This is a genomic window from Marivita sp., assembly GCF_020055635.1.
In the GTDB taxonomy this organism is placed as follows: domain Bacteria; phylum Pseudomonadota; class Alphaproteobacteria; order Rhodobacterales; family Rhodobacteraceae; genus Marivita.
In genome coordinates this window covers 1-56,972 of record NZ_JAIPUT010000022.1, presented here as the reverse complement: position 1 = coordinate 56,972, position 56,972 = coordinate 1, and the positions used below count along the sequence as shown (strand labels likewise).

54 protein-coding genes and 4 pseudogenes (1 of these 58 running past the window's edge) are annotated in these 56,972 nt (G+C 60.7%); 19 read left to right on the top strand and 39 right to left on the bottom strand.

Features of this window, described 5'->3' with window-relative positions:
- Nucleotides 1-1,539, bottom strand: the 5' portion of a protein-coding gene (locus LCF60_RS12190) for an ABC transporter permease (RefSeq protein ID WP_292292079.1). Its footprint begins 858 nt before the window's first position; the window shows 1,539 of its 2,397 coding nt (coding positions 1-1,539); the start codon lies at nt 1,537-1,539; its stop codon lies beyond the left edge, outside the window.
- Nucleotides 1,536-2,192 (bottom strand): ABC transporter ATP-binding protein, encoded by a 657-nt coding sequence (locus tag LCF60_RS12185; protein ID WP_292292078.1) that lies wholly within the window; start codon nt 2,190-2,192, stop codon nt 1,536-1,538. Before LCF60_RS12185 ends, LCF60_RS12190 begins: the two co-directional genes overlap by 4 nt.
- A gap of 99 nt (nt 2,193-2,291) precedes the next feature.
- Here LCF60_RS12185 and LCF60_RS12180 point away from each other — a divergent pair, with 99 nt between their 5' ends.
- From LCF60_RS12180 to LCF60_RS12170, 3 genes are read left to right on the top strand one after another with little or no spacing between them, the layout of a single operon-like run.
- Nucleotides 2,292-2,996, top strand: a complete 705-nt coding sequence (locus tag LCF60_RS12180) for a hypothetical protein (protein WP_292292076.1) — start codon at nt 2,292-2,294, stop codon at nt 2,994-2,996.
- On the top strand, nt 2,993-4,099 hold the full coding sequence (locus tag LCF60_RS12175; protein ID WP_292292074.1) for a MoxR family ATPase: 1,107 nt from the start codon (nt 2,993-2,995) through the stop codon (nt 4,097-4,099). The genes LCF60_RS12180 and LCF60_RS12175 overlap by 4 nt, the downstream gene beginning before the upstream one ends.
- Before the next feature lie 2 nt (nt 4,100-4,101).
- Nucleotides 4,102-5,322 (top strand): VWA-like domain-containing protein, encoded by a 1,221-nt coding sequence (locus tag LCF60_RS12170; RefSeq protein WP_292292073.1) that lies wholly within the window; start codon nt 4,102-4,104, stop codon nt 5,320-5,322.
- 370 nt (nt 5,323-5,692) lie between these two features.
- On the opposite strand, the pseudogene tnpA (LCF60_RS12165) reads toward LCF60_RS12170, so the two are convergent.
- The 7 genes and pseudogenes from tnpA (LCF60_RS12165) to LCF60_RS12135 form a co-directional block, all read right to left on the bottom strand.
- Nucleotides 5,693-6,108, bottom strand: a pseudogene (gene tnpA / locus LCF60_RS12165) (IS200/IS605 family transposase).
- Nucleotides 6,109-6,214: 106 nt separating this feature from the next.
- Nucleotides 6,215-6,589, bottom strand: coding sequence for a heme-binding protein (locus LCF60_RS12160; protein ID WP_363318408.1), 375 nt, complete (start codon nt 6,587-6,589; stop codon nt 6,215-6,217).
- Between the two features lie 70 nt (nt 6,590-6,659).
- Nucleotides 6,660-7,058 (bottom strand): IS200/IS605 family transposase, encoded by a 399-nt coding sequence (gene tnpA / locus LCF60_RS12155; RefSeq protein WP_292292072.1) that lies wholly within the window; start codon nt 7,056-7,058, stop codon nt 6,660-6,662.
- 650 nt (nt 7,059-7,708) lie between these two features.
- Nucleotides 7,709-8,041: a glycoside hydrolase family 15 protein gene (locus LCF60_RS12150; protein WP_292292070.1), complete on the bottom strand. Its 333-nt coding sequence runs from the start codon at nt 8,039-8,041 to the stop codon at nt 7,709-7,711.
- A complete protein-coding gene (locus tag LCF60_RS12145) occupies nt 7,954-8,379 on the bottom strand; it encodes a hypothetical protein (RefSeq protein WP_292292090.1) in 426 nt (141 codons plus the stop codon). Before LCF60_RS12145 ends, LCF60_RS12150 begins: the two co-directional genes overlap by 88 nt.
- 133 nt (nt 8,380-8,512) lie before the next feature.
- Nucleotides 8,513-9,247: a response regulator transcription factor gene (locus tag LCF60_RS12140; RefSeq protein WP_292292068.1), complete on the bottom strand. Its 735-nt coding sequence runs from the start codon at nt 9,245-9,247 to the stop codon at nt 8,513-8,515.
- Nucleotides 9,244-10,422, bottom strand: a complete 1,179-nt coding sequence (locus tag LCF60_RS12135) for an ATP-binding protein (protein WP_292292066.1) — start codon at nt 10,420-10,422, stop codon at nt 9,244-9,246. Before LCF60_RS12135 ends, LCF60_RS12140 begins: the two co-directional genes overlap by 4 nt.
- Nucleotides 10,423-10,604: 182 nt before the next feature.
- Between LCF60_RS12135 and LCF60_RS12130 the strand changes: the two genes are divergently transcribed.
- From LCF60_RS12130 to LCF60_RS12110, 5 genes are all read left to right on the top strand, one after another.
- Entirely contained in the window at nt 10,605-11,666 is a 1,062-nt protein-coding gene (locus tag LCF60_RS12130; protein WP_292292065.1) for an ABC transporter substrate-binding protein, read from the top strand.
- A 66-nt stretch (nt 11,667-11,732) separates the two neighbouring features.
- A complete protein-coding gene (locus tag LCF60_RS12125; protein WP_292292064.1) occupies nt 11,733-13,154 on the top strand; it encodes a sugar ABC transporter ATP-binding protein in 1,422 nt (473 codons plus the stop codon).
- A complete protein-coding gene (locus tag LCF60_RS12120) occupies nt 13,151-14,077 on the top strand; it encodes an ABC transporter permease (protein WP_292292062.1) in 927 nt (308 codons plus the stop codon). Before LCF60_RS12125 ends, LCF60_RS12120 begins: the two co-directional genes overlap by 4 nt.
- 5 nt (nt 14,078-14,082) lie before the next feature.
- Nucleotides 14,083-15,009 (top strand): ABC transporter permease, encoded by a 927-nt coding sequence (locus LCF60_RS12115; protein WP_292292061.1) that lies wholly within the window; start codon nt 14,083-14,085, stop codon nt 15,007-15,009.
- Entirely contained in the window at nt 15,006-15,926 is a 921-nt protein-coding gene (locus LCF60_RS12110; protein ID WP_292292060.1) for an SMP-30/gluconolactonase/LRE family protein, read from the top strand. The genes LCF60_RS12115 and LCF60_RS12110 overlap by 4 nt, the downstream gene beginning before the upstream one ends.
- 67 nt (nt 15,927-15,993) lie before the next feature.
- On the opposite strand, the gene hydA is transcribed toward LCF60_RS12110, so the two are convergent.
- From hydA to LCF60_RS12070, 8 genes are all read right to left on the bottom strand, one after another.
- Nucleotides 15,994-17,376: a dihydropyrimidinase gene (hydA, locus tag LCF60_RS12105; protein WP_292292059.1), complete on the bottom strand. Its 1,383-nt coding sequence runs from the start codon at nt 17,374-17,376 to the stop codon at nt 15,994-15,996.
- A 15-nt stretch (nt 17,377-17,391) separates the two neighbouring features.
- Entirely contained in the window at nt 17,392-18,339 is a 948-nt protein-coding gene (locus tag LCF60_RS12100; protein ID WP_292292057.1) for a MurR/RpiR family transcriptional regulator, read from the bottom strand.
- Entirely contained in the window at nt 18,336-19,082 is a 747-nt protein-coding gene (locus LCF60_RS12095) for an amino acid ABC transporter ATP-binding protein (protein ID WP_292292088.1), read from the bottom strand. Before LCF60_RS12095 ends, LCF60_RS12100 begins: the two co-directional genes overlap by 4 nt.
- 47 nt (nt 19,083-19,129) lie before the next feature.
- Nucleotides 19,130-20,233 (bottom strand): amino acid ABC transporter permease, encoded by a 1,104-nt coding sequence (locus tag LCF60_RS12090; RefSeq protein WP_292292056.1) that lies wholly within the window; start codon nt 20,231-20,233, stop codon nt 19,130-19,132.
- 7 nt (nt 20,234-20,240) lie between these two features.
- The gene (locus tag LCF60_RS12085; RefSeq protein ID WP_292292055.1) at nt 20,241-21,434 is read right to left on the bottom strand and encodes an ABC transporter permease subunit; all 1,194 of its coding nucleotides are present in this window, start codon (nt 21,432-21,434) and stop codon (nt 20,241-20,243) included.
- A gap of 81 nt (nt 21,435-21,515) precedes the next feature.
- Nucleotides 21,516-22,535, bottom strand: a complete 1,020-nt coding sequence (locus tag LCF60_RS12080) for an amino acid ABC transporter substrate-binding protein (protein ID WP_292292054.1) — start codon at nt 22,533-22,535, stop codon at nt 21,516-21,518.
- Between the two features lie 32 nt (nt 22,536-22,567).
- A complete protein-coding gene (locus LCF60_RS12075) occupies nt 22,568-23,839 on the bottom strand; it encodes a cysteine desulfurase-like protein (RefSeq protein WP_292292052.1) in 1,272 nt (423 codons plus the stop codon).
- A 148-nt stretch (nt 23,840-23,987) separates the two neighbouring features.
- On the bottom strand, nt 23,988-24,683 hold the full coding sequence (locus LCF60_RS12070) for an FCD domain-containing protein (RefSeq protein WP_292292050.1): 696 nt from the start codon (nt 24,681-24,683) through the stop codon (nt 23,988-23,990).
- An 83-nt stretch (nt 24,684-24,766) separates the two neighbouring features.
- Here LCF60_RS12070 and LCF60_RS12065 point away from each other — a divergent pair, with 83 nt between their 5' ends.
- The gene (locus LCF60_RS12065) at nt 24,767-25,516 is read left to right on the top strand and encodes a sulfite exporter TauE/SafE family protein (protein ID WP_292292048.1); all 750 of its coding nucleotides are present in this window, start codon (nt 24,767-24,769) and stop codon (nt 25,514-25,516) included.
- Between the two features lie 263 nt (nt 25,517-25,779).
- Here LCF60_RS12065 and LCF60_RS12060 read toward each other — a convergent pair whose 3' ends face one another.
- Nucleotides 25,780-26,451 (bottom strand): cytochrome c, encoded by a 672-nt coding sequence (locus LCF60_RS12060; RefSeq protein ID WP_292292047.1) that lies wholly within the window; start codon nt 26,449-26,451, stop codon nt 25,780-25,782.
- Nucleotides 26,438-27,820 (bottom strand): sulfite dehydrogenase, encoded by a 1,383-nt coding sequence (soxC, locus tag LCF60_RS12055; RefSeq protein WP_292292046.1) that lies wholly within the window; start codon nt 27,818-27,820, stop codon nt 26,438-26,440. Before soxC ends, LCF60_RS12060 begins: the two co-directional genes overlap by 14 nt.
- 291 nt (nt 27,821-28,111) lie before the next feature.
- Between soxC and LCF60_RS12050 the strand changes: the two genes are divergently transcribed.
- Together LCF60_RS12050 and LCF60_RS12045 are read left to right on the top strand one after the other, a co-directional pair.
- Nucleotides 28,112-29,143: a sodium:calcium antiporter gene (locus LCF60_RS12050; protein WP_292292087.1), complete on the top strand. Its 1,032-nt coding sequence runs from the start codon at nt 28,112-28,114 to the stop codon at nt 29,141-29,143.
- A gap of 448 nt (nt 29,144-29,591) precedes the next feature.
- On the top strand, nt 29,592-29,750 hold the full coding sequence (locus LCF60_RS12045; RefSeq protein WP_292292045.1) for a hypothetical protein: 159 nt from the start codon (nt 29,592-29,594) through the stop codon (nt 29,748-29,750).
- Between the two features lie 52 nt (nt 29,751-29,802).
- On the opposite strand, the pseudogene LCF60_RS12040 reads toward LCF60_RS12045, so the two are convergent.
- The 5 genes and pseudogenes from LCF60_RS12040 to LCF60_RS12020 form a co-directional block, all read right to left on the bottom strand.
- Nucleotides 29,803-30,132, bottom strand: a pseudogene (locus LCF60_RS12040) (universal stress protein); the annotation flags it as partial.
- A 103-nt stretch (nt 30,133-30,235) separates the two neighbouring features.
- Nucleotides 30,236-30,715, bottom strand: a complete 480-nt coding sequence (locus LCF60_RS12035; protein ID WP_292292044.1) for a hypothetical protein — start codon at nt 30,713-30,715, stop codon at nt 30,236-30,238.
- 38 nt (nt 30,716-30,753) lie between these two features.
- Complete coding sequence (locus LCF60_RS12030) at nt 30,754-31,035, bottom strand: hypothetical protein (protein WP_292292043.1); 282 nt, start codon at nt 31,033-31,035, stop codon at nt 30,754-30,756.
- Between the two features lie 839 nt (nt 31,036-31,874).
- Nucleotides 31,875-33,893 carry an ammonium transporter gene (amt, locus tag LCF60_RS12025; RefSeq protein WP_292292042.1) on the bottom strand — a complete coding sequence of 673 codons (2,019 nt, stop codon included), beginning with the start codon at nt 33,891-33,893 and terminating at the stop codon, nt 31,875-31,877.
- A 458-nt stretch (nt 33,894-34,351) separates the two neighbouring features.
- A complete protein-coding gene (locus LCF60_RS12020; protein WP_292292041.1) occupies nt 34,352-35,251 on the bottom strand; it encodes an alpha/beta hydrolase in 900 nt (299 codons plus the stop codon).
- 402 nt (nt 35,252-35,653) lie between these two features.
- On the opposite strand from LCF60_RS12020, the gene LCF60_RS12015 reads away from it, so the two are divergent.
- Nucleotides 35,654-36,193 (top strand): DUF6647 family protein, encoded by a 540-nt coding sequence (locus LCF60_RS12015; RefSeq protein WP_292292040.1) that lies wholly within the window; start codon nt 35,654-35,656, stop codon nt 36,191-36,193.
- Nucleotides 36,194-36,318: 125 nt separating this feature from the next.
- Here the strand turns inward: LCF60_RS12015 and LCF60_RS12010 are convergent, their stop codons facing one another.
- Entirely contained in the window at nt 36,319-36,738 is a 420-nt protein-coding gene (locus tag LCF60_RS12010) for a hypothetical protein (protein WP_292292038.1), read from the bottom strand.
- Nucleotides 36,739-37,184: 446 nt separating this feature from the next.
- Between LCF60_RS12010 and LCF60_RS24620 the strand changes: the two genes are divergently transcribed.
- Nucleotides 37,185-37,373, top strand: a complete 189-nt coding sequence (locus LCF60_RS24620) for a transposase (protein WP_363318410.1) — start codon at nt 37,185-37,187, stop codon at nt 37,371-37,373.
- Between the two features lie 336 nt (nt 37,374-37,709).
- Here LCF60_RS24620 and LCF60_RS12005 read toward each other — a convergent pair whose 3' ends face one another.
- From LCF60_RS12005 to LCF60_RS11975, 7 genes are all read right to left on the bottom strand, one after another.
- The gene (locus tag LCF60_RS12005; RefSeq protein ID WP_292292037.1) at nt 37,710-39,440 is read right to left on the bottom strand and encodes an ABC transporter ATP-binding protein; all 1,731 of its coding nucleotides are present in this window, start codon (nt 39,438-39,440) and stop codon (nt 37,710-37,712) included.
- Nucleotides 39,437-40,378, bottom strand: coding sequence for an acetamidase/formamidase family protein (locus LCF60_RS12000; RefSeq protein WP_292292036.1), 942 nt, complete (start codon nt 40,376-40,378; stop codon nt 39,437-39,439). Before LCF60_RS12000 ends, LCF60_RS12005 begins: the two co-directional genes overlap by 4 nt.
- Before the next feature lies 1 nt (nt 40,379).
- A complete protein-coding gene (locus LCF60_RS11995) occupies nt 40,380-41,954 on the bottom strand; it encodes an ABC transporter substrate-binding protein (protein ID WP_363318409.1) in 1,575 nt (524 codons plus the stop codon).
- A 72-nt stretch (nt 41,955-42,026) separates the two neighbouring features.
- Nucleotides 42,027-42,947: an ABC transporter permease gene (locus LCF60_RS11990; protein ID WP_292292034.1), complete on the bottom strand. Its 921-nt coding sequence runs from the start codon at nt 42,945-42,947 to the stop codon at nt 42,027-42,029.
- Nucleotides 42,947-43,849, bottom strand: coding sequence for an ABC transporter permease (locus LCF60_RS11985; protein WP_363318407.1), 903 nt, complete (start codon nt 43,847-43,849; stop codon nt 42,947-42,949). Before LCF60_RS11985 ends, LCF60_RS11990 begins: the two co-directional genes overlap by 1 nt.
- Nucleotides 43,846-44,430 (bottom strand): hypothetical protein, encoded by a 585-nt coding sequence (locus tag LCF60_RS11980; protein ID WP_292292033.1) that lies wholly within the window; start codon nt 44,428-44,430, stop codon nt 43,846-43,848. Before LCF60_RS11980 ends, LCF60_RS11985 begins: the two co-directional genes overlap by 4 nt.
- Nucleotides 44,427-45,530: a transporter substrate-binding protein gene (locus tag LCF60_RS11975; protein ID WP_292292032.1), complete on the bottom strand. Its 1,104-nt coding sequence runs from the start codon at nt 45,528-45,530 to the stop codon at nt 44,427-44,429. Before LCF60_RS11975 ends, LCF60_RS11980 begins: the two co-directional genes overlap by 4 nt.
- A gap of 409 nt (nt 45,531-45,939) precedes the next feature.
- On the opposite strand from LCF60_RS11975, the pseudogene LCF60_RS11970 reads away from it, so the two are divergent.
- From LCF60_RS11970 to LCF60_RS11965, 3 genes and pseudogenes are all read left to right on the top strand, one after another.
- A pseudogene (locus tag LCF60_RS11970) lies at nt 45,940-46,857 on the top strand (IS5 family transposase).
- Between the two features lie 183 nt (nt 46,858-47,040).
- Nucleotides 47,041-47,415: pseudogene (locus LCF60_RS24615) on the top strand (tyrosine-type recombinase/integrase); the annotation flags it as partial.
- 133 nt (nt 47,416-47,548) lie between these two features.
- Nucleotides 47,549-48,634 carry a site-2 protease family protein gene (locus LCF60_RS11965; RefSeq protein ID WP_292292031.1) on the top strand — a complete coding sequence of 362 codons (1,086 nt, stop codon included), beginning with the start codon at nt 47,549-47,551 and terminating at the stop codon, nt 48,632-48,634.
- 468 nt (nt 48,635-49,102) lie between these two features.
- Here LCF60_RS11965 and LCF60_RS11960 read toward each other — a convergent pair whose 3' ends face one another.
- Nucleotides 49,103-50,014, bottom strand: coding sequence for a dihydrodipicolinate synthase family protein (locus LCF60_RS11960; protein WP_292292030.1), 912 nt, complete (start codon nt 50,012-50,014; stop codon nt 49,103-49,105).
- The gene (locus LCF60_RS11955) at nt 50,011-51,069 is read right to left on the bottom strand and encodes an L-rhamnonate dehydratase (protein ID WP_292292029.1); all 1,059 of its coding nucleotides are present in this window, start codon (nt 51,067-51,069) and stop codon (nt 50,011-50,013) included. The genes LCF60_RS11960 and LCF60_RS11955 overlap by 4 nt, the downstream gene beginning before the upstream one ends.
- Here LCF60_RS11955 and LCF60_RS11950 point away from each other — a divergent pair.
- The gene (locus tag LCF60_RS11950; RefSeq protein ID WP_292292028.1) at nt 51,068-51,190 is read left to right on the top strand and encodes a hypothetical protein; all 123 of its coding nucleotides are present in this window, start codon (nt 51,068-51,070) and stop codon (nt 51,188-51,190) included. The two genes, LCF60_RS11955 and LCF60_RS11950, sit on opposite strands and share 2 nt — an antisense overlap.
- A gap of 8 nt (nt 51,191-51,198) precedes the next feature.
- On the opposite strand, the gene LCF60_RS11945 is transcribed toward LCF60_RS11950, so the two are convergent.
- The 4 genes from LCF60_RS11945 to LCF60_RS11930 form a co-directional block, all read right to left on the bottom strand.
- On the bottom strand, nt 51,199-52,215 hold the full coding sequence (locus tag LCF60_RS11945; protein WP_292292027.1) for a 4-hydroxythreonine-4-phosphate dehydrogenase PdxA: 1,017 nt from the start codon (nt 52,213-52,215) through the stop codon (nt 51,199-51,201).
- Nucleotides 52,212-53,492 carry a TRAP transporter large permease gene (locus LCF60_RS11940; RefSeq protein WP_292292026.1) on the bottom strand — a complete coding sequence of 427 codons (1,281 nt, stop codon included), beginning with the start codon at nt 53,490-53,492 and terminating at the stop codon, nt 52,212-52,214. Before LCF60_RS11940 ends, LCF60_RS11945 begins: the two co-directional genes overlap by 4 nt.
- Nucleotides 53,489-54,052, bottom strand: coding sequence for a TRAP transporter small permease subunit (locus tag LCF60_RS11935; RefSeq protein ID WP_292292025.1), 564 nt, complete (start codon nt 54,050-54,052; stop codon nt 53,489-53,491). The genes LCF60_RS11940 and LCF60_RS11935 overlap by 4 nt, the downstream gene beginning before the upstream one ends.
- Nucleotides 54,053-54,118: 66 nt before the next feature.
- Nucleotides 54,119-55,102, bottom strand: coding sequence for a TRAP transporter substrate-binding protein (locus LCF60_RS11930; RefSeq protein WP_292292023.1), 984 nt, complete (start codon nt 55,100-55,102; stop codon nt 54,119-54,121).
- A 154-nt stretch (nt 55,103-55,256) separates the two neighbouring features.
- Here LCF60_RS11930 and LCF60_RS11925 point away from each other — a divergent pair, with 154 nt between their 5' ends.
- Entirely contained in the window at nt 55,257-55,910 is a 654-nt protein-coding gene (locus LCF60_RS11925) for a GntR family transcriptional regulator (protein ID WP_292292022.1), read from the top strand.
- Between the two features lie 137 nt (nt 55,911-56,047).
- Nucleotides 56,048-56,377, top strand: coding sequence for a hypothetical protein (locus LCF60_RS11920; protein ID WP_292292020.1), 330 nt, complete (start codon nt 56,048-56,050; stop codon nt 56,375-56,377).
- 208 nt (nt 56,378-56,585) lie between these two features.
- On the opposite strand, the gene LCF60_RS11915 is transcribed toward LCF60_RS11920, so the two are convergent.
- On the bottom strand, nt 56,586-56,972 hold a 387-nt coding region (locus LCF60_RS11915), incomplete at its 5' end, for a cytochrome P450 (RefSeq protein ID WP_292292019.1).

Sequence of the window (56,972 nt, the reverse complement as noted above, 5' to 3'; positions counted from 1 at the left end):
CAGAAGCGGCAGGACTTCGCGCGCATTGGCGATCAGATAGGCTTCAAGATCAGGGCTTTGCGCGGCGTCCTCGATGCGGATGAACAGTTCGGGCGCAAGCCGCTGATCAAGGAAATCGACAAAGGTCACGCGAAAGCTCGACACCATGGTCGAGACACCGACATTCGCCGCCGTGGCAAGCAGTAGCGCCATCAGAGCAAGGCTCATCCCCGGTACCTGCTGCCGCGTATCGGCCCAGAACCATTGCCACACCGCGCTGTGCGCCATCCTGTCGGCCAGCGTCACGGCCCCGCGCAGCACCAGCGGCAGCATCAGCGCCGCACCGATCAGCAGGCAGGCCAGCAGGGCAAACCCCAGCGTCAGCCCCTGCCCCCAGATCGCGATGCCTGCACCGGCCCCGAACAGCACGCCGGCGATGGCCCCCAACCGCCACGCCGTCACACCCGACGCCACCGCCCAGGCACGGGGCCGGCCGCTCGAGAGAAGCGGCATTTGCGCGATCTTCCACAGCGCACCCGACGCCGCCAGACCGGTGCCGACAACGGCGATCGCCATGCCCGACAGCCACCATTCCGGGCGCAGTTGCAACGTGCCCGCCACGGTCGCGCCATACAGCCCTTGCAGCGTCGCGGCGACGTTCGGCAACAGCACGGCGGCGATGACATAGCCCAGGGCCACGCCGATCCCGCCCGCCACAAGGGCGAAGATCACCAGTTCCACGATCATCAGCCAGATCAGCGTGATCAGCGGCACACCCAGCGCCCGCAAGGTCCGGACCATGCCGCGCCGCTGCTCGAACGCAAGGCTGATGGTCCCGTGCACGATGAAGATGCCCACCGCAAAGCTGAGCAATCCGAAGGCGGTCAGGTTCAGGTGAAAGCTGTCGGTCAACCGGTCCGCGCCCGCGTCCTGCGCGGGCTGCCGGACAAGACCGGGCGCAACCGTGGCAATGTCCGGCAGGCCCATCGGCTGCACCCGCGCGACGATCAGGCGGCTCAGCTGGCCTTCGGCATCGAGCAATTGCTGCGCAACGCCGATATCGGTCAGCGCCACCCCCGGCGCCACGGACGGATCGGCGATCACCCGTTGCGACACGGCACCTTCCAAAGCGCCGGTCATATCCGGGGCCACGAACACCACGCCGCGCGTCAGGAAATCGTCGAGGGTCGCGTCCTCCTGCATGCCCACCGGCGCGATGCCGCCCGGTGCGGTCAGCGGATCAAGCCCGACGATCCGGACCGGGCCGTCATCTGTCGACAGCCGCCCTTCGAGCACCGGCGACACCTGCCATCCGGTGCGGCGCAGTGCGATATAGGTGGACTGGTCGATCCGGTCCCCGGCGCGCGGCACAAGCTGATCGAACTGGCCTTCGCCCAGCGTGGCCGCCGCCGCATCATAGCTGGCGCGGGCCTCGGCGTTGATCGCCTGCACACCGGACCAGAGCGCGGTGGCCAGGGCCAGCCCGCTGATGAGCGCGAAGAACTGCACCTTGTTGCGCCGCCAATGCGACAGAAGCGCGGTCAGCGTCGTCCAGGTCACACCACGTGACCCTGGCTCAGATGCACATGCCGGCCCATGCGGCGCGCCACTGTCTGCGAATGGGTCACCATCAGAAGCGCCGCCCCGGTTTCGTGCACCAGCGCCAGCATCTGGTCCAGCACCTCGGACGCCGTGGCCTCGTCAAGATTGCCTGTCGGCTCGTCCGCCAGCACAAGCCCGGGCCGGGCGCACAGGGTACGGGCAATCGCCACGCGCTGCTGCTGGCCACCCGACAGCGCCTCGGGATACTTGGACACATGGTCGTTCAGGCCCAATGCCGCGGAAAGGCGCGCCGCGTGCTCCGCATCGAACGTCCCCGACAGACGCGCCTGGAACGCGATATTCGCCTCGACCGTCAGCGACGGGATCAGGTTGAACTGCTGGAAGATCACCCCGACATCCGACCGCCGCAGCGCCGCGCGCTCGGTGTCGCGCATCACCGTGATGTCGTGTCCGCCGACATGGATGGTGCCGCTGTCCACCGTGTCGAGACCTCCGATCAGGTGCAAGAGCGTGCTCTTGCCGGATCCGGATTCCCCCGTCAGCGCCAGCGTTTCACCCCGCTCCATCATCAGCGACACGCCCCGCAGAACGGGCACGTCGCCTTCTGCGCCGGGGAAGGATTTGGTCACGTCCTGCACATTCAAAACCATGCGACTGAGCTATCACGCCCTGCAGAAAGGAAAAGCCCGACCGCGCAAAAAGCACCGGCACACTTTGCCGCGTCGGCGCGCGGTGCTATTTCCGAACGCATGTCTGTGTTCATCCTCACCCCGGAGACCGTCTGGAACCCCAAGGCGCTCGAAACCGGATCGGTTCCGCGCAAGGTGCTGCATCGCATCGCGTTCCTGCCCAGGGGCGGCGGCGCGGCGATGGTCGCGCGGGTGATCTTCGAGAACGAACCCCTGCGCTACTTCATTGCGCTCTCGCCCTTCGTGGCGGCCATGTTCATCTGGCGCGACCTGGCCTTGCCGATCTCGCAGGCGCCCGTGGCGATGATCATCGTCATCGGGTTCTTCGAGATGAAGGTGCTGCGCCTGTCACCCGACAAGCGCGCGAAACTGATCTCCGAGGACGATGCCGCACGGGTGCTCGACACGCTGAATTACCGCGCGCGGCGGGTGCTGACACGGATCGCCGCCCATCGCGACCAGACGCGCGGCGACCTGATGCTGGTGGTCGAACAATCCGAACTGGCCCATGTGACGCCCCTCACCCTCGTGTCGGTGCAGACAAGCGAGGGCAAGCCGCGCATCCTGTCGCTTGACCCGGCAGAGCGCGACCTGATCGCGGAGCACCTCTTCGACGCCACGTTCACCGCGGGCGACCTGCACCGCGCGAACCTGCGCGACGACACCTTCCTGCGCGCGGTGACCTTCGACACGCGCGGTGTCTCGGGCCATGCGCGTCTGGCGGCGCTGCTGGATGCGCCCGCGCCCGAGGAAGCCCCCGCATGAGCGTGAACGCCCAGACCCTGTCCGCCGGCGACGCGCTCGAGGTGCTGCACGCCGCATGGGAGGCGCAGCGCAGCGGCGCGCTGATGACGTCCTGGATGCTGCACGGCAAACCCGGCGTCGGGAAAACGCAGCTGGTCCAGACACTTGCCGACCGGATCGGCGCCGCTCTTTACGACATCCGCCTGACCACGATCGAACCGCAGGACCTGCGCGGCCTGCCCTACTACGACCACGAGACCCGCAAGACGCTCTGGTACCGGCCCGAGGATCTGCCGGACAGCCCCGACACGCCTGCCGTGCTGTTTCTCGACGAACTCACCGCCGCGTCGCCCTACCTGCAACCCACCGTCTACGGGTTGTTGCAGGAACGCCGCGTCGGTCGGCACACGCTGCCCGACAGCGTGTTTGTCGTCGCCGCCGGCAACACGGTTGAAGATGGCGCGGTGGCCTACGAGATGGGCACGGCGCTGTCGGACCGGCTGGTGCATCTGCATGTCACCGCCAACGCCAAGGACTGGCTGGAACGCTACGCGGTGGACCAGTCGCTGCATCCGGCGGTCACGGCGTTCCTGCGCGCGCGCCCCGATCTTCTGGACAGCACCGAAGACAGCCTGCGACGCGGCGAGATGATCGCCTGCACGCCCCGGTCCTGGGAACGGGTGAGCCAGATCATGCGCGCGGTGCCGGACCGGCGCATCCGCGACACGATGGTGGCTGGCACCGTCGGTCTGGCCCCTTCTGCCGAGTTCGCCCGCGTGGCCGACGAACTGGACGCAATGGTCACGGTGCAGGACATGCTGGCCGCGCCGCGCAAAGACCGCGCAGAGCTGTATCCCGACACGCTGAACGGGTTGGTGGGCCTGATCTACGGGCTGCTGGCGCAGACCGATGCCGACACGATCGGCGATGTGATCGAGGTCATGGCCGACATGCGCAGGCTGAAATCCGACCGGCTGCAATCGCTGCCGCTTGGCGAATTGACCAGCTTCGGCTTCGAGCTTCTGATCCGCAAGGCGCTGGCGCAAGACCTGCAAGAGGCGTTTCGCAGCTCTTCCGCCTATGCCGAATATGCGCAGGATCGGGCCGAGGCCGGGGCGCTTTAGCCATGTCCGGTCCGCACAGCCAACGCGCCCGCGCGGCGCTGGCGCAGATGGGCGATGCGGATCCGGCGATTGCCGCGCTGGCCTTATGGTGCGGCCATCGTGACCACGAGGCCGAAACCGAAACCAACGGCGATACAATACTTTACGGGCCGTCCTTCACGCAGCTTTCGCTTCCTGAACAGATCGGTCTGGCCGCCCATCATGTCCTGCACGTGGCGCTGCGCCACTCTGCGCGACAGGCCGAGATGGCAACGCGGCTTGGACGCGGGTTCAAGCCAAGGCTCTACACGCTGGCTGCCGATGCCATCGTCAACGAGGCGCTTCTGGCGGGCGGTCACGCGCTGCCCCGGCCAGCGGTGCGCGCGAAAGAGCTGATCGACCTGCTGCCCGGCCTGGACACTTTGGCCCCGAACATCCTTGCGGACTGGGATACCGACCGTCTGTATCACGCGCTGGCCGCCCCGATGGACGGCGACCCGTCGCGCCTCGACCCCAGGCTCGACGACTACATGATGAAACGCCGCTTCGCCCCCGACCTGACCAGCAAGGGCCGGTTCGAGACCCAAAGCGACCTTTGGGCCACCCGCGTCGATCAGGCATTGGAGCTTGGCCGGTCCGCCGGGATCGGCATCGGCCCGGCCCTGATCCGGTTCGGCGATCTTCCCCAGGCGACAATCGCGTGGGAACTGCGCCTGCGCCGGCTATTGCTCAAGGCCGCGAGCGACGTCCCGCGCCTGTCAAGCAAACGCCCGGCCGCGCGCTGGATCGCGCAGGAGTCTCTCGCCCGGCGCGCAGCCACCCCGCCCCCCGCCTTTCAGCCCGGTCTGTCCCGTGACGTGCAACGTCCGCGCATCGTGGTGGCGCTCGACACGTCCAGTTCGGTGACGGACAGCCAGCTCGATCTCTTTGCCGCCGAAGCCTTGGGCATCCAGCGCCGGAGCGACGCCGAGCTGCACCTGATCGGATTCGACACCGAAATTCACAGCCAGACGCGGCTGGACCGGCCCGAGGCGCTGACCCGGCTCGACCTGCGGCGCGGCGGTGGAACCGATTTCGGACCGGTCTTCGCCCTTTGCCAGCGGCTCGCCCCGTCGCTCCTGGTGGTGCTGACCGACCTTGACGCGCCGGTACCGGCACAGCCATCCCATGCCGTTGTCTGGACGGTGCCGACCCCTGTCGTCCGGCCACCATCCTTTGGAACGGTGCTGGTGATGGACAGGTGAACGGCGCGGGTGCAGCGATGCGCAGGTGGCGCAACAGCGTTTCCGAAATCCGGCCGTGATTCTGGGCAGGACGCCTTGGGGCCCTCGTCACGACCATTCGACGAGTCTCATGTGATACATGAAGAAAACACTTCAAGCGATTGGTACCCAAGGTCGGACTCGAACCGACAAGGCCGTTAAGCCGGGGGATTTTGAATTCTTTCGAAATCTTTTAATTACAACAGCTTAGATTAATCAGCTCCCAACGATCCGGTTGCAAAAATAGACATATGTGGGAGTCAGTAATCTTAGACCTACCAAGACAAGATCAGCAAGTGGTCACCGTATTGGCTATCTCATACACGAAAAAATACGGAGTTTTACTGAACGACTACCGGCTGGCGCCGGTAGGATCAGCGATGTGCTGTTCCAGGTACTGAAGTACAATGTCTTCCGTGATGGCACCGTTGGTGGTTGAAAAGTACCCTCGCCCCCGAAATCGGCAGCCCCAGTAGCGCTTTCGGATGGCTGGAAACTCCCGTTGCACCTTGTGGGACGAACGGCCCTCATCTTGCGCACCAGATCGGAGATGGCGAGCTTCGGCGGCACTGAGACGAACATGTGGACGTGATCGCTCGACAGCACCCCGCGCAAGATGTCGACCTCGTTCTCGCGGCAGACCTGCCGGCAGATGTCGCGCACCCGCAGTCTCAGTGCCCCCGTCAGCACCGTGTAACGGTACTTGGTCGACCAGACGATGTGGTAGCGGTGATAGAAAACGCAGTGTTTGCCGGTGTCATATTGCATGACGCGATTCTTTCACGCTGAAGCGGTTCCGACTGGAAGTCGGAGGGTTTGCTCCAGGGCGTGGATACTGAAAGCTGCGGGGCATGGCGGAGACGGAACCGCGCGGTCAGTCACGTTCGACGGGGATGAGAACCTCGTTGCGGCGATAGGGCGGCAGGGTCCAAGGCGGGTTGTAACCGGCAATTTCGGCCGGCCCCGTCGCCCTCAGGCCTTTGCGCGCCAGCCAGTCGCGCAGCCGGGCTTCCTCGGTCGAGGCTCGCTGGGTCAGGAAACCGGAATAGCGTACCACAGCGACTCGGCGCGGCGGGATCGTCGTCAGCGAGACGCGCGCATCGGTCGGTACCGGCGCGGTCAGGGGGGTCAGGCCCTCGGGCAGGACAAAGATCATATTGCCCGCGCCTTCCCGGTCTTGCAGAACCGGTGCGGTCATCGCGATCTTGGCGCCATCGGCGCTTTCGGTGTTCAGGACTGGCGCTGTCACAGCGATGTCGCGCGCGCCGCTATTGGCGCCAGAAATGTAGTGAAGGACGCACCGGCTGACGCCGGTGGCATCATTTGGAGGAATGTAATTCCAGGTATTGTCTGATCACGTCGTCGGTCACGTTCCCGGAGGTCGTGGAGAAATACCCACGCGCCCAAAAGCGCCTGCCCCAGTAGCGCTTGCGCAGGTCGGGAAACTCCATCTGGATGCGGCGGGATGAGCGGCCCTTGATGCGCTGCATGACATCGGACAGGGACAACTTCGGCGGGATTGACAGGAACATGTGGACATGATCGCGCGCCAACACACCCTTCACGATATGGACACCCAGCTCTTCGCACGTCTGGATAATGATTTCTCGGATCCGCTCGCGCATTGCGCCCTTTAAAACCTTGTACCGATACTTCGTCGCCCACACGACGTGGTATCTGTGATAGAATCGCGTGTGCGCGGATGACGAGTAGCGCATGATCTTCCTCCCCAGAATCTGAAGCCATACCCTTTCGGGGGCTTCAGATTCTGGGGAGGAAGATCACATCAGATTCGCTGAAGCGGACCGGCTGGAAGCCGGTGGCTTCGATCCATTAGGTGGAAAGTGAAATTGACGTTCTCGAGATGTTTGCGGCCTGCATGCCCGTGTTGATGATCGCGATCATCAAGGCAGGCGTACCTGTGCAGCCTCAGCTCGGGAAATGGCCACAGATGTCGGAGGCTTCGATGAATTGCGGCGTGCCGTTGATCGATGTCGACAGCCGAATGCTGAGCGACAATAGCGCCGAAAGGGCCCCTTCGGAACCAAACCAATACTCGGCAGTTACTTGTATTGTTGCAAGTAGATTACTGTTAAATAGTTCACCTGGGTGGGGGTGTCTCCACCCGGGTTTCTTCAATTTTTGGGATTGTTCCGAGCAAGAAGAGCTTCAGCGTGGTGGATGCTTCGCCCCGATCTCTCTGCCGTCGAAGATCGCAGGTGAAGTCGATCACACTCCCTACCGGAACAGACCCATGGCCCCTCGAGGCCGGACACTCGATCGAACCAGTAGCCCGACGAAAAAGGTGCCAAGGCAGAAAAGAGCCAGCCTTTCAACGAAGAGGACCTTTTTCGTCAGGCGTCGTGACTCAGAGAAAGCCCTCAGCGTCGAGCCCACCGTCACCGGCCCGGACGAGCGCGCTCGCGATCATGCCGGCATCGCGTAGCCAAACGTAGCGGTAGTCGTAGTTCCGCGTCCCGCCCGGAATCTCGGGAAGGGACGTCGTAGCCGCCGCGACCATGCCTCCGGTCGGCTCGTAGGTCAGCATACGGAGCGCCCGGAGCGAGTCGGCGATCTCACGGCCGTAGATTTCCGGTTGCGGTTTCCCCGCGATCAGATCCCATGCAGCGAGCGAGAGGTCGCGCCAGCGCTGCAGGGTGGCGAGATCCGGCGGAGGTTCGGGTGCGTCATCCGCCAGCACCGGCCGGGCCTCTCGCCCGCCGGAACCGAGCAGAGGATGTCCTCCCCGGTCATGGTGAGGGGATGCGAGGCGTGGACCGTGCCGCCGTTCTCGATCGCGAACGACTTGTCGGCGAGCCGCACCGGAACCGCCGCGCCACGCCCGAAATCGGGGCGCGGCGCCAGGCGCAACTCGAACGCCACGGGAGCGGGCGACACCAAGCAGCAGAGCACGCCCGAGGGCGCATCGCCGAAGTTGAGCCAGTCCGTGACCGTGACCGTGACCTTCCCGCCGCCGATCGAGAGGCGGGTGTGCAGGACGCCGCTCTCCCCGAGGTAGGAGCGCCCGAGCGACGCCATGCCGGGCGCGGTGAGGCGGTGTGCTCAATGTTCATCGAGAAATCCTCTGTTAGTCGAGGTAAATGAACGGACGCGATGGCACGTTCTGAAACATCACTTTGGTGGGAACGGTCGTGCCTTCCTACAACAATCGTCAGCTTCTGCGGCCCGGGGATGCGCGGCCGACAAGCCACTCGTTCAGATCGCGTTGTGCGGTTTCCAGCGTCTCAACATTGATTGCGCGCGTCACAAGGGCACGGTGCAGCGCCCGAACCCGTTTGTTCAACGTCAACCCCGCATCCAGATCAGAATCAACGCCGAGTTTCTCATAAAGCGACAGAAGCCGGTTTTGCACTGTGCGCAGTGACATACCCCGACGCTCTGCAATCAGCCTGTCTTGGAGGCCAAGGGCAAGGTCCATCAGCACGGCATATTCGCTGTCATCAAGCCGCGCCCGCTGTATGTCGCCCCGGTTCTGCTGGCGGTGAATTTCGCGATCGACCATGATCTGCCCTTCGATCAACACGGCCCTCAGCGACAGTTTCAGACGTTCGCGCGAGGCGGTCTTGAGGACATATCCGTAGGCCGTGTCCGGTGGGACGACCTTGGCGATGCCGCGCAGATAGGCCTCGTCGGCGTAGTTGGACCAGAACATGATACGGCTGTCAGGTCGTTCCGACCAGATCGTGCGCGCGGCCTCGATGCCGTTCCGATCGGCCATCTGCAGGTCCATGACGATGGCATCGACGCCGGGTTGACGAGCGGCCTCCTCGCCTTCCAGCCCGTCGGAGGCGCTGATGATCTCGGTCACTTCTGGCAAAGCCTCAGACAGCGCGTCCTGCAGATAGCTGCCGTGAAACTGGTCGTCTTCGACGATCAGGACTTTCATGCCTGTCCCTCCAGCAGGACGCGCACGACGCAACCTGGGTCGCTGGCAACATCCAACTCTGCCGAGATCAGGCTGGCCCGCGTCCGCATGTGTGCCAGCCCAGACGTGCGCGCGGGTGCGGTCGGCAGCCCGGAGCCGTCATCGCGGATCGTCAAAACCAGACCGGAGGCAGGCGCTGGTTCTATCCTGACTTCGATGCGCGATGCACGGGAATGGCGTGCGGCGTTGTTGATCGCCTCTTGCGCGATGCGGAAAAGAGCGGTGCGAATGGTGCCATTCAGCCTGTCCGGCGCGTTGTCCGACAGGTCGATCACCTCGGCAACAATCGCAGCACCGCCCACGGCTCGTTCCAGATGCACGCGCACCGCGTGCACGAAACCGAAGAGTTCCAACAGCGTGGGCACGGCCGTGTCGATGATGCGACGTAGATCGGCGATGATCTCGGAAATGCGCCGGTCCAGATCCGCCCGGTTCGGCGTCGCGCCTTCCTCGATCTCGCGCATCAGGCGGGTGAGGTCTGCGAGCGTCTGGTCGTGCAGGTCCATGCCGATGCGCTGGCGTTCCTGTTCCAGCGCCTGCGTCAGTTCCAGCGCGCCGCGCCGCAAACCTTCCTCACGCGCCTGCGCCTCTTGGCCGATCCGGGCGGCGCGCTGTTCGCGCTCGGCTGTTTGCAGTGCGTGCAGGTACGGGCCCAGAATATCCGCCACGTTCTGCGCCAGCTGGACGGTTTCCTGATCGTAGCGTCCCGGTGTTGAATGCGACAGGTTCAGCGTACCAATCGTGCGCCCCATCACCTTGAGAAGGACATGCACCCGCGACCGCAGCGTATGATGGAAAATCGGCTCTGAAACGGCGCCCTCGAAGGTCTGGCGGGGATCCTGCATCGCGTCGTCGCACAACATGGAATCGCAGTGCCCGTTAAACAGATCGCGCACCGGCGAGGCTTCGATCCGAGTGCGCGTGCGCGACCAGCGCGTGGTGATGCCGACCTCGTAACTGGCCAGCCAGCCGGGCCGGTCGATCAGGCACAGGTCGGCATGGGTGAAGGGGATGACCTCTGATATCTCGTCCGCGACAGCCTGTAACGCCGAGGCAATATCAGTCCGGTCGGCCAGATGCGCCGAGATGCGCAAGAAAGCATCATCGCGCGCGGGCGGCGCGGTTGTCCGGTTCATGTCGCTGTCCTCCTCCCGGTGACGCGGCTGCGTCGGTGCTAATGTTACAAGTCAAACGCGGAAAGGAAACGATACATCGCGCAATTCGCTTGCGGGTTCCCGCAACAGGTCTGCGGCGGCATGCCTTTACAACTGCGGGCGTCAGGTCCCATCACTGAGATATCCGCATCCCAAAGGATCGGATGGAGGCGCGGAGTTCTGCGCAAAGGGAGGAAACAATGAATATTTCAAGAATGCTGCTTGGTGCAGCAGGTATCGCCATGACCGCCGGTCTGGCGCACGCCGACGCCCATTCCGGCGATACATCCGAAATGCGGATCGCTTTGTCCAACAACTACGCCGGAAATTCCTGGCGTCAGGCAATGCTGCAAACCTGGAAAGAAAGTACAGCACAGGCTGTCGCCGATGGCGTCGTCGCAGCCGCCGACGCCTATACCACATCAGAAAATCAGGCGACCGAGCAGGCTGCACAGATCCAGAACATGATCCTGCAGGGTTATGACGCCATCGTGCTGAACGCAGCATCCCCCACCGCCCTGAACGGTGCGGTAAAAGAGGCCTGCGACGCAGGTGTGATCGTCGTCAGCTTCGACGGTATCGTGACAGAACCTTGCGCCTACCGCATCGCGGTTGATTTTGCGCAGATGGGGCGCGAACAGGTTGAATATTTGGCGACGCGCCTTGCCGATGGCGGAAACCTTCTGGAAATTCGCGGCCTTGCGGGCGTGTTCGTCGATGACGAAATCTCGAAAGGTATCCACGAAGGCGTGGACAACAACGATCAGTTCGAAATCGTCGGCTCCGTCCACGGCGACTGGGCGCAGGACGTGGCCCAAAAGGCTGTGGCCGGCATCCTGCCGTCCCTGCCGGAAGTCGTCGGTGTCGTCACGCAAGGTGGTGACGGTTACGGCACCGCGCAAGCGTTCGAGGCCGCAGGCCGCGATACGCCACTGATCGTGCTTGGGAACCGTCAGGACGAACTGCAGTGGTGGGCCGAGCAGCGCGATGCAAACGGATACGAGACACTGTCGCTGTCGATCGCACCGGGCGTCGCTTCGCTCGCGTTCTGGGTCGCACAACAGGTGCTGGCAGGCGAAGAGGTTCCACAGGACCTGACCGTGCCGTTCCTGAAAATCACCCAAGCGGACCTTGATGAAGCGCTTGCAAGCACGCCTGAAGGGTCGGTCGCCAACGTGTCCTATTTCTTGGAAGACGCGCAGCAGGTCATCGCAGACGCCGAGTAAACCAAGATCGGTCGGGCCGCATGCAGCGCATGGTCCGACCATCCTGCTGATCTAATTGGACATTCCATGACCGCCCAGGAATCCGCACCCCTCGTGACGCTGACCGACGCCGCGCGCCACTTCGGCCCCGTGCGCGCGCTTGATGGTGTCAGCCTTTCCGTGTTTCCCGGCGATTGCATCGGTCTTGTGGGCCACAACGGGGCCGGTAAATCGACCCTGGTCAATCTGGTAAATGGGGGACTGCCCCCGTCGTCCGGCGAGGTGCGCTTTGATTTGGGCGAGACCGCACTGGATGCAGGTGTGCGGTCGGTTTTTCAGGAACTGTCACTATGTCCAAACCTGACAGTTGCGGAAAACTTGCGAATTTCGCATATGGAGCTGAAAGGCTTCGGCTGGCGCCGCACCGCACGGGCCGAGATTGCCGAGACGCTGGATATGGTCTTTCCCGATCACGGCATAACATCCGACGCCGAGGTTGATACCTTGTCGATCGCGCAACGCCAGATGGTTGAGATCGCCATCGGTTTTGCGCCCCGTGGGCAAAGCGCGCGACTGGTCATTCTGGACGAGCCGACATCGTCGCTGGACGCCGGGATCGCCGATCAACTCTTGCAGCACATCAAGCGCTTCTGCTTGGGCGGCGGATCAGTAATTTTCATATCTCACATGCTAGGCGAGATTTTCGACGTCGCAAACCGGATCATCGTCCTGAAAGACGGCAAGATCGTCGCGGAAAAACCGACCGCCGACTTCACCCGCCAAGGCCTCGTGGATGCAATGGGTCACGTCGCCACCGAAACCGCGGAGGCTGAACGCACCGGCACCTTTGGCGCAGAAGTCGTGCGCACCGATCAGGGCCTTGCCGCCCGCCAAGGCGAAGTGGTGGGCCTGTCTGGCCTTGCCGGTCACGGGCAGGCGGCTGCATTGGCCAAGCTGTACCTGTCTCAATCATCATCCTGGCGCGCGGGCAGGTCGCCGCAGGTTGCCTTTGTCGCAGGCGACCGCCAGAGCGACGGTATTCTGCCGCTCTGGTCGATCCTGCGGAACATGACCGTGTCGATCCTACCGAAAGACGCTCGCTTTGGGTTGGTTGACCGACAGGCCGAACAAAAGGTCGCGGAAGACTGGAAAACCCGCATCGGCATCCGCACCGACGATATCACAAACCCGCTATTGTCGCTGTCGGGCGGCAATCAGCAAAAAGTGCTGTTCGCGCGCGCGCTCGCCTCGCCGGCACCGATCGTCATCATGGACGACCCGATGCGCGGGGTCGATGTGGGCACAAAACAGGACGTCTACGCGATGATCCGTACCGAAGCTGCCGCCGGACGGACATTTCTGTGGTATTCAACCGAAACCGAAGAGGTCTGCCAATGCGACCGGGTCTTTGTCTTTCGCAACGGTGAGATCAGCGCCGAACTGACAGGCGCCGAAATCACCGAGGAAAAAATCCTCGAAGCGTCGTTCGAAATGCAGGAGGCTTCGTGACTTTCCTCGCCCGTCACAGGATCGTCCTGCCCGTCGTGTCCCTGGCTGTGCTGCTGGCTGCGACATTCTACATGCAGCCGCGTGCGATGAGCTATTTTGGCCTGAACCTGCTGTTCAACCTCGCCGTGCCTATCGCGCTGGCGACGATCGCACAGATGATGATCATCATGGTCAACGATATAGATCTGTCACTTGGTGCCTTTGTCAGCCTGACGGCCTGCGTCACGGCGACGTTTCTGCAGGACGCGCCGCTGATCGGCGCGCTGATCATGCTGTCCCTGATCCTGAGCTATGCTGCCCTTGGCGCGTTGATTCACGCTTTCGATCTGCCGGCCATCGTGGTGACGTTGGGCATGTCCTTCGTCTGGGGTGGTCTTGCGCTTTTCATTCTGCCATCACCCGGCGGGTCTTCGCCGGAATGGTTGCGCGCGCTGATGACTGTCAAGCCGCCCTTCGCGCCGATGGCCGTGGTCGCCGCCATAATCATCGCACTGGTCACGCATCTTTTGATCATGCGGTCGGGCATCGGAACAGTGCTGCGCGGTGTCGGCGGCAACGCTCGCTCGGTCGGACGTGCAGGGTGGTCGCTGATCCGTCTCAAGGCGCTGGCCTACGGCCTTGCCGGTCTGTTCGGCGTCTTGGCCGGCATGACGCTGGTCGGCCTGACAACGGCAGCGGATGCCAATATTGCTATGCGCTACACGCTTCTGTCCATCGCGGGAGTGATCCTGGGCGGAGGGGAGTTTATCGGCGGAAAAGTCAGCCCGACGGGGGCCGTGATCGGCGCATTGACGCTGACCCTTGCGGCCAGTTTCCTGTCTTTCATGCGGCTGTCGTCTGACTGGCAGATCGGCGCGCAAGGCGCGATCCTGATCCTTGTGCTGACCGCGCGGTTGATTTTCCGTCAAGGGGGCAGGACATGAGGATCATGAACAAACCCTGGATCTGGGCCTGGCTGGCCGCCGCCCTTGCCTTTTCGGCTACACTTGGCCTGACGTCGGGGCGCGGCGCGAGCGAACTGGCCTATGCGGCACTGTCTTTCGGGGCGTTTGCTGCTATCGTAGGGCTGGGTCAGATGCTGGTAATCACCCTGGGTCCGGGAAACGTCGATCTGTCCATCCCCGCGACCATGACACTGGCCGCAACACTGGCCCTAAAGGCGATGGGCGGGAATCCGGGCACGGCACTGATGGGCCTTGGCATTGCGCTCAGCGTCGGCGTGGCAGTTGGCGTCGCGAACTACGCGTTGATATTCCTGCTGCGCCTGCCGCCGATCATCGCGACACTGGCCGCATCTCTGGTCTATCAATCTTTTGCAATCTGGTCGAACCGAGGGCTGCGGATCAAGCCGCCGCAGGACCTTGCGGACTTCAGCACCGGGCGCTTGCTGGGTCTGCCGAATGTGGCTTGGGTAGGTCTTGTTCTCGCCTGCATCACATGGGTGGTACTGGAACGCTCGGTCTGGGGGCGGTGGCTGTTGGCCAGCGGCCAGAACCTTCGCGCGGCACGATTGGCGGGAATTCCCGTGGAACTGGTGCGCGCCTCGACCTACGTCACGGTCGCTGTCTTTGCGGCCATTGCAGGTTTCCTGCTCGCCAGTTTCTCAGGTGGGGCTGCGTTGAACATGGGTGCGGAGTATCTGCTGATGTCGATCGCCGTTGTCGTGATCGGCGGCAGTTCTATCGCGGGCGGGGATTCGAACGTACCGGGCGTCTGGGGGGCAGCGCTGTTCATGTTCTTGGTGGTGTCGATGCTCAACAGTTACGGCGCCGGCGCAGGTGTCCGCAACGTCCTTACCGGGACCATCATCATCGGCATCGTCATTGCCGCCAGCTCAAGGAGGATCCGCGCATGATCGGCATGCCGCCCCATCTGGAGCCTCACGACGACCGGTTTGCAGGACTTGTCCATCCCATGTCCCGGCTTGTTCAGATTGCCGACGGAATGAGCTGGACTGAAGGCCCGGTGTGGTTCGGCGACCACGAGTGCCTGCTGTTTTCTGACATCCCCAGCCAGCGGATCATGCGCTGGTCCAAAGCAGATGGTCTCTCCGTCTTTCGCGCCGGAACCGAATTCACCAACGGCAACACGCGCGACCGGGACGGACGGCTTGTGAGCTGTCGCCACGGCAAGCGCGATGTGGTGCGGACCGAAATTGACGGAACGTTAACGGTGCTGGCGAGTACATTCGAAGACAAACCCCTGAACTCGCCAAACGACGTGGTCGTCAGCGCGGACGGGGCGATCTGGTTCACTGACCCCACCTACGGCATCATCTCGAACTTTGAAGGCTACCGCGCGGCCCCGTCCCAATCCACCCGCAATGTTTATCGCCTGTCACCTGATGGGCAACTAACAGCGGTGGTCACAGACTTTACCCAGCCCAACGGACTGTGTTTTTCGCCCGATGAAAAAACCCTCTACATCGCGGAAAGTGGGTCCAGTCATGACCCCGACGTGCCGTCCATCATCCGACAATTCGCCGTCGAAGGTGACCGGCTAAAGGACAAAGGCGTGTTTGCGCGGATCGACACTGGTCTACCCGACGGGATGCGGTGTGATGCCCAAGGCAACCTATGGTCATCTGCCGGGGATGGCGTGCATTGCTTTGGCAGTGACGGCGTTCTGCTGGGCAAGATCATAATACCCCAGGTGGTGTCCAACCTATGCTTCGGTGGTACGCATGGGCACCAGATGTTTATTACCGCCACGACATCCGTCTACAGTGTCTTCGTTGATACAAAGGGGGCGGAACCCTGGACGCGCGGCTGAATGATTTGAGGCTAGCCTCTGATCGGTGGTCTGATCTTCATTTGTCCAAGGCTAATGCAGGTCACCGTCAACCGCGACGCGCGACCACGGTTCCATGGCTTTTTGCCGTCATTGTGCCCTTGTCGATCACAGTGGTTCCCCGCAACAGAACCATCTCTGGCCATCCTTGAACCTCGAGCCCCTCATACGGCGTGTAATCAGATCCGTCGTGCAGATCTGCGTGCCGGACGACGCGATGGGTCTCGGGATTCCAGATTGCTATATCGGCATCGCTACCAATAGCGATCGTACCTTTTTGCGGGTAAAGCCCATAGGTCTTGGCATGGTTGGTCGAGGTCAGCGCCACGAAGCGCGACAAATCAATTCGACCCTTCATGACCCCTTCCGAAAACAGGATCGGCAGACGTGTCTCGACTCCGGGAATGCCGTTCGGGATATGGCGAAAGCTGCGCAAACCGTCCGCGTTCCGCTTGCCCTTGTCGTCGGCGTACCGAAAGGGGCAATGATCCGACGAAAAGAGTTCGAACAGGCCGGATTGAAGCCCGCGCCAGCAGTTTTCCTGCTCGGTGCGGTCGCGCGGAGGCGGCGAGCAGACGAATTTGGCACCTTCCCAGTTTTGACGCGAAAGGTCCTCTGCCTCGAGCATGAGGTATTGCGGACATGTCTCGGCGGTGATGTCGACGCCCCGCGTGCGCGCCCGCGCTATCTCGTCCATCGCAGCACCGTTTGACACGTGAACGATCACGATCGGAACATCGACAACTTCTGCCAGTGTCAGCGCGCGATGAGTGGCTTCGCGTTCGGCCGCGATCGGTCGCGTTTTGGCATGGGCACGTGGAGCCACATCTCCAGCCTCTTCCGCCCGCTGCGCGAGAAACGCGATCACGTCTTCGTTCTCGCAATGCACGAGAACCTTTGCTCCGTGCCGACGGGCGACATCCATCGTGGCAAGAATTTCCGCATCGTCCATACGCAAGGCCTCGTAGGTCATGAAGACCTTGACCGAGGTGTGCCCCTCTTCGATCAGAGCAGGAAGCTCCTGGCCGAGGACGTTTGGCGTCGGATCGGTGACGATCAAGTGAAAACCGATGTCCACGTGGCTCTTGCCCTCAGACTGAGCCACATAGTCCCGAAATGCTCCGGTCAGGGATTGGCCTCTCTCCTGCAAGCAGAACGGCATGACCATCGTGTTGCCACCAAAGGCAGCCGACCTCGTGGCGGTGTCGAAATCATCCGCCATCTCGATACCCGGACCGGACGGCTGGGAAATGTGGACGTGACTGTCGATGCCACCGGGCAGGACATAGCGCCCCGAAGCATCGATCACCTGCTTGCCCTCCATCGGACCACCGATCTGGGCGATCTTGCCCTCGTGAACACCAATATCCGCGTTAAACACATCCGATGCGGTGGCAACGGTCCCGTTGGAAATCACGAGGTCATAGAGCATAGTAAGTGCGCCTCCTCAGGCGTTGATCAGATCGAGGTCAAGCTCTCCGGTGCCGCTGCGCCGGTAAGCCAGGCCGATGGCCAGTGTTTGGACAAGGCTCATGACGGCGGTCAGTGAACGGAATCCGTGCAGTTCCGCGTCATCCACTGTCAGGACCACGACAGCATCCTGGGTGATCGGACTTATCGGGGTGTCAGTAATTGCCAGCACCGGTAATCCGGCCGCAAGCGCCTGATGTGTGGCGTCGATCGTCGAGCGCGCATAGGGAGGAAAGCTGATGGAAATCAAAAGATCACCAGGTTGCATGACCTTGATCTGATCTTCGGGCGTGCTTCCGGTGCCACTGATCTGGATTGCCTGGCAGCCTGCACGCCGCAACGCATAAGACAAATAGGAAGCCACTGGAAAAGAGCGGTCAAGTCCGATCACGTGAACCGTTCGCGACTCGAGGATCAGCGTTGCCGCTTCGGACAGGGGCAATTCGGCCAGTCGGCTTCCCAGATGCGCCAGTGACGCCGTGTTCGCGCGACAGAAGGATTGACCCACCGCAGCGAGATCGGAGGGATCCTGGACCAGTTCGTCGCCCTGGCTGTGCGAAATACGCTCGGACAAAGATTCAGGATACGCATTGTGCAGTGGCGCCCGGAAGATCTTCTGCATTTCCGTAAAGCCGTCAAAACCCATGGCCTTTGCAAGCCGGACAAAGATCGACGGGTTCAGTTGCGATTTCTTCGCCATCACCGACAGCGTTTCGAGAGCGACCACACGCTGATTCTCGAGAACCCAAGCGCCGGCATCAAGCATTCGGCTGGTGAACAGATGACGTTCGCCGACAAGGCGCTCGCGGAATTCTTCCATTGTCTTGGGTTTGGCAACCATGTCGGACTTCGTCGGTGTTTCTGTCATAACCCGAGCTCTGAATTTGTGTTTTGAAAATGCGATATCCCGCGGTTCATGGATCAATGCTCAAGGACTTGCGACAAGAAAAGACGACCGCGGTCCGTCTGCGGATTCTGAAAGAACTCCTCCGGTTCAGCCTCTTCGACAATTCGACCTCCATCCATGAAGACGACCCGGTTGGCAACCTTACGGGCAAAACCCATCTCATGCGTCACGCAGACCATGGTCATGCCTTCCTGCGCGAGCTCGATCATGACATCCAGAACTTCCTTGATCATTTCCGGATCAAGCGCAGATGTCGGTTCGTCGAAAAGCATTATCTGCGGCTTTGTGCACAGGGCGCGCGCGATTGCGACGCGCTGCTGCTGACCACCCGAAAGCTGACCGGGGAACTTTTCCGCCTGGTCGGGAATGTGCACCCGGGCAAGATAATGCCGGGCCCGTTCCTCCGCTTCCCTACGGGGCACCCGATGCACCCAGATTTGCGCAAGTGTCAGATTTTCCAGAACGCTGAGATGCGGATAAAGGTTGAAGTTCTGAAACACCATTCCGACCTTTGCCCGCAAAGCCTCGATGTTCTTCATGTCGGCATGGATTTCCTGACCGTCGATCCTGATGACACCCATCTGGTGCGTTTCAAGCTGGTTTATACACCGGATGAGCGTCGACTTGCCTGACCCCGAGGGTCCGCAAATCACGATTTTCTCACCTGGTTTGACAGTCAGGTTGATGTCCTGAAGGACGTGAAACTCTCCATACCATTTGTTGAGTTCATCGATACGGATGATGTCTTCTGCGTCCTGCATGATCTCTGTTCCGTTCAGATTGTTTTGAAAGTCATGGCTGTGTCGTGTCATCGCTGGCGCCCTGTGTTCAGCTTGCCTTCCAGGTACATCGAGTATCGCGAGAGGCTGAAGCAAAGCGCCCAGAAGCCGAAACCCGCAAAGACATAGCCTGAGGTCGTGACCGATGGCGCGAGCCAGTCGCTCGATGCGATGCCGGCCTGAACGATGCCCAGAAGGTCGAAAAGCCCGATGATCAGAACCAGTGTCGTGTCCTTGATGATCGCCACATAGGTGTTCACAAGGCCGGGGATCACAGTGCGAAGTGCCTGTGGCAGGACAACGAAGATCATCATCTTCCAGTATCCCATTCCCGAGGCCGTTGCCGCTTCGAACTGACCCTTGGGGATCGCCTGAAGACCGCCCCGCACCACTTCCGCCATGAGCGCCCCGTTAAACAGGGCAACGCCAATCAGGGCGCGAAGGAGCTTGTCCATGCTGAACCCCTGCGGCATGAACAGCGGCAGCATCACCGACGCCATGAAGAGAACCGTGATCAGGGGCACCGCTCGAAATAGCTCGATGAAGGTGACACAAAAAATGCGGATGGCAGGCATCTGCGACCGGCGCCCCAAGGCCAGCAGGATACCGATGGGCAAGGCTCCCAGCATGCCGGCAACCGCCACGACCAGCGTCAGCATGAAGCCACCCCAGCGATCGGTGGGAACAATCTCAAGCCCGATCGGACCACCGTGCAACAGTGCAAAGCAAATCACCGGAAGCGCGACGAAGCTTCCCGTGATGATCCAGCCTTTGTGCGCAACGCGCGGCAGGAAAAGCACGGCAATCGAGGCGACCAACGTCAGCATGGACAGATCGACCCGCCAGCGGTGCTCGACTGGGTAAAACCCGTAGATGAACTGACCCCAGCGCGCATTGACGAAGGCCCAACAGGCGCCACTTGCCGCAACGCAATCGTCGCGGTCACCTGCCCAGGCCGCGTCGAGAAACAGCCAGTCGATCAGCGGTGGCACCGTTCGGACAAGCAGCCACAGCACGACGATGGTCAGCAACCCTTGGCGCCAATCCGGAAACAGGTTCTTGCGGATCCAGTCGAGCGGCCCGATCACCGTAGACGGCGCTTTGAGCGGAGGAGGAGTAAGAGTGTCTGTCATGGTTGCCTCAGAATGACCGCCGCATCACGCGCCAGTTGAAGAAATTCATCACGGCCGCGATGAAAAGGCTCACCGTCAGATAAAACAGCATCGCAAGCGCGATCGTCTCCATCGCCTGCCCGGTCTGCGTCAGCGTCGTGCCCGCAATGATCGAAATGATCTCGGGGAACGCAATCGCCGAGGCGAGAGAGGTGTTCTTGGCCAGGGATTGATACTGCGTCGTCAACGGCGGAATGATGATGCGCATGGCTTGGGGAATGACGACATATCGCATGATCTGTCCGCGAGTGTGCCCCATGGCCTGCGCCGCCTCGGTCTGGCCGTGGTCGATCCCCTGGATGCCGGACCGTACGATTTCTCCAACAGCAGCAGCGATGTAGATCGACAGACCAAGCAGGGCTGCCAGCATTTCCGGCAGGATCACCATACCGCCACGGAAGTTGAAGCCTTGCAGCGACGGGATGGACATTTCGACCGAAGCACCCGTGGCAAACCAGGTTAAAACGGGTAACCCGACCAGCCCGATGAGCCACCAATGCGCGACCGCGACGGAGTTTCCGGTCGCAGCCCGGTGTCGACGGGCAGAACGCGCCATGAAGAGAGCGAAGATCAGACCCACCACAAGGGCGAGAAGGGCAAGCTGGGCCCCGGAATCCAGCAATGGTTTCGGCATGTAGAGGCCACGGTTGCTCAGGAAAACCGTGCCGGCGACGTCAAAGCTCTGGCGCGGGCCGGGCAGCGGCCTGAGAATGGCGAAATACCAGAAGAACAGCTGCAAAAGCAGCGGGATATTGCGGAACGTCTCGATATATACAGCAGCCAGCCGCGAGATCAGCCAGTTCGGCGAAACCCGCGCCAAACCGATCATGAACCCCAGCAGAGTCGCCAGTGCGATTCCAAGAGTGGCCAGAACAAGCGTGTTGACGATGGCGGTCCAGAAGGCGTCCAGATAGGTGCCATTGCGGTCGAAATCGAGAAAGGCGATGGCGATGTCGAAGCCTGCGCGGTTTTCGAGAAACCCGAAGCCCGACGCAATTCCCTGCCTCGCCAAGTTCTGCATCGTATTGGCCAGCAGGAACTGGATGAGCAGGACAAGCAGAACCACGAAACCGAACTGGACCAGCACGGACCGGATTCGCGACCGCGTCCAGAAAGCCGGTTTTGGTGCGGCCATCGGGCCAAGATCGCGCGAAACAGGCACGGGTAAAATCCTTTGTCGGAAGGTTTGCTAGAGGAAGAAGATGCGCCTCCGCCGCCAAAGACGGCGGAGGCGTGGTTCAGATCACTTGAAGGGCATGGCGTACTGAAGCCCGCCATTGGTGTGCAGCGCGTTCATCCCACGTTCGATTTCCAGAGGCGTGTTCGGCCCGACATGGCGCTCGAAAATCTCTCCGTAGTTGCCGACCGCGGCGATTGCCCGGTGAACCCATTTGTTGTCCAGACCGATCCATTCGCCGACCGGCGACCCTTCGGCCCCGAGCATCCGCGCGATATTGGGGTTCTCTGAATTTGCCATCTCGTCGACATTGCCTTGAGTCACGCCGTATTCCTCGGCCTCGATCAGGGCATATACCGTCCATGTCACGATATCGAACCACTGATCATCGCCGTGACGCACCGCCGGCGCGAGCGGCTCTTTGGAGATCGTCTCCGGAAGCATGACATGTTCTGCCGGGTTGGTCATCACAAGGCGTCGCGCGGCAAGCCCGGAGCGGTCGGACGTGTAGACGTCGCAGCGCCCCGCATCATAGGCGGCCAGCACCTCGTCCGCGCGGTCAAAACGCACCGGCTCATAGCTCATGCCGTTTGCTTCGAAGTAATCCGCAAGGTTCAGCTCCGTTGTGGAGCCCGCCGAAGTGCAGACCGTGGCGCCGTCCAGTTCCAAGACGCTGGAAACGCCCATGTCTTGACGCACCATGAACCCTTGACCGTCATAGAACATGACAGGAGCAAAGTTCAGGCCCAGGGCTGTGTCGCGGTTCAGCGTCCGGGTCGTGGTCCGCGAAAGCATGTCGATCTCGCCTGACTGCAGCGCGGTGAAACGTTCCGTGTTCGAGAGCGGCGTGTAGCGCACTGCGTCCGCGTCCTCGAGCACCGCTGCCGCGACGGCCCGGCAGACCTCGACGTCGAAGCCGGACCAGTTGCCCTCGTCATCGGGATTCGAGAATCCGGTGACCCCGGGGGACACGCCACAGTTCAAATGGCCGCGTTCACGCACTTCTTCGAGCGTCTGGGCCGACACAGCACCGCCTGCGGCAACCGCAAGGGCGGCAGCCGTGGTAAGAATGGGGTAGATTTTCATGGGATTGTCCTTGTTGGAGGTTGGTGGATTATTTAGCCAGCCCGTCTGCGCAGGCCTTCGAATTGCTCGATGAGCCGGTCGATTTCGTCCAGGGTGTTGTAATGCACCGCAGAGACGCGGATGACGCCGTCCGGGTCACCCAGATCCAGCGCCTGCACGAGGCGCTTGGAATGAAAATCGCCGAAGCGAATGCCGATGCCGGACGGATCGACCGCCTCGACCACGTCGCGAGACTTCATCCCTGCGATAACGAAGGAAATCGTGGGCACACGGGTCTCTTTATCCGAGGCGGGATCCCCGACGATCGTCACGTCGTCCCGACCACGTAGATAAGAAAGAAGACGTTCCGCCAACGCCGCTTCGTGATCGGCCATGATCTCGAAGGCCGCCTCTACCGCAGCGCGTCCGGTTTCGTTGATGCCGTGGGCTGCCGCGAAACCTTCAAGATAGTCGATCACGCCACAGCATGAATATGCCAATTCATAGTTGGGATTGCCAGGCTCGAGCTTTCCCGGAACCTTGTCCTCGCCATAGAAATAGTGGTTGATGTTGCCCGCGTGATTTCGGAGCAGGTCGTATTTGCCGTAGAGCACGGCGTGGTGTGGCCCATAAGTCTTGTAGACCGAGAACCCATAAAAATCAGCATCCAGCGCCTTTACGTCAACGGCACGGTGCGGGGCAAAGGCAACACCATCTACACAGAGCATGGCATCGTGTTGATGGACCAGATCGGCAATGGCGCGCACGTCGTTGATGCTGCCGAAGATATTGGAGCAATGTGTCATTGCGACCAACTTCGTCTTCGGCCCGAGAAGCGGCGCAAGGCTCTCTGGCCCGGGCCGATGGCTGCCTTCGGGCAACTCCCACGTCTTCACGACGATCCCCTGTTCCGAAAGGCGCTGCCATGGGCCGATATTGGCCTCGTGATCGAAGTTTGTGACGATCACCTCGTCGCCGGGCGCCCATTTCTGAACGAGGGCGCGCGCAAGCTGATCAAAAAGCTGGGTCGCCGTTGCTCCCATCACCACTTCTTCTGGACGATCTGCATTCAGCAAGGTGGCCAGAGCAGCGCGTCCCTCGGCGACCTTTTGCGAAGCCGCAACAGAGGTTGCATAAGTTGCTCCAAGCTGGACGTTTGTCGTGAACATGAAGTCGGTCATGCGGTCTGCAACCGGCTTTGCCACCTGTGATCCGCCGGCATTATCGAGGAGAGCGGTTTCGTCGCTGATTGCGGGGAACTGTTTGCGCACATAGGCGATGTCGATCTGGGTCATGTGTACGGTGAATCCTTTCGATGCGTTCATTGAAACATATTTTTCAGTTATGTAAAGATGAAATGAAACTTTTTATTCAGGCCTTTGGGAGCTCTTTGGGGGGTTGTCGGCCTGGTTCCTTTCAAGGATCGATCACGAGGTGCCGACATGAGCCCGGGACGTTCCTCTTCTCCAGCTCTCAACGATGCACGTCGTCCGGCGCGCCCATGGCTGTGCTGACCGCATCAAGATGACGGGCCATCGCCTGTTGCGCAGCCCCGTCATCACCGGCGGCAATGGCGTCCACGATGTCACGGTGATGCCCGGAATGGACCTGCGTGAACTCGGTCACCCCGACGCGGCGATACGTGCGGTCCCATTCGCGCTGCCATACGGCACGGCACCGCGTGCTGGAGAAATGGCGCAAAAGCGCGACCAGAACTGGATTGCGCGCCACTTGCGCGATGGACTGATGGAACGCGTCATCGGCGCGTTCACAAGCCGCGCGATCCCGGGCCATCCGACCCTGCTCGACCTTTGAATAGAGCAGCGCCACATCCGGATCGGTTCGGCGCAGTGCTGCCGCTGCTGCGACGGATGGTTCGAGCATGCGTCGTGCGTCCATCAGATCGAGTGGCGTTGTCGCCTCGATGAGGATCCGATCCCTCACCGGCTGACCAGGAGGGCGCCGACCACGAAACGTGCCTTGACCGACGTGACGCCAGATCTCCCCCTCGGCTTCCAGGAGATCGAGTGCTGCGCGCAAGGTCTCGCGGCTGCATCCGATGGCGGTTGTCAATCGGCGTTCCGCAGGCAGCCTGTCGCCAACGGCCGGGGCGTCTGTTTCGATCAGGGCACGCAGTCGCGCCAAGGCTTCGACTTTTCCGATGCGCATGGCGTTCCAATCCTTTCCAGACCAATTTGCAGACCAATGCACTCTTACGGCAGAGACACCTCTTGTCCAACAGGAGTGTCGACATGATCTCGTTTTCCATCCTCTTTCTTGCCGGTCTTCTGGCGGGAAGCATCAATGCCCTGGCCGGTGGCGGCACGCTGATCAGCTTTCCGGCACTGATCTGGGTCGGAGTGCCGCCGATCATGTCGAATGCCACCGCAACCCTGACGGCGCTGCCGGGATATGTCGCCAGTGCCTGGGCCTATCGTCACGACCTGCGCGCCGAAGGGACGCTGCGTTTGAGCGCAATTCTCGCCGTGACCGCGTTGGGCGGGCTTGTCGGTGCCGGGCTGCTTCTGATTACGCCAGGCGACGCGTTCGTGGGGATCGTGCCTTGGCTGTTGCTTGGCGCGACGGCGCTGTTCGCTCTTGGTCCCGGCATGATCAGAGCGGTGCGCAGCCGAAACATCGGGCCAGCCGGACCGGGGCTGTCGGCAGTGGCAATCGGTGTCGTCGCAACCTATGGCGGGTATTTCAACGGTGGGCTTGGCATCATGCTGCTGGCCGCCTTCGGGCTGATCGGGTTCGAGAACCTGCACGGCATGAACGGGTTGAAGAACGTGCTGGCGGCGCTGTTGTCGGTGGTTTCCGTCGTGACCTATTCTTCGGCCGGTCTGATCGCCTGGGACTCTGCCATCGTCATGGCTGTCGCCACTACACTCGGCGGCTACCTGGGGGCCCGCTATACGCGGCGCATCCGGCATACGGGTTTCCTGCGTGGCGTGATCATCGCGATCGGCGCGATCATGACCGCAGTGTTCTTCGCGGTCTGAAACGCTCTGCCAAGACTGAGTCAAGCATCGAGCCCAGACGCACCAGGAGAGCCCAGGGATTCGATGCCCGTGCTTCTGCTACCAATGTCGTCACGATCTGCAGATCGCAGCCACAACGAGTCTCAGCCAGTATGGCCAAAGATTAACGAAAGTGGAATCCTTTGACACGTTTCCCACGCACGGTGTGGAAATTGCATACTGATGTCGAGCGCGCACGGGCCGATGCACGGAAAGCATCGGCCCGTGCGCAATACGGCACCAGCTCATTGCGTATCGGGTCTCGGATCGGGAACAAACCCGTCAACATTCGGCATCACGATCTCGCTGTAGGTCTCTGCGTTCAACTCGGTATCTTCGTCGAGGATTCCGGCACGTCCAAGGATGTAGGCGTTGATTGCGTAGATCTCGTCCGCGTCCAGCGATCCTGGTGCATCCATCGGCATGGCGCGATGGACATAGTCGAACAAGGTGCTCGCGTAAGGCCAATAGCTTTCCACGGTCTTGACCGGGCTGTCGCTGTCCAGCGTGCCGCGCCCACCGATGAGCCGTGCGGCACCCAGATCGCTGATGCCGCCAAGATCCTCGGCATGACAGGCCGCGCAATACTCCTGGTAGAGCTGTTCGCCCTCGGCAAATGTGCCGCTGCCCTCGGGCAGGCCTGTTCCATCGGGCATCACGTCGATGTCGATTGCCGCGATCTCTTCGGGTGTGGCGGGCTGGCCCACGCCGAAGACGAAGGCGTCCGCGTCGATGTTCTCGATGGTTTGCGCGCTGGACTGTGGCGGAGACTCCGGAGCCCTCTCACCGGTCTCGGGCAGCCGTTCGGGCACCTCGGCACTGGTTCTGGGGACCTCTTCGGTATCGCTCTGCTGTGCGGAGGAATGACCGGCGACGAGGGCCGCTGACAGGATGATGCAGAATTCACGCGTGAACATTGGTGACCTCCCCGTTTGGCGCGATGTGCCAATTCTGGATCGCATTCAGGTGGTAGACCGAATTGGTGCCCCGCACGTTGACCAGTTCCTCAAGCGTCGGTTGGACATACCCGGTCTCGTCGGTGACGCGGCTTTGCAGCACCGCTTCCTCGCCATCCCACACCCAGGGCAATCGAAAGCGCGTATGGCATTTCGACAGCACCGGTTCTTCCAGCGCAGCCTGCTCCCATGTCTCGCCGCCATCGGTGGAGACTTCGACCGTCTCGACCTTGCCGCGGCCCGACCAGGCGATGCCGGTGATCTCGTAATATCCCGGTCGTGGCAGCCGCATGGCGCCGGAGGGGAAGGTGATGACCGATTTCGCGTCCATCTCCATGGTGAACTGGCGCGCCGTGCCGTCCGGCATGAGGTCGGTGTATTTCGATGTTTCCTCCCGTGTCATGAATGGCTTGTCGCTGACTTCGAGCCGACGCAGCCACTTGATATGCGTATTGCCTTCGAAGCCCGGCAGCAGCAACCTTAGCGGATAGCCCTGTTCCGGCCGGAGCGCCTCGCCGTTCTGGGCATAGGCCAGGATGGCGTCATCCATGGCCTTGTCGATCGGCACGGACCGGGTCATGACAGCGGCGTCGGCTCCTTCGGCAAGGATCCATGCAGCGCCGTCCTGAAGGCCGGCCATCCGGAGCACGGTGGACAAGGGCACTCCGGTCCATTCGGATGTCGAGGTCAGACCGTGCGTGCCCTGCACGGTCTTCAACGTCGGCTCGGTCCATTCGGTCAGGGTGTTGCCCGAGCATTCGATGAAGTGCATGCGACTGACCGCCGGCAACCGTTGCAGGTCGTCCATCGTGAAGCGCATCGGCTGATCGACCATGCCGTGCAGGGTCAGGCTATGTGTCCGCGGATCGATTGCCGGAATGCCGGCATGGTGACGCTCGAAATGCAGCCCGGACGGGGTGATGATGCCATGGCCCGAGGCCAGCGGTGTCATCGACCAGCTGGAATCGAGACTGGCCGTGGGGTAGCGCCAGCGCACCTCGCTCTCGAACTGCGAGCGCGAGCCATAGCCGCCATCATCCAGGATCGTGCGACCTTGCTCTTTCGTCGGCTCGGGTTGAACGCGGTATTCAACGGCTCCTGGCGGAGCATCGGCACGGCCTTGACCCGCTGTAAGCAAGGACCCGCCAAGCGCCGCTCCCCCGGCCAGCAGATTGCGACGCGTCAGGCCCGGAAACATCCCGTCCTTGCAGTCGCATTCCTCTCCAGCCTCCTCTTCGAGCATCTGTCTTTCGATCTCGACCAGACTTTCCGCCATCTGCCGCTCCGCCGGACCGTAGCGTGGATCCGAGAACCGTTCATTCTTGGCCATTGGTATCCCTCCCTGTCAGTTGTTTCGAGCATGGGGAGTGTCACGGCTTTTGGACCTTCCCATACGTCAACAGCTGGCGAGGCGAAGCGTTCCCGGACGCGTGAGTAAGGAGGGGGGCCAAAGCGTTCTGTTCCTGTCGCGCCGCGGGTGAGGCGGGCATGAGAGACAGGCACGGATGAAATCATCACCGCTGTTGCAACCATCCTCGGAGGCTATCTGTTGGCCTGCAGGTTTCTTCTGACACCATTGGAAAGCCCGCATGACAAGCTCTTGAACCAACCTGGAGATGATGTGCCTTTTGTCGCTGATCTTTCGCTTTGGACCAGCGTTGTCCTGTTCGTGGCCAGCGCAGCCGCGATTACGTTCGCCGGAACAAAGCTCTCCGGCGTGGCAGACAAGCTCGCGGTCCGCACCGGAATGGGAGAGGTCGTGGCCGGCGCCCTTTTCGTGGGTGCAGCAACCTCGCTGCCCGGCGCGATCACCTCGATGACAACGGGGGCACAGGGCGCGGCCGGGCTGGCGATAGGGAATGCGCTCGGGGGATTGACGGCTCAGACCGCCTTTATCGCTGTTGCCGACATTTTCTATCGGCGCGCCAATCTTGAGCACGCGGCCGCCAGCGCGGTTGGCCTCGCGCAAGGTGTTCTTCTGATGGCGCTGCTTGCGATGCCCCTGATCGCCGCTGCCGAGCCGCCCGTGACGGCGTGGGGCATTCATCCGGTTTCGATCCTGGTTCCAGTCTCCTATGGCTTCGGCCTGTGGCTGCTCTCCAGAATTCAGGATGACCCGATGTGGAAGCCCGTTCAAACTGACGAAACACGCGAGGAAATCTCCGAACCCGAAATCGGAGCGGATGCCGCTTCGGACCGGTCTCTCTGGATCCGATTTCTGCTCTATGCCGGGATTACGGCCGCGTCTGGCTACGTGATCGGCGCGGCGAGCATCGGAATCGTCGAGACAACAGCGCTCTCGGAAACCGCCATGGGCACGATCTTCGCTGCCATCGCCAACTCTCTCCCGGAGCTCGTAACGGCCATTGCCGCAGTGCGCATCGGTGCCGTCAGCCTGGCCGTGGGGGACGTCATCGGAGGCAACGCGTTCGAAGTGATGTTCCTGAGCGCCGCGGACATGTTCTACGACGGATCGATCTATGCAGCCATGACAGAACAGGATCGCTCCACTGGTCTGATCGCCATGCTGATGACCGCCGTTCTCCTCTTGGGGATGATCCGGCGACAGAAGTCAGGGCCAGGCAACATCGGTTTCGAGAGCGCCATCGTGCTTCTTCTCTACGCTGGCTCGGTTGTGCTGATCTTCCTGTAGTTCCGCGGCCAGCGGATTCCAGAGGACCAAACCCGGTGCCAGTCATCGAGACGCGAAATAATCACGACCTCAATCCCAACGAGATCCACTGAGATGAAAACTAAGCGGAGCGTATCGAGATGAGACCCAAGCGGCAGGATTGGCGATCGGTCAATCCTGTTTACCTTTGTCAATCCTGTTTACCTTTGTGATGTGACCCGAACAGGTGCTGGAAGGCAACGCTGCTTCCGTGCGCCACGAAGGATCATTTGCGAATCCGAAGTGTCTTGAGAGTGTCGGAGGTTATATGCCTACGCAATTTCGACAAGAGAACACGGGTGTTTTGTGTGATCTGTGCGATTGCTTCGAGCCGCCGCGCCATAATTATGACAATGTTTCGGACCAGAAAAGACGCATCGATTAAGGGGCCACCCCAAAGAACAACCGATGGATTTCGAAAGGACGTGGAATGACATTGTCGCTCGCTCAGACCCTGCTTTTCGTCAGTCAGCTCGTCTATGTTTCAGATCGTTGGCTGAACCTGACGAAGCAAAAGATTGAAAACCGGCGATCCGAACGCATGCGGAAGGTGGTCGACTGGAAGCGCCGTGAGAGTCTGCGTAAATGAATCCTCGGGCGGAAATCTCGACTTCGCAGCGTCTTGTCGCTGCAACAACCCGTTACCCGCGCACGATATACACCGAGCACTCGGCGTTGTTCACCACATGGCTTGCCGTGGTTCCCAGCGGGTAGTCCGAAATTTTCGAGTTGGCCGTTTCCATGACGATCAGGTCGACCTTGCGCTCGTCTGCCAGCTTGACGATCTGACGATGCACCGCCCCCTTGCGCACGACCGTCTCCACTTCGACGCCGGCTGCCGGGTTCTCTGACACAAACTTGTTCAGTTGGTCGGCCCAATATGCTTCGGAGTCTCGTATGTTCAGATTACGCTCCATCTCTGGTGCAACTGTTGCGACGAGAAGCTTTGTGTTGCGTCGTTGCGCCATCGCAGCGGCTTCTTGTTATGCACGTTGCTCCAGTTTGACATGTCGCAGATTTACCGGGCAGAGGATCAAATATGTCGTGCCTTTCCCGGGAGAGATCCCGGCCTTGTCAGTCCTGAAATGTCACGCGCACATCACCGCTTAGGGTGATGCGGGATCCGCCCTCGGCGGCGTCGAAGTCCGTGCGGTCAAGTTCTTGCCCCTGCGCCACGAATTCGAAGGACAGCGTCGCGCCCTCGACCGTCACCCTGCCGAAGGACAGCATTCCGATGCCCTCCCCGGCTCCGAAGACCGCCGCATTGGGACCGGAAAAATAGGTCAGATCGCCCGCCCGCACCGTGCCGCCGGCGATGGTAAGGGACAGCGACAGGCGCGGGGTTCCGAGGCTTTCCCCTGGCGTGCCGGAGAAGGCGTCGATGGTGTAGATGGTCATCACACCTGCTGCCATACGGGTGGCGTAGGGTTCCTGCTCCTCGCCGTCGAAAGGCACCCACAGCGTCAGCCGGCTGTCGTCCGCAGTCACCGTGACCGTGCCCATGATGTCGAAACTGCCCGCTGCACCCGGGGCCGCCAGGCCCGCTAGCAGCACGCCGGCACGGAGCAGTCCAATTCCTGCGCGAACACCTATCAACCGCAGAAGGCGCGGAGGATGCGCCCCTCTCCGTCGATGACCACGTTGAGGCGTGTTGGGTTGCTCGTCGAGTCCGGAGACGCCCCCTCGGCAAGGCTGCGGATGCCGCCGTCCGGCACGGTGATCGTCTGATCGTAGACAGGCTCGCCGATCATGGTGTCGATTTGCGACCTCAGGCACGTGTCCGGTCCGCCCGGGGTCGAGGTGACCGGTTGATCGGTCACCGGAGTGCAGGCGACAAGCGCGGCCGCGAACGCCAGGAAGAGAAGCCGTTTCATGATCAAATTCCTTTGCAGATGCTTTGGTCAGTCCTCCCGGCCATGAAACCCAGGAAGGGTCATTCCCGCAACCCGTGTTTTTCTGAATGCCGGACAAGCCAGATCCCGCTGCTAGGGATCCTCACGACGAAATCGGCCCACATGTATGTGTCGGCTGCTGTTCGCAATCGAGAATTTGGCACGATTTCGGAAATCGCTCATATGTATCCGGCCTGTTGATCGGCTCGCGGGCCGGGGCCTTGATGGGGTTACGCACGAGCCTTGGTCTCATTAGCGGCAAGGTCTATGATAAGCCAATGGGCCGTCAGACTCTGTGGGCGTATCTTCTCTGTTCCACGCTGTCCTCTCTGTCGCGAACTCCTTGGTGGCCGTGGAAGGCGTCAGATCGCTTCCATGGCCGCGTCTCTTGGCGCGTCGAACCATCGTCGAGAAGAAAACCCGGATCATCATGACGCTGCCTGCCTCATGCCCGCGCCAGAGCCTTATCCGACTCCTGTTCGACGCGCTTGCCCCACCACATCCGACATGACGCCGAACAACGCAAACCGCCCACCACAACAAATCCCAACCCACAAAGCACACGGTCACCAATAACGCCCGATACAAAATCAGGGCGAAGACCAGCCGTGCGCTCCTGAAAATGAAAATGACGCCAACAAACCACCACGCGCCAAAAAAAGGCGCTCGTGAATTATTGCGGCTAACAGGGCCGGTCACATCTACCCTGCCTGGGAGCCGACCGACCTGCAGTCTACTCCCGAAATATTTCGGGCTCGTTTCGATCCAAGCCTCCGCATGCCGGGCGACAGCCAAGCCATGACACCCAAGCTGCACTCCCTTTACACTTCGGCTTCGCTCGCATCTTGGCGACGAACCGACTTCCGCCGCCCCTCGATCGAATAAAGGATCATCGGTCCGATGCTGCGGAGCCGCACGCGCCCTTGCCGCTGATACACAAAATCGGGGCCCACCCGGTCAATCACCGCCTCGCTGACAGTGATCTTGCCCGGAACTGCCGCCTCCTCGATCCGGGAGGCCGTGTTGACGGTGCTGCCCCAGAGATCATAGACGAAGCGGAGATCACCGACGACGCCGGCAATCAGCGGGCCGCTATGAATGCCGATCCTGACCTTGAAGTTTCGGCCGATGGTTTGCGACACTTGGCGTGTCGCGAACTCGATTTCGATAGCGGCTTCGACGGCTGCGGCGCAGTGATCCGGGGTGGGAGTCGGCACGCCGGAGACGAACATGTAACAATCTCCGATCGTCTTGATTTTCTCGAGGCCGAAGCGCTCGATTACCTTGTCATATTCGCCGAAGAGCGTCTTCAGCAGGTTGACGGATTCCTGCGGTGTCTGCTGTGCCGACAGGATCGTGAAATCGACCAAATCGATGAAGACCACCGTTGCGTCCGCGAACTGGTCGACGATCTGCGTCTCTCCATCGTTCATGCGCTCTGCAACTGACTTCGGCAGCACGCTCTGAAGTAAAGCCTGATGCTGTCCCAAGGCGCCTTGCAGCGCATTGGACTGTTGCTCCATTCGCTTGAACGATCGTTCGAGCTCGTACATGACAGAGTTGTAGAAGATGCCAATCTGGCCGATTTCCGTAAATGGAGATTGTGGCACACGGATCGAAAGATCTCTGTCGCGCGCCTGGCGCTGCATCACCTCGAACAGCTCATTCAGATCCGTGTTGGCGTTGTGCTCACCGATGTTCAGGCCGATCGTCTCGACGTGATGCGAAACCCGCAAAGGCATCAAGCGGTCAAGCAACCAGATGACAGCGAAACTGCCCGCAAAGGCCCAGAGCAAGAGCACTGCTGCGCCGATCAACTGCGAGGGAAGCGTCGCAAGACCGGTGCCGAAGATGCTGACCGCAACAAGACCCCAAAGTCCACAGAACATGTGCACCGGCACGGCGCCGACGACGTCGTCTATCCGGAACCGCTCGAGCAGACGATCCCCCGCCAGCACCAGTGCGCTGGCCACGGCACCTGTCAGGATCGCTTGTGAAGGGCTGAGCACATCGCACCCCGCAGTCACGGCCACCAGCCCGCCCAAGCCACCGTTCATGGCGAAGAAGACATTGGGGCGGCCAGTGACGTACCATGACAGCGCGATGCCACCCAGCACGCCCGCAGAACCACCGGCAAACGTATTGAACAGGATCGTGGGTACTCGCTCGTCGAAACCCAAGGCGCTCCCGCTGTTGAAGCCGAACCACCCCAACCAGAGCAGGAAAACGCCAAGCATCGTCATTGGCAGGTCCGACCCGTTGAACCGACGTGCAGAGCCTGTTTCAAGGAAACGCCCGTCACGCGGGCCGATGATGATTACCGCCGCCAGAGCCACGGACCCGCCCACAGCGTGCACCACGCCCGAGCCCGCGAAGTCACGGAACCCCAGAGCAGCCAGCCAACCTGCAGCTTCTCCTTGCGCGTCAGTGGCCCAGGCCCAGTGCCCGAACACGGGATAGATGAAACCCGCCGTGAGCGCAGTCAGAATCAGATAGCCGTGAAAACTGCATCGTTCGGCCACGGCGCCAGATATGATCGTGGCTGCAGTGCCGGCGAAAACAGCCTGGAAGAGGAAGTGAACGAGCGCCTCTGGTTCCGTCGCGACGGGGGCAAGTCCTCCAAGGCCCAACAGGCCCCAACCACTCGCGCCGAACATCAGTCCATATCCGACAATCCAGAACAACAGGAACGACAGCGAGAAGTCTGCGATGTTCTTGAGGGCGACGCTGATGTTGTTTTTAGTGCGCGTAATGCCGGCCTCTACGCACATGAAGCCAACCTGCATGAGGAAAACAAGCGCGCAGCAAACAAGCACCCAAATCTGGTCCGAAGTCGACAATCCCTGCCCCTTGCTATCCACTGGTCAGTTTTTTGTTGGAGAATGCTTGCAGCTATCCACGCCCAACATCCCCAAGCGACCTGTCGGGTTATGGAACGCTCGCTTGAATCTGCCTAACGAGCAAGTCTTTTCGCCCTGAGTTATTCAGAGGCAGCACCAAATGGGAGGAATTCCGGCAAGTGTAAAACCTTCGCGCCAAAGACATGCCAGATATCTTTGCGGGCGTCTTTGAGTGTCTGGTCGCTATGTGCGAGCCACAATTTACGGATTGAGTGGCCACACGTAAAGAAGCATCGGCGTCGCGACCAGGATGATCAACACTTCCAGTGGCAGCCCGGGTCGCCAATAATCGCCGAACCGGTAGCCACCCCCACATCGGGGTGCGATCATCAACAGAACGTTTGCCCGCTTCGAACCCTCACTGCTGATTTTCTGGTGCGCGGCGAATGTCAGCTTTTTCAATCGCCAGGAAATAATCGGGACAGAAATGCGATTTGGCGGTTGATTGCTTCATCAAATTCGGTGGTTCCGTGCCAAAGCAAACCGAAGTGCCCACCTTCTATCTCGACAAACTCTTTTTCCCCGGCGATCCGGTCGAATACAGCACGCTGTATTTCAGGATTGCAGTGAACCATCTCGTCGTTGCGTCCGACCATCATCTGAACGGGCATTTTCAGATAAGGTGCCGTCACATAAGGGGTGCAAGCGACAGGCGTGTTCGGAATCACACGCGTCGCCCAGTTTTCCCATCTGCTACCATGTCGACCACCGTGTTCGATGAACCATCGGAACGCTTGGATCGGCGTCAATAGCGATGGGTTGTTTAGCGGATCTGACGACACAACCGGCATTGGGCCCGCTGTTTGCTCTGGGCCACCAGACACATCGCCGCCTGCGAAAATCTCTTTCATGACGTCAAGAGCATTGATGTCAGTGAGCCCTTGGGGAAGTGCGGCTCCACAAACCGGGATTTGCGCGACGATGGCTGCAATGTCATCGATCAGAGCGCCCGCCACCAAGGCCAGACCGGCTGAAAAACTGTCACCCCAAAGGGCGATAGGGCTGTCAGGCTGTTTCGCTCGCAAAAATAAAACGGCATCCCGATAGCCACGCGTTTGAATCCAAGGATTTATTTCCTGTCTCGGTTTGCCGCCGCTTAATCCAAAATTCTTGTGGTCGTAGAGCAGGACATCAAAGCCGGCCCGAAAGATCGCCTCGGCATAGTGGTCTATTGCCATGCTGATCGTTGCGGTTGTTCCATGCGTCATGACAACGGTTGCTCTTGATCCGCTTACATGGCGGTAGTGACGCCCCCGTAGTTTTGCGCCTTCCGAGGAAAAGCTCACTTCTTCATACACGCGACGTCTCCTCGAATTTCGCGCAACACTGGTCTGTTATTCTCAATGCAGCAAGGTATTTCATTGAAAGCGAACAATGGCGGAGCCGCAGCGAAATCTTTCTTCGTCCGCTTGCGGATTTATCGATGACAAAACCACCCTCGTAGATTTCTGCGAGGGCATTCGCCTATTGAGCGCCGTCTTTCACTCGGGTCATGCGTGGTTCTCCAACACATCCGGTAAGGGGCTTGCGATATGCGGCCCCCCCCCTCTTTGAGTAAACCTGTGATCCTGTTCACATCCAGTAATACGCAGTCACGCCAAGATGTTGATAAGGCTTGATGACGGGTCCGCCTACAGAAACCCTATCCGCAGGAAACTCAATCAGGTCAGCAATTCTCAAATCATGGATCGGAGGACCTGATGCCCAGCTGCTCTTTCGCTGTGGCACTCGCCATGGCCGGGGTTTTCCTATTCCCGGCGCTGTCGCGTGCAGAGACCGCCATCCGCATTGCCGCACCGACCGAATGGCGGCAGGCTGACGACATGCAAGCACTGGTCTCAAGTCTCGAGGATTGGCTCGACGCACGGGTCGACTGGCCGAGGCGCGAGGTGCCGCCGCGTATCCGCTTCGTCAGCCAATGGCAGGCTGCGGCACGATACGGCGTGACAGCCAGTTTCCAACGCGGCCGGTTGCAGGGGCTTTATGATCCAGGCAGTTCCGAAATCCTGCTTGTCCGGCCCTGGGACCGCCGAAATGCGAAGGATGTCAGCGTGCTTCTGCACGAACTGGTGCACCACCGGCAGGCGCCGCACCATTGGTATTGCCCCGCAGCGCAGGAACTGCCGGCCTACCGACTTCAGGACGCCTGGCTGGCGGATCAGGGACTCACCCTGGATGTGAACTGGATTGCCGTGGTGCTCGACGCCGGTTGCACCCAGCGCGATATCCACCCCGAGTGAAGGATCTTCGGTAGTGGCGCGCGCGATGCCCAGGCCGCACATTTGTCCGGGAATAGAGCGAGAACATGAATGGACCGCTTCAAGAAAATCCGGCATACCGACACACGTAACGCAAACGATTAGGGTCATCGGGTGACTAGGTCTTCGGCCTGGAGATCGACCCAGGAGGCCAGAGCCGCCTCCATCGCCTCGTAGCCCGCCTTACGCATCACCTTGAGGAAGGCCGGATCGCGTGCCACCTCGTTCAAGGCCGTGTTGATGATGGCCGAGGGGATTAGCTCGGCCGCGTTGACGACCAGCTTCATCCACTTGGCCGAGCGGATGTCGTCCACCACCTCGACCGTGCCGGAATGGCGCAGAAGATCCGCGACCGCATGCACGCGCGGCTGCTGTTCGAGCTCCAGCGCGCCTATGGCGAACCAGCTTTCGTCGGTGTCGTTCTGGCGCGTCGTCATCCCCGGCTCCCACATGTTCGAGGCGATCTGGATCACCGCGCCGATCGTCCGGTGCGTGCCGACAACACCGGCGATGTCCTCGTGCGTCATGCCGTTCTGAAAGGTCTCACCTTGTTTGTCGCGCGGCAATTGGGCGGCCAACGGGATTTTCCCGGCGCAGCGTCGCGAAACCGCTGCAATTGGAGACGCCACCGGACCGAAAGCGCGCTGTCCTCAAACGCTCCTCTGCATGGTATTTTGAAGAGTCCCTGAAGCAAAGCTGGAAAACGGCATTCGCAGCAGCAATGCACTGCTCCCTTTTATTCAAGAACCTGGTTACGAGGGTAGCCTGTCAAATTTGCAGCGGCTCTTGGCCGGATGGCGCCGAGCCGCAAAACGGAAACAAGAGGGTCGCATCAGCGAGCACCAAATTCTTGAACCGGTCCGGGATCCGGAAACGGGGCACCCTAAATCCCCGGTCGCCATGCGCTTCAAAGGCATCTTGCGAAATCGCTCCCCGCCTGGATCGACGACGCGATCGAAACTGACCTTGCGCCATCGTACGGTTCGCTCGCACCTTAAACAGGGACATTGATGCGGTCAGGAATGCGATCAAAATGCAGTGGAGCAATGGTCAAGCTAAAGGCCAGATCAACCAATTGAAAACCTTGAAGCGAGCGATGTACGGTCAAGCTGGCCCAAACTTGCTCAGGGCGCGAATGCTCCCTCTCCACCACACAAATTGAGGATTACCGAATTTTAGAGCAACGCGAACCAACGAGCGCGACGAACATGACGGCCCACGTGGTGCAACCACCACCAACCGTGCTGACTGATGATGTGCTCCCTACTGGATTCGTGCGTCAAAAGAGCATTCTCGTGCTGCAACCGCTGTACCTCGGCATGCAGGTCAACCGATATCTCGAGCGGCTCACTGGTTTCCCTGAGCCATAGGAGATCATGAAACCGGCTGCTCGGTTGGGTTCAAGTCGCAGACTGCACCTTCTGTGGCCATGGCAACGAATGGACGTCGTTGAGCCGGGAGGTCCAGCGTTGACTCGCGCAAATTTAACCGTGCGCCATCATTCTGCAGCAAAATGCCCCTTCGCGACCTCTGTCAGACGCAGCAGTTCGGGACGCTGCCCAACAGGATAGACCGGACTTCCTAACGCCTCGGTTTCGATCCGGTCAGGTCTTGGGCGCGTTGGATCCGGCTGTGGCACCGCGGAAAGCAAACGTCGGGTATAGGCGTGGCGCGGATCGCGGAGCACGGCGTCGCGTCGGCCTTCCTCGACTACCTGGCCCAGACGCATCACCATGACACGGTCGGCCACCTGTTCGACAACCGCCATGTCGTGGCTGATGAACAGGAACGCGAGCCCGTCCTCGTCCTGGATTTCCTGAAGCAGGTCGAGCACCTGCGCCTGCACCGAAACATCCAGCGCCGAGACACTTTCATCCGCCACGATCAGCCGTGGGGACAGCGATAGCGCGCGGGCAATATTGATGCGCTGGCGCTGACCGCCGGAAAACTCGTGCGGAAAGCGCGCCATCATATCGGGCGACAGGCCGACACGGCGGAACAGATGCGCCACGCGATCGGACAATTCGCTGCCAGACGCAAGGCTATGGATCTGCAAGGGCTCGGCCACCTGTTCGCCCACCGTCATCCGGGCATCGAGCGAGGCTCCGGGGTCCTGGAACACCATCTGGATCACCCGGCGCACCGGCTTCATCGCGGCGGGGCCAAGCCCTTGCGTCTGTTGGCTCGCCACCTTGACTGATCCGGTCCAGGGCGCGAGGCCCAAGAGCGCCTTGCCGATGGTGGATTTTCCGCAGCCGGATTCGCCCACCAAGGCCAGCGTTTCGCCGGCGCCGATTTGAAAGGAGACGTTCTCGACCGCGTGCACCTGCGCCTGAACCCGGTTCAGCACGCCGCCCCGGATCGGAAAACGCACGGTCAGCCCTTCGACCTCGAGAACCGGCTCGGCGGCCGGTTTTTCGCGACGCGGCGGCGCGGTGCCAAGACGCGGCACGGCAGCCAGCAATTCGCGCGCATAGTCGCTTTGCGGAGCGGCAAAAAGATCGCGCACCGGGGCGCTTTCCATTTCCTGTCCGTGGCGCAGGATTACGACCCGGTCGGCCATCTCGGCCACCACACCCATGTCATGGGTGATCATCAGAACGGCAGTGCCGTGATCGCGCTGCAACTTGCGGATCAGATCGAGGATCTCGGCCTGCACGGTGACATCAAGCGCCGTCGTCGGTTCGTCCGCGATCAGCACTTCGGGATCGCAGGCAAGCGCGATGGCGATCATCACGCGCTGGCGCATGCCGCCGGACAATTCATGTGGATATTGCTTCAACCGGCGCTCGGGTTCGGTCAGCTGTACGTCGCGCAGCAATTGCAGCGCGCGACGCGGAGCTTCCGCATGAGAACAGGCGTCGTGTTGCAACAGGGCTTCGACCAGTTGCTGCCGCACCGTCATCAGCGGGTTGAGCGATGTCATCGGCTCCTGGAAGATCATCGCAATCCGTTCTGTCCGGATGCGGCGGTATTGCGCGTCGGCCAAACCGACCAGTTCGGTCTCGCCGAGCTTGATCGAGCCGCCCGCGATGCGGCACATCGGTTTGGGCAAAAGCCCCATGATCGCCAGCGCAGTCATCGACTTGCCCGAGCCACTTTCACCGGCAAGGCACAGCGTCTCGCCCGCGTGCAGGTCAAACCCTAGGCGGTCCAGCACCGTCTGCGCCCCCGAAGGGGTGGCGACCTGAACGCTCAGGTCGCGCACCGTAAGTACGGGTTGGCTCATTCAAACACCACGTTGGGGAAGTAGAAGCTCACCACCCAATTCGGCTGGTCGACGATCTCGGAAATCCGCAGATCGCCGCAGACCGAGCAAAGCAGATAGGCGTCCTCGGCCGAAATGCCCTTGGTTCGACCTAGGAAATCGACCATGCCCGAAACCGCGTCGCGGGCGGCCTGCATCATGTCGGGGCCAATGCCGGTGGTCACCTCGTACCCCTTTGCATCAAGGTGGCGAGTCACCGGGCCGGGCGTGGAAAAGCGCGGAAAGGCCAGTTTCTCGCCTTTGATCACGTCCAGCGTGATCTCGACATCCATCGGGCTTTCGATCGCCGTGCCGCAAACCTCACCATCGCCCTGCGCCGCGTGAGTGTCGCCGACAGAGAAGAGAGCGCCCTCGACCTCAACCGGAAGATAGAGCGTCGTGCCCGCCGCCAGGTCGCGAATATCGAGATTGCCGCCCATGCGCCGGGGCGGCACAACCGAATGAAGCCCCGCCTCGGCAGGGGCAAGGCCGATGGTGCCAGCAAACGGCTTGAGCGGCACGCGCCCCAGATCGGAGTAGAGCGCGGGGGCCATGGTTTCGGGGTTGTAGTCCCAGATCTTCAGATAGGGAGCGGTGAACTGGTCGGCCAGCAGGCCGAAGCCGGGGATATTCGCCGTCCAGCCGAAACCGGACGGATGAAACGCGTCGATCTGGACCTTGAGCACATCACCGGGCTGTGCGCCATCGACAAAGATCGGCCCAGTGACCGGATTGATCTTTCCGAAATCGAGGTGCGACACATCGGCGGTGGTGCTGTCTTTGTCGAACTGCCCGCCCGAGCTGTCGAGACATTTGAAATGAAGGCGTGATCCGGGGGCCACCGTCTCAGCGGGCGGGATCGAATGATCCCACCCGTGATGGTGTGCACCGTGGATCGTGTAATCACAGTGCTGACACATGTTATTGCGCATCCTTCGAGTAAACGTAATCGTAATGAACCGGGATATGCACCGGATCGACGAAGAGGCTGTCATCGCCGCCGATGGCGTCCGATGTTAGGGTGAAGCGCTGTTCGTTGAACACCGGGACCCAGGGCGCATCCGCCATCACGTCGAGATAGATCTGCCGCCACGCATCGAGGCGCGCTTGAGCATTTTCCTCGCCGGTCATGGCATCGGCCTCGGCGGCGCGCGCGTCCAGGTCCTCGTTGCAATACCACGCCCAGTTCCAACCGCCCTGCACCGCGCCGCTACAGCCCAGGATGGGGCCGTAGAAGTTCGACGGATCGGGGAAGTCGGCGATCCAGGCCATGCCACCGGACCAGATCATCGGCGCCTGATCGGCTTCGCCGCCAGCGGCGATCACGTTGGCCTGTGCCAAGCTGCGGATCTCGGCGGTGATGCCGATCTCCTTGAGATCCTGCTGGATCGCCTGTGCGATGCGCGGATTGGGATCGACGTTCATCACGAACAGCTCGGTCTTGAACCCGTCGGGGAAACCCGCCTCGGCCAGCATTTCCTGCGCCTTGGCCGGGTCATAGGCATAGCCTTCGTAATCGTCGGCATAGCCCGGCATGGTGGGCGGCAGCGGTTGGTTGGCGGGCACGGCGCGACCATTGATGATCTTGACGATCCGGTCCTTGTTGATCGCCATGTTGACGGCTTTGCGCACGTCGACATTGTCGAACGGCGCCATCTGCGTGTTGAGCGTGATGTAGCCGGTGTGCAACTGGCCTCCCTCGATCACGTTCTCGCTCTGCGCCGGGTCACCCATCACCTGCAGGAACTGCGCAGGCGGGATGCCGTCGCCCGGAATGTCCGCCTGGCCCTGTTGCAGACGCAAGAGCGCCACCGTCGGTTCAAGCCCGATCTCGAAGGTGATCTGATCCAGCTTGGGCAGGTTCTCGCGGTGATAATCTTCGAAACGCTCGAACACGACGCGTTGACCGGGGGACCATTCGGCAAGTTTGAACGCGCCCGATCCGACAGGCTCGCGCCCGAAATCCTCACCTGATGCCTCAACCGCCTCTTTCGGGACGATGGAGGCAAAGTTAAGCGCCATGACATGCCCGAAGGTTGCATCGGGGCGCGACAGGGTGATCTCGACCGTCTTGTCGTCGATAACCTTGACGCCCGACAATCCATCGCCTTCGCCCGCGTTCCAGCTGTCGAAGCCTTCGATCATGCCGAAGAACCCGGCACCCGGGGACCGGGTTTCGGGGTTGGTCGTGCGCTCGAGCGAGTATTTCACATCCTCGGCCGTGATCTCGCGGCCATTGTGGAAGGTAATCCCGTCCTTGAGTTTGAAGGTATGCACTGTGCCAACTTCGGAAATCGTATACTCCGAGGCCAGTTCATTGCGCAGAGTCGTGGTACCGGGCTCGTAATCCATCAGCCCGTCGAAAAGCGATTTGATCATCGACCAGTTCTGCCAGTCATAGCCGATCGCGGGATCGAGCGTCGCCACATCATCCTTGTAGGTGACGATCATGCTGCCGCCCATGGCGGCGTCCTCATTCACCTGTGCGGCGCCCATATGCGCGGTCAGCGCCAGACCGGCCACACCTGTCATAAGCAGTTTCTTCATCTTGGTTTCCTCCTTGTTGGGTTACTTGGTCTTGATTCGCGGGTCGATCAGCGGCGCGACAAGGTCGGCCAGCAGATTACCCAGAACGATGGCGGTGGCCGACACCATGGTCACTCCCATGATCACCGGAATGTCCACGCGCTGGATCGCCTGCCAGGCCAATTGGCCGATGCCGGGCCAGCCGAAAACGCTTTCCACCACGACGATGCCGGACATGAACAGGCCGATATCGATGCCGATCATGGCGATGATCGGCAGGATGGCGTTGGGAATGACATGACGCAGCACGATGCGCGCCTTGCCAAGCCCCTTGGCATGGGCGGTGCGCACGAAATCCTGGCCCAGAACGTCGATCATGCTGGACCGCATCATCCGCGAATACCAGCCCGCGCCCAGAAAGCCGAGCGTGATCGCAGGCAGAACGATATGCGCGAAGGTGCCGTAGCCGCCGATGGGGAACCAGCCAAGCTGCACCGCAAAGACATAAAGCAGCAGGATACCGATGACGAATTGCGGCGCCGAGATCGACACGAAGCTGAAGATCATCAACCCATGATCGGCAGGCCGATTGCGGCGCAGCGCAGCAACGATGCCGATGGTCAGACCCAGGATCAGCTCGGTCACGATGGCCGCCACCATCAGGAGAAGCGACGCCGGAAGCCGCGCCGCGATCAGTTCAGACACTTCGGCGCGCTGCAGATAGCTGCGCCCCATGTCGCCTTGTAAAAGCGAGGTAAGATAGCGCCAGTACTGTACGAAGAACGGATCATTCAGCCCCAGCTGGTCGCGTATGTTTTGAACCGTCTCGGCCGTGGCCGACCGCCCGGCGATCTGGCGCGCCGGATCGGCAGGCACCAGATAGAGCAGGATGAACGTCACCAGCGTGATCCCCAGCAGGATCAGCGCGCTTTCAAGCAGACGGCGGACAAGATAGGCTTGCATCAGTGCCGTCCTTTCAGCGTCGGATCGAGAATGTCACGCAGCGCATCCCCGACAAGGTTGAAGGCCAGCGCCAGCAGCACGATGGCGAGGCCGGGAAAGAACACGAGCCAAGGCGCGGTGCTGAAATAGGTCTGGTTCTCGAAGATGATATTGCCCCAGCTTGGCGTCGGGGGCTGAACACCCACGCCCAGAAAGCTGAGTGTCGCCTCCAGCAGCACGGTGGTCGAGATGCCCAGCGTGCCGAAAACCACGATGGACGACAGCAGATGCGGCAGCAGGTGGCGCAGCAGAATGCGCAGGTGACCCGCGCCAAGCGCGCGTTGCACCTGGATGAAATCGCGCTCGGCCAGGCTGCGCGTCTCGGTGTAGATTACGCGCGCCATCTGAACCCAGTTTACCATGGCGATCACCAGTGCCACGATCAGCAGCGAGGGCTGAAAGATCGCAGCCAGCACGATGGCCAGCAGCAGGGCGGGAAAGGCCATCATCAGATCGGTGAACCGCATCAGAACCGCGGCGATCCAGCCGCCGAAATACCCCGCCGTGATGCCGACACCCGCGCCAAGCAGGATCGCAATGCCATTGGCCAGAACCCCGATGATAAGCGATGTGCGCGTGCCGAAGATCAGGCGACTGGCCAGATCGCGCCCCAACAGATCGGTGCCGAGGATGAAATCGCCCCCCGGAGGCAGCGGCGCCCCGACCATCGACAGCCCGTCAAAGCTTTGTTCGAACGGATCATGTGGCATGATCAAGGGCGCAAACACCGCCGCGCCGACCATCAGCACGATCACCACCATTCCGAAGGCGGAACGTGGCCGCTTCATCAACGCGCGGATCAAGCCGATCACGCGCCGTTGACGGCTCTGCGCTCTCGGCGGGACGATTTCTGTGGCGCTCATGCCCGGCCCCTCGTGGTTGTGATGGCCGAAACCGCCGAAAGATAGCGCCCGGCGGCATCTTCGAGCGGCAGACGCTCGGCCATGGCGAAGGCGCGCAATCGCTTGAGCGCGCCCGCATCGTCGACATCCTCGGCCTGCATGATGGCGTTCACTGCGCGGATCAAAGGTAGGCGCAAGCCGTTGCGCCGCGCGGTCTCGGCCTGCACCTGACGCTGCGCACCCCGTTCGGCATGACGCGCAAAGGCGATGACCAGCGTCGAGAACAGATTTGCCGTGGCGCCGACGGGCAGGAACGCATCGACACCCTGATCGATCGCCCATTGCAACCGCCCGGGCGTTTCCGACCCGACCAGACCGACCACCGGCATCGGGGCAGAGCCCGGTTGCCACGGAAACTGGCCGCTTTCGCCGCGATCTATGTCGCAGATCAGCATGTGCGCGTCCGCATCGCCCGGCTCCAGCGCGGGCCACCGTTCCTCGGCTTGGACGCCAAGGCTGGCAAGCCGCCGCATCAGCGCCACGCGCATGTCGGCGCTTGGGTGGAGGACACGGGCCTGTTGCCCGACGAAACTGTAGGTCATGTCACGATCCTCACGGTCGGTGTCCGGCGCGGCTGTACCACAGCCGGCGGCAGGTCGATGAGATAAGGGTCGGCGGCGATCGGCCCCTGGGCCGAGACCAGCGGCACGAACCGCCCGTTCTGCACGGAAACCAGATGCGGCGTCAGCCCTGCATGGCGGGTGACGGGATCGATGGTCAGCGATCCCAGAACCGTTTCATGCGCTCGTCCGCTTGCCGCGTCGAAGACCGGTTTGGGCGCAACGGTCCCGGCCCGGCGCACTGCGTCGGCAAGGATGCGGACACTGGCGTAACTTGTGGCCAGAAAGGCGGAACAACGCCCGTTCGGTGCAATTTTGGCCGCGCGCGTCACAAAATCCGTCGGCCCCAGCGCTTCGAAAAAGCTGCCAGCCGCGATCAGGCCTTCGGCCTCCGGGCCCAGAGCGTCAAGATCGGCTTCCGTCTGGTTGCAGGATATGATGCAGGGCCGTTCCGATCCGCCAAGGCCGCGCATGAATGCGGCGTTGGACGGGCCAATCAGGGAGTTAACCACCAAATCCGCCTGCTTCTCGACGATCTCGGTCAGCGCGCGGTCACATTCGACGCTGCCCAGCGGCAAATGGCGTTCGCCCACGATCTCGACCCCAGCGGCCATCAGCCGTTCGCGAGCCAGGCGCAGGGTTTCCCAGCCCCAGACGTAATTGGATCCCAGCAGGTAGGCGCGCTGTACACCTCGACCCAACATGTGATCCAGCAGCGGAATCGCGTGATGATTGGGTGCCGCACCCAGGTAGACGACATGGTCATTGCTCTCGAACCCCTCATAGGGGCACGGATACCAGAGCAGGCCACCATGCCGTTCCAGCACCGGGATCATGTCCTTGCGGCTCCAGGAGGTGATCGCACCCGCCACATGCCGAACGCCGGTGCTCAGGATTTCGTCAGTGGCCGCTTCATAGGCTTCGGGGATGCCTCCGGGATCGCGCGGAACCGATGTGATATCGGCCAGCCCTTCGCCGCGCAGATCGGCAATGGCCATCTCTGCACCAGCGCGCGCTGCCTGACCCAGCGCTGCGTAGGGCCCGGTGATCGAAAATACGAGACCAAGATCGAAGCGCACCATGTGATCCCCTTCACAAGACGTGATAAAACGAAAAACGCCCGCCTCCCGCACAAGGCGGGTGAACGGGCGCTGTTGCCGAAAGCGGACCATGCCGCAATTTTGTTAGCATATTGTCGGGCGATTTGTGGATTGTCAAAAGGTTCCGCGCTCCCCGCGCCATCTTTGCCGATTACGGCAGCTATCAAGGAGTGGGTTCTGCTCCGCGGGCGTCAATCAACTGGACCCAGTGTCGTGCCAAGAGTTCCAACGTTTAGGGTCTGGACTTAACTGTCCGACGCCTCGGACCTTATCATACTGCCCTGTTGGCAGGGTGAGATTTCCCCAGAGTTGCGTCATGCTGTGCGCGCGCGTTTACTGTTCCTCTCGCGCGCGCACTGTAGAGTTGCGGGGACGATAGAGGAATCTGCCAATGCCCAAGCAACCCGCCTTTCCCGGCTTCCGCCAATCGATGAAGAAGAAACAGACGCCGCGTGAGAAGTTCCTCTGCGAGATGGATGCGGTTGTGCCTTGGCCGCGTATGCTGGCTCTGATCGGGCCGCATTACCCGAAGGCCGGACCGAAGGATGGACGGCCACCGATTCGCTGGAAACGATGCTGCGCACATACTTCCTCCAGAACTGGTATGCGCGCAGCGACCCGATGGCCGAGGAGATGCTGAATGACAGTGACACCATACGCCAGTTCGCGGGCATCGAACTTGGAGACGACCGCATCCCGGACGAAACAACGATATTGAACTTTCGCCACCTGCTGGAGAAGCATCAGCTGACCGAAAAGCTGTTTGTCGAGGTGAACACTCACCTCGCCGATCAGGGTATCACGCTTCGCTCCGGCACATTGGTGAATGCGACTATCATCGATGCGCAGTCCTCGACCAAGAATGAGGCGAAGGCGCGCGATCCTGAGATGCCGTCGACAATGAAGGGCAACGACTGGTTTTTCGGGATGAAGGCGCATGTTGGAGTGGATGCAGCCAGCGGCTTCGTGCACAGCCTCGATACCACCACGGCCAAAGTTCATGACAGTCAGGTCTGGGATGACCTTCTACACGGCAAGGAGACATCGGTCGGCATTCTCCGGGGTCGGCAAGTTCTTGGGCGTGATGCGCAAGGCACCAAAAGGCAGTGGACTGCACCCCATCAATGAAGAAATCAACCGGATCATCGCCAAGGTGCGGGCCCGGGTTGAACATCCCTTTCGGGTGATCAAGCGCCAGTTCGGATACATCAAGACCCGTTACCGTAGTCTCGCCAAGGACCGCGCGCAGCTCTTTACGCTATTCGCCCTTGGCAACTTGTTTCTTGTTCGACGAAAGCTGATGGCATGAGGACGATTCTGCCCAAAATCAGGGGTTCGGGGCCTCAGGACAGCCAATTCTGGCGCTACGAGCCCAAAATCGGTCGCTGTCTGCTATATCAAAGCCCGATTGCACGGAAATCGGCGCCGCCAAAAACGGTAGATCAGAGATTGCTGAAGAGGCTCTGCACACGCCACCCTGCCCTACGAAAAGATGCCGGAGCTTTGGCAGGCCGTCACCGACAGCAACGCTGGCTTGTCAACGCAGCTTGCCATCCTGACCGCGATGGTTACCGGGCACCGCATCGGAGTGGTCGTCCAAGCCAAGTGGGAACACATCGATTTTGAGACTGGCACTTGGACTATCCCGGCGCGCCAAAACAAGCAGGAAAGGTGTCGAATGAAATCGGGCCGTGAATACGCCCTGCGTTTACCCGGCGGCTTATTGGCTCGCTTGAAATTCGTGAACGAGCGAAACGAATACATCTTCGAAAGTCCGACAACGAAGGGCGACGTCTCCGCAAACGCGCTCCTCAGGATGCTCAAGCGGTTCGATCCGAACCTGACGAACCATGACTTTCGCAACGCGATCAAGGAGTTCTGCCGGAAGGCCGAGCCACCGGTGCCTCGACCGCATGGACGGTGCAACAAGACAAAGGCGACACCAACGGTCAAGCCATGTCCCTATTCCACTAGGACGCAAGAGCGACTACGCTTCTTGCATGTCATGGTCCTTTTCCATCGGTCACATCCTTGGCTCGGATCTCCGGGTCCACGCCACGTTCTTTCTGCTGCTCGCCTGGATCGGCACGGTCACATGGCTTGCCGAGGGTCCTGCGGCAACCTTTGCCAATCTGGCCTTCGTCCTCGCGCTTTTTGCCTGTGTGGTTGCGCATGAGTTTGGCCATGCGCTGATGGCGCGCAGATACGGCGTCCGGACACCGGACATCACGCTGCTGCCGATCGGCGGCATGGCCCGACTCGAGAAGATCCCGGAATACCCTCGCGAGGAAATTGCCGTCGCCCTAGCTGGCCCCGCGGTCAACGTCGTGATCTGGCTGGTTTTGGTTCTCGGGTTTGGCGTGCGGGGCAATCCGGCCGAGCTCGTTTCGCTTGAAGACCCGAGCCAGAGCTTTCTTGAGCGTCTCGCGGCGGTGAACCTCTTTCTGGTCGTCTTCAACATGATCCCGGCCTTCCCGATGGATGGCGGCCGGGTGTTTCGGGCAGTGCTGGCCGGATCCATGGGTCGTGTGCGGGCAACGCGATGGGCTGCGCGAGCCGGACAGGCCATTGCTTTCCTCTTCGGCTATCTGGGGCTGGTCAGCGGAAATCCGATCCTGATCCTGATTGCGATCTTCGTCTTCATGGCCGCCATGGCAGAAAGCTCGGATGTGGAAATGCATGACCTTGTGAAAGGCGTCATGGCCCGCGATGCGATGATCACCGCCTATGAGGCGCTTGCCCCCGGTGACACGCTTCCCGCCGCCGAGATGGCCTTGCTGCGTACGACCCAGTCTGAGTTCCCGGTCGTGAATGCAGACGGCACCTTGGCAGGAATCCTCGCCAAATCCGCTATCATCGCACATCACCAAGGGGCAACGCAGGCAGCGAAAGTCGCGGATGTGATGCTGGGAGAGGTGCCGACCTTGATGCTGACCGATCCGCTTGAACGCGCCCTCGATGCCTTGCACCAACCGAACACGCCCGCGGTGGCCGTCACGGATCGCAAGGGCCTGTTCCTGGGCTACATCACTCGCGAAAACATCGGCGAATGGGTGGTTTTGAGCAGCAGGCCGCGTGCGTCATGAGCCAAGTCGATGCTGTTTGGGGAAAGACTGATTGTCGCGGGCGGATCCGCCATGAGGACGCCAGCTAGTTGAGAGACCGCTTTCCGGCGGGGTGAAGAACAAAAGAGATAGTTTTGCGCAAACGGTGGCTTTGTCCTGCCCTATAGTTAACCGGCGGTTGGGCAGCCCCGGATACGTTAGCCTTAATAATTTCGTCTTTCGATTGAGTGAATGTCATTGGCGATAACCACGGTCTCTGACCGCCTACCCTGCGCTCGCCGCAGAACATGTGCCGGTGATCCTGCCCCTTGATCGAATTGCCCTTTAAATGCTGATCTTCTGCATCAAGGGGGCGGAGTCAACGTCGCTGTCGGATTAAATGGCAGACATCACCACGCCAACCGGTTGGGCAGATCCCGAAGCTCTTGCAATATCAGCGCGTCGTGGTCTTCAAGATGTACCGTGATGCGCGTCCAATTCTGTCAAGATTCAGCGGCCCCAGCCCAGAACCATCGGGTTAAGCGGTTTTAGCAGGTCGATCATCCGCTGGCGGATGGCCGGATGCAGCGGTGGGATCGGGTGTCGGCAGAATTCCGACTCGATCACTCCGCCCTCGACCATTGCAGCCTTGCACGATTGCCAGCCGCACTGCCGGTTCTCGTGGTTGATTGCCATGGCCACGCGCGCGTAGGCGGCGGTTGCACCTTCGATGTCGCCGGCGTTGTGTTTTTCGACCACGGGCTTGATCTGGTCGACAATCATCCCGCTGGTCATCGAGCCGGTTGCGCCCGCGTCCAGATCGGCCAGCAGGGTGATGCCTTCCTCGCCGTCAAATGGGCCTTCAATTGCATCGCCGCCTTCGGCGATCAGCGCCCGCAGCTTGTTCGCGGCCCTCGGGCACTCGATCTTGAACAGGCGCACTTCCTCGATTTCGCGGGCCATCCGCACCAGCAGCGGGACCGGCAGATCGACGCCGGAGAGCGGCGCGTCCTGTACCATAATCGGTATGCCGACCTCGCCCACGGCGCAGAACTGCTCGTAAGTCTGGTCCGGCGTGCCTTTCAGCAGGGCGCCGTGATAGGGCGGCATCATCATGACCATGGAGGCGCCGAGCGACTTGGCGAACTGCGCCCTCTCGACAGCGATCTGCGTGGCGAAGTGGCTGATCGTCACGATCACCGGGACGCGGCCGTCCACATGCTCAAGGCTGAGACGTGTCAGGAGAGAACGCTCCTCGTCGGAGACCAGAAACTGCTCGGAGAAGTTCGCCAGGATGCAGATACCATCCGCGCCCTGATCGATCAGGCAGTCCAGAACACGCTTCATCCCATCGAGATCCAGCGTTCCGTCGTCATGGAACGGCGTTGGTGCGACCGGCCAGATACCAGAATACCGGGTCATTCGATAATCTCGAAGTTGGACAGGTGCTGGTCGCTTATGGTGATACCCAGCCCCGGTTTGTCGTCGTCGAGTTGCAGGAAGCCGTCGACGGCTTCGGGGTCGCCTTCGAATATGTAGTAGAATAGCTCGTTGCCGACCTCGACATCGAATACCGGGAAGTATTCGCTGATCGGGCAATTCGTGTTTGCCATGGTCAGGTGGTAATTGTGGACTTGGCCGGCATGCGGAATCACCGGTATCTGCGCGGCTTCGGCGATCGCGTTGATCTTCTGCGCTGCGGTAATGCCGCCCACGCGATTGGTGTCGTATTGCAGGACGCTCACCGCCTTCTTGCGGATCAGGTCGGCGCACCCGATCACGCTGAACTCATGCTCACCACCGGAAATGGGGACGATGTTCATTGCGTTCAGCTCGGCGTAGCCCTCTACGTCGTCGGCAATGACCGGCTCCTCCAGCCAGCGCGGCTCGTATTTCGCGAGCTTGGGCAGCATTCGCTTGGCATAATCCAGGTTCCAGCCCATGTAGCATTCGAGCATCAGATCGTTGTCATAGCCGATGACTTCGCGCAGAGCCTCGACGCGTTTGAGGTTTTCGCGCATCCCTGCCATGCCGTCCTTGGGACCGTAGCCGAACCGCGACTTGTAGGCTGTGTAACCGTTTTTCATCGCCTCCTCGGCTTCGGCCTGCATGGACTCAACCGGTCCGGCGTACAGTTTGGAGTAGTAGACAGGGATCTTTTCCTTCGTTCGTCCGCCCAACAGCTTGAAGACCGGCTTGCCGACCAGCTTGCCCATTAGGTCCCAGACCGCGATATCGATGGCAGAGATCGCCGTCATCCCGATGCCCTTGCGGCCCCAGGCATGGGTGCGGCGATACATCTTTTCCCAAAGATAAGCGTAGTCGAACGGGTCCTCGCCGATCACCAGCGGCGCGTACCAATCGTCGATGGCCTTCTTGACCACGGTTGGCGCCAGCGCAGCGTTGCCGATGCCGATGCTTCCATCATCGGTCTCGACCTCACAGGTCAGCCACTGATGAAAGCGGAACGAGGCCATGGCATCGCCCTTGATCCAGAGCGCGTCCGAGGCGTTGGTGCAGAAATTTCCTGTCGGTGGCACGGTTGGTCCGGTCCAGTTCCAAACGCGGGTACGGACAGATTTGATCTTCGTCATGTGATATCCTTGTCAGGCAGACGCGCGGGGCGCGCGGTGATTTCGAGCCATACGGACGAGCAGGTTGAAGGCCTGACGCGTGGCGCCAACATTCGCCTTGTTCTGTCCCGCGATGTCGAAGGCAGTCCCGTGCGCCGGGGTGGCGACGGGGATTGGCAACCCGCCGGCGACGGTCACGCCCCGGTCGAAGCCCATCAGCTTGATCGCAATCTGTCCCTGGTCGTGGTACATTGTAACCACGGCATCGACTTCGCCGCGCTGCGCCTTGAGAAAGACGGTGTCCGAGGGCCAGGGTCCGCTCACATTTTTCTGCCTGGCCTGCGCCGCCGCTATGACGGGCTGCAGGATGTCGATTTCTTCGCGGCCGAATTTCCCGTTATCACCAGCATGCGGGTTCAACGCGGCCACAGCGACATGCGGCCGTTTCTTGCCCGCACGCCGGAGCGTGTCCTCCGCCAATCGGATTGCGTTCTCCACCGCATCGGCTGTGATCCGTTCCGCCACGTCGCGAAGGCCGATATGGCTGGTGACACGTGTTGTCATCAAATCATCCAGAACGTTTATCTCACTGTGATAACCCTTGAAACCGATGTAGCGGGCCATGTAGCGGTGCTCGTCCTCGGCATTCATGCCAGCGCTGGTCAACGCCGCCTTGTTGAAAGGTCCGAAAAGGATGCCATCCACCTTCCCTGCTGTCGCAAGGTCCAATGCCTTGTCGAGGCAGCGCAGGCTGGACGCTCCACCGGAAACAGTAACCTCGGCGACGTGCACGTCCTCCGGTGCGATCGTCTGCATCGGGAGCCAGGAGAGGTTCTGCTGACCGTCGATGTCGTCCTCGTTTATCTGCGGGAGATCGATCGGTAACCCGGTCTGATCGGCGCCCTGACGCCAGACATGTTCGTCGCCGATCAAGAGGATGTTGGCGTTCTGCCTGACTCCGTCGTCGTTGAGAAGCTTGGCGATCAATTCCGGCCCGATGCCGGAGGGATCTCCGGGAATGATGGCGATAAGTGGTTTCGGATCGGTCATTGAATGTAGCCCGTAAGAGCGAGAGACACCTGCGGCACGTAGGTGACAAGCAAGAGGATGAAGGCGAGAACGCCGATAAACGGAAGGTTGGTCCGCGAGGTCTCCCAGATGCCGGATTTCGCAATCGAACAGGACGTGATCAACACCGAGGCCACAGGCGGTGTCTGCTGGCCTATTGCAAGGTTCAGCGTGACCATGATCCCGAAGTGAATGGGATCGATCCCGACGGCGTTGACCAGCGGCATGACGACCGGCACGACCAAGATAATAGCCGCTGCTCCGTGCAGGAACATGCCCAGAACCAGCAACAGAAGGTTCAGAAGCGCCAAGACGATCAGAGGATTGGTGGTCATCTCCGTAATCTGCTGCGCCAATTGCTGCGGAACCTGCGCCTGCGTGAGAAACAGCCCCAGCGCCGCCGATGTCGCCACGAGCAGCATGACCACTCCGGTCTGATTGACACCTTCAAGCATCACCTTACGCAGCCGCGACACGTCGAGATCCCGGTAGATGAAGATGCCGATGATCAGCGCTGCCAGCACCGCAAGGCCCGCACCTTCGGTCGCAGTCACGATGCCAGAGAAAATACCGCCCAGGATGATGACCGGCATCATAAGAGCCCAGATCGCTTCCTTGAAAGACCGCCAGACGTGGCAGAGGTCAAACCCTTCCGCGCGGGGCAAGTCGTAGCGTAACGCCAAGACAAAGGTGACCGCCATCAGCAAGGCGCCACCCATGACGCCCGGCACAACGCCGGCAACAAAGAGCTTGAGCACCGAGACTTCGGCGATTGCGCCGTATAGGATCATCGGGATCGACGGCGGAATGATGATGGCGAGCGATGCCGAGGATGACGTGATCGCTGCCGCGAGGGTGCGGGAATATCCGCGCTTCTTCATCTCCGGGATCAGAACGGTGCCGGTCGCGGCGACATCGGCGACGGCGGAGCCCGAGATTTCGGCGAAGACCATTGAAACGCCGATGTTCACCATACCCAGTCCACCGCGGACAAAGCCGATCAACGAGGTGACAAAATTGATGAGCCGGACGGAAATGCCGGACGTGTTCATCAGGTTGCCCGCCAGGATGAACAGCGGGATGGCGATCAGCGGAAAGGATGTTGCGCCCGAGTACAGCGCGATCGCCATATCATAGAGCGTCGCGCCGCCCGGCGTCAGTGTCAGTCCCGCCAACGCCACGATGCCAATGGCGACGGCGATCGGCACGTTGATCAGGATTAGCCCGATCAGGGCGACCATTGTGAACAGCAGGATCATTTCGTTTTATCCTTTCGAGACATTTCCGCAGTCTCGCGTTCGGCCTCGGCGATGGCCTGTTCGATTTCCGCATGATCGGTGTCGATGCCGGCGGCTGCATTCCGCAAGGCTCGTGGCATTGTCAGGAGGGTGCCGATGATCATCAGAACGGCCGTGATCGGGATGACCGATTGAACGATGTCAAGCGTCATCCAGCGAATGCTTAGCAGCGAGTCCCACTTGGCCACGGCCAGAATGGCATTGCCATACCAAGCGACAACGGCGAAGAAGCCGATTACCAGAAATTCGGAAACCAGCGCGAGGGCGACAGCCGCATGTTTCGGCAAAGCGGTCACGATGCCGCCAAAGCTCATGTGTTGGCGCAGAAAGAGCGCGTAGGTAGCACCAAAATAGGTGAGCCAGGCCAGCAGAACGCTTGCGATCTCATCATACCAGGCTGGAGACGAACCGAGGTAGCGCATGGTGGTCGAATAGATGACCGAAACAGCCAACGAGATCAGAAGCACAAGGCAGATCGTCTCGATCACCCACAAAAGCGCCTTCTCGATTTTCGCAACCATTGTGGAAACTCCCTTCAATGCGGAGGCGGTCGGCCGGTCTTGTCCGGCCGACCGTGCATCCAGCTCTTACTCCGCCAAGGCCTGCGCGCGGCTAACCAGCTCATCACCACCCTCGACATCGCTGGCGAAGGCGTCATAGATGGGTTTGGATGCATCAATGAACGCAGCCTTGTCGGCCTCGTTGACCTGCATGCCAGCGGCCTTGACCTTGTCCACCAGTTCGTTGTCCGCAGTTTCGCCCTCGTTCAGAGACCATTCCTGAACCGAGGCCGCGACAGCCGATGCTGCTGCCTGAACATCGTCCGGCAGTCCGTTCCAAGTTTCGAGTCCGCTCGTCAGGTATGTCGGCGAATAGACGTGACCGGTGAGGCTCAGGTATTTCTGCACTTCCTGGAAGTTCGCGCCGGTGATGTTGGTCAGCGGGTTTTCCTGTCCGTCCATTGTGCCAGTCTGTAGCGCCACGAATACTTCGGAGAATGCCATCGGCGTCGGGTTAGCGCCCCATTCATTGAACATTGCCACGCGCCATTCGGACGATGGCGTACGGATCTTGAGCCCCTCAAGATCCGCGGGCGTGTTGATCGGACGGGTGTTGTTGGTGATTTGGCGGAAGCCATTTTCCCAAGTCGACAGAACCTTAAGTCCCGATTGCTCGGCCTTGGGCGCGAGTTCGCTCTGCACGATTTCGGCGTCGATGGCCTTGAGATGCGCGCGGTCTTTCACGAGGAACGGCATGTCGAACAGCGCAAACTCGGGGGCCACGTTGGTCATGATGGAAGAGATCAGCGTGAACTGCACGGTTCCGAGGCGCAGTTTCTGCATCAGCTCCTTCTCGTCGCCAAGCTGGCCGTCAGCGTAGAACTCGACTTTGTGCGCATCGCCCAGTTCGGACTGGAGATCCTCGGCGAATTTTGCGGCGCTGCGCCCCTGAAGGCTGTTGGATGCTGCTCCTACCGCGACGATGTAGGTGTCGGCCATGGCCGGTGCCGACGCCACTGACATCGCACAAAGCATCAGGCCAGCGGAAACGCTGTTTCTTAGGGTTTTCATTGATTGATCTCCTCTCCCTCGCGTCATGCATTTCGCATATCCGCTTCATGTATTTTGTATACACACTAAAAGTATGGACGATCAAGCCGTTCTTCGGTAACCTGGATTAGCGCTCTAAAGGCGAACCAAATGCATACGAAACAAGGGCTTAACGATGGCTTCCTCCATTGCCATAACGAACCGTTCGCTCCACGACCAAGTCGCGAGTCGTGTTCGGGACCTGATCATCGAAGGCATTCTTGAGCCGGGAAGCCGAATCGACGAGGGTCACTTGATCGAAGAGCTTGGCGTTTCCCGGACTCCGTTCCGCGAAGCGCTGAGAACGCTTGCTGCCGAAGGCCTGGTTATCGTGCGCCCTTCCAAGGGCAGCATAGTCCGCCAACTGACACCCGATGACGTGTTCTCCATGCTGGAAGTCCTTGCACATCTTGAGAGGCTGGCTGGCGAGTTGGCCTGCGAAAGAGCCAGCGACGAGGAAATTGACGAGTTAGTCCGTCTGCATGAACGCATGATGGAGTGCTATCGTACGCGCGACCGCATGCCCTATTACAAGTTGAATCAGGAATTTCATTCCCGTCTGGCGGAATTGTCAAAGAACGGAACCCTGCAAGAGATGCAGGCGAACATTCAGGCCAGACTGAAGCGTATCCGCTACATCGGAAACCAAAAACCAGACTCGTGGGCTGGCGCGGTGGCCGATCACGAACAGATGGTGCGTGCGCTGAAAGACAGGGATGGTCAGCAACTCGGCGAAGCCATGGCGTCGCACCTCAAGAAAACTTGGGAGCGCGTCAAAGACAGTATTTAGCGTCACTCTGGAGATTTGGCGAAAGCGTCGACGAAGCCAAGCTGGTTCTGACCTTGAGCGTCTATCGGCTTCCAATATGAGAAGCACTAGAAACCACTCTGGGCCCAACTTTCATCGAGACGGCCAATAGCCCAACCATGGCTTTACTCATTAGTATTAAATTGATGCCAGAGTCCTTTGCCAATCTCGCCGGCTGGTGGATCACTGCCGCTTTCGCGGTCGGCGGCGGAACCTATGTCGGGGCGGACAGCCTGATCAAGCGGATGAAACCTTCGGGTGATCAGCGCGGCAGAAGTACGACGTGGATGATTTTCGTCGCCGGCATCGTAGATCCAACCGGAGACGGCCTGATAATCGAGTCAAGCGCCGTTCGAAAGCAAACAGTGAAGGTGACAGATACCGCATCACCAAAGCCACGCGCACATGGACCTGGAAACGGTGACCGGCGGCCTAATTGCCTAGCTTAGGCAGTATGACCTATCCGACGAGAAAACTGTAGATAAGATATAGTCAGCGGCTAAACCCACAGAATCCTGGACGAAACACTCAATTGACAGCACTCAGCCTGCTGAACTCCGAGGGGCGCACGGCCGAGGCTCAAGCGAAGAACCCGGAGGCCCCTTTGCGGAGAAAGAGGCGCCGGTGCCGGCGGTCGCCCTCATCGTTTCGGCACGGTCAGACAGCGATTTTCAGCGCGTCCTTCGGCAAGGCCGGAAGCGCGGAATAGTTCAGATCGACCTCGGGATCGACCAACCGCCAGCGAAGCTCCTCCTGAAGGATCCTGGTGAAGCACTTCATGATGCGGAGTGTCAGCCACTCACCGGGACACCGGTGCGTCACCGGATGATCGCCCGCGCCTTGCGGAATGAACGCATAGGGGTCTTTCTCCGCTCCGAGAAACCGCGCTGGAGAGAAGGTATCCGGGTCGTCCCAATACCGGGCATCCCGGTTCGTGCCGTAGATATCAAGGATGACACGGCAGCCGGCGCGGATCGTTTCCCCCTGCCAGGCGATATCCTCGCGTGCGATGGCGGCCGTTGCCGGGAAGAACGGGTAGGTCCG

What these genes read in the sequence shown, in the direction of transcription:
- soxC (WP_292292046.1), bottom strand. Translation starts at nt 27,820, where the DNA reads ATGGCCAAGAATGAACGGTTCTCGGATCCACGCTACGGTCCGGCGGAG.
- LCF60_RS11930 (WP_292292023.1), bottom strand. Translation starts at nt 55,102, where the DNA reads ATGAAAACCCTAAGAAACAGCGTTTCCGCTGGCCTGATGCTTTGTGCG.
- LCF60_RS12125 (WP_292292064.1), top strand. Translation starts at nt 11,733, where the DNA reads ATGACCGCCCAGGAATCCGCACCCCTCGTGACGCTGACCGACGCCGCG.
- tnpA (WP_292292072.1), bottom strand. Translation starts at nt 7,058, where the DNA reads ATGCGCTACTCGTCATCCGCGCACACGCGATTCTATCACAGATACCAC.
- LCF60_RS12180 (WP_292292076.1), top strand. Translation starts at nt 2,292, where the DNA reads ATGTCTGTGTTCATCCTCACCCCGGAGACCGTCTGGAACCCCAAGGCG.
- LCF60_RS11990 (WP_292292034.1), bottom strand. Translation starts at nt 42,947, where the DNA reads ATGCAAGCCTATCTTGTCCGCCGTCTGCTTGAAAGCGCGCTGATCCTG.
- LCF60_RS12045 (WP_292292045.1), top strand. Translation starts at nt 29,592, where the DNA reads ATGACATTGTCGCTCGCTCAGACCCTGCTTTTCGTCAGTCAGCTCGTC.
- LCF60_RS12140 (WP_292292068.1), bottom strand. Translation starts at nt 9,247, where the DNA reads ATGAAAGTCCTGATCGTCGAAGACGACCAGTTTCACGGCAGCTATCTG.
- LCF60_RS11950 (WP_292292028.1), top strand. Translation starts at nt 51,068, where the DNA reads ATGGCATCGCCCTTGATCCAGAGCGCGTCCGAGGCGTTGGTGCAGAAA.
- LCF60_RS11935 (WP_292292025.1), bottom strand. Translation starts at nt 54,052, where the DNA reads ATGGTTGCGAAAATCGAGAAGGCGCTTTTGTGGGTGATCGAGACGATC.
- LCF60_RS12130 (WP_292292065.1), top strand. Translation starts at nt 10,605, where the DNA reads ATGGAGGCGCGGAGTTCTGCGCAAAGGGAGGAAACAATGAATATTTCA.
- LCF60_RS12185 (WP_292292078.1), bottom strand. Translation starts at nt 2,192, where the DNA reads ATGGTTTTGAATGTGCAGGACGTGACCAAATCCTTCCCCGGCGCAGAA.
- LCF60_RS12065 (WP_292292048.1), top strand. Translation starts at nt 24,767, where the DNA reads ATGATCTCGTTTTCCATCCTCTTTCTTGCCGGTCTTCTGGCGGGAAGC.
- LCF60_RS12075 (WP_292292052.1), bottom strand. Translation starts at nt 23,839, where the DNA reads ATGAACGCATCGAAAGGATTCACCGTACACATGACCCAGATCGACATC.
- LCF60_RS11920 (WP_292292020.1), top strand. Translation starts at nt 56,048, where the DNA reads ATGGCTTTACTCATTAGTATTAAATTGATGCCAGAGTCCTTTGCCAAT.
- LCF60_RS11955 (WP_292292029.1), bottom strand. Translation starts at nt 51,069, where the DNA reads ATGGCCTCGTTCCGCTTTCATCAGTGGCTGACCTGTGAGGTCGAGACC.
- LCF60_RS12010 (WP_292292038.1), bottom strand. Translation starts at nt 36,738, where the DNA reads ATGACGCACGAGGACATCGCCGGTGTTGTCGGCACGCACCGGACGATC.
- LCF60_RS12175 (WP_292292074.1), top strand. Translation starts at nt 2,993, where the DNA reads ATGAGCGTGAACGCCCAGACCCTGTCCGCCGGCGACGCGCTCGAGGTG.
- LCF60_RS12110 (WP_292292060.1), top strand. Translation starts at nt 15,006, where the DNA reads ATGATCGGCATGCCGCCCCATCTGGAGCCTCACGACGACCGGTTTGCA.
- LCF60_RS11980 (WP_292292033.1), bottom strand. Translation starts at nt 44,430, where the DNA reads ATGACCTACAGTTTCGTCGGGCAACAGGCCCGTGTCCTCCACCCAAGC.
- hydA (WP_292292059.1), bottom strand. Translation starts at nt 17,376, where the DNA reads ATGCTCTATGACCTCGTGATTTCCAACGGGACCGTTGCCACCGCATCG.
- LCF60_RS12090 (WP_292292056.1), bottom strand. Translation starts at nt 20,233, where the DNA reads ATGACAGACACTCTTACTCCTCCTCCGCTCAAAGCGCCGTCTACGGTG.
- LCF60_RS12170 (WP_292292073.1), top strand. Translation starts at nt 4,102, where the DNA reads ATGTCCGGTCCGCACAGCCAACGCGCCCGCGCGGCGCTGGCGCAGATG.
- LCF60_RS12115 (WP_292292061.1), top strand. Translation starts at nt 14,083, where the DNA reads ATGAACAAACCCTGGATCTGGGCCTGGCTGGCCGCCGCCCTTGCCTTT.
- LCF60_RS11925 (WP_292292022.1), top strand. Translation starts at nt 55,257, where the DNA reads ATGGCTTCCTCCATTGCCATAACGAACCGTTCGCTCCACGACCAAGTC.
- LCF60_RS11965 (WP_292292031.1), top strand. Translation starts at nt 47,549, where the DNA reads ATGTCATGGTCCTTTTCCATCGGTCACATCCTTGGCTCGGATCTCCGG.
- LCF60_RS11945 (WP_292292027.1), bottom strand. Translation starts at nt 52,215, where the DNA reads ATGACCGATCCGAAACCACTTATCGCCATCATTCCCGGAGATCCCTCC.
- LCF60_RS12060 (WP_292292047.1), bottom strand. Translation starts at nt 26,451, where the DNA reads ATGTTCACGCGTGAATTCTGCATCATCCTGTCAGCGGCCCTCGTCGCC.
- LCF60_RS11995 (WP_363318409.1), bottom strand. Translation starts at nt 41,954, where the DNA reads ATGGGCGCCGCACAGGTGAATGAGGACGCCGCCATGGGCGGCAGCATG.
- LCF60_RS12135 (WP_292292066.1), bottom strand. Translation starts at nt 10,422, where the DNA reads ATGAACCGGACAACCGCGCCGCCCGCGCGCGATGATGCTTTCTTGCGC.
- LCF60_RS11985 (WP_363318407.1), bottom strand. Translation starts at nt 43,849, where the DNA reads ATGAGCGCCACAGAAATCGTCCCGCCGAGAGCGCAGAGCCGTCAACGG.
- LCF60_RS12005 (WP_292292037.1), bottom strand. Translation starts at nt 39,440, where the DNA reads ATGAGCCAACCCGTACTTACGGTGCGCGACCTGAGCGTTCAGGTCGCC.
- LCF60_RS11960 (WP_292292030.1), bottom strand. Translation starts at nt 50,014, where the DNA reads ATGACCCGGTATTCTGGTATCTGGCCGGTCGCACCAACGCCGTTCCAT.
- LCF60_RS11940 (WP_292292026.1), bottom strand. Translation starts at nt 53,492, where the DNA reads ATGATCCTGCTGTTCACAATGGTCGCCCTGATCGGGCTAATCCTGATC.
- LCF60_RS12030 (WP_292292043.1), bottom strand. Translation starts at nt 31,035, where the DNA reads ATGAAACGGCTTCTCTTCCTGGCGTTCGCGGCCGCGCTTGTCGCCTGC.
- LCF60_RS12080 (WP_292292054.1), bottom strand. Translation starts at nt 22,535, where the DNA reads ATGAAAATCTACCCCATTCTTACCACGGCTGCCGCCCTTGCGGTTGCC.
- LCF60_RS12015 (WP_292292040.1), top strand. Translation starts at nt 35,654, where the DNA reads ATGCCCAGCTGCTCTTTCGCTGTGGCACTCGCCATGGCCGGGGTTTTC.
- LCF60_RS12095 (WP_292292088.1), bottom strand. Translation starts at nt 19,082, where the DNA reads ATGCAGGACGCAGAAGACATCATCCGTATCGATGAACTCAACAAATGG.
- LCF60_RS12145 (WP_292292090.1), bottom strand. Translation starts at nt 8,379, where the DNA reads ATGGCGTCGCTCGGGCGCTCCTACCTCGGGGAGAGCGGCGTCCTGCAC.
- LCF60_RS12070 (WP_292292050.1), bottom strand. Translation starts at nt 24,683, where the DNA reads ATGCGCATCGGAAAAGTCGAAGCCTTGGCGCGACTGCGTGCCCTGATC.
- LCF60_RS11975 (WP_292292032.1), bottom strand. Translation starts at nt 45,530, where the DNA reads ATGGTGCGCTTCGATCTTGGTCTCGTATTTTCGATCACCGGGCCCTAC.
- LCF60_RS12000 (WP_292292036.1), bottom strand. Translation starts at nt 40,378, where the DNA reads ATGTGTCAGCACTGTGATTACACGATCCACGGTGCACACCATCACGGG.